Raw genomic sequence first — 56,910 nt, 5'->3', positions numbered from 1 at the left:
ATCGGACTCAAATCAAAATAACCACCTATGAATAAATTCTATAGTTTTTTAGTTAACGGAAATAAGACACAATCCTTAATATTATCACTATCTGTTAATATCATTAACAAGCGTTCAATTCCAAATCCCCAACCTGAAATGGGGGGCATCCCATATTCCATAGCTGTTAGATAATCTTCATCCATTTCCATAGCTTCTATATCCCCATTACTTTTAAGAATAGCTTGAGCCTCCAGCCTTCTCCTTTGTTCGATTGGGTCAACTAACTCTGAATAGGCATTTATAATTTCTGCTCCATTCACCACTAATTGAAACCGGTCAGTAAGTCTGGGGTTATCATCATTTGCTCTAGCAAGTGGAGATAAATCGATAGGGTGCTGGATTAAAAATGTTGGTTTCACAAGTTGAGATCGACACCTTTTCTTGTAAAGGAGATCAATGAAATTACCTCTCCCTAAAGATTCAATATCCGAATGTTCTAAGTCAATACCTTTTCGCTTTGTTTCCTGGTGTAAATCCTCAACATCAGGATAAAGTTCTATATCAATACCTGTATCCCTTAAAATTAAATCCCTGAAGGAAACAATGTCCCATTCTAGCGAGAAGTCAATCGTTTGCCCTTGTAAGGTAATGGTAGTTGAATTGAAAGTTTGATCCAGAATAAATAGAACCATATCACGCATTAGTTTCATTGTATCCTCATAGCTCCAGTATGCCGCATACCCTTCAACCATTGTAAATTCTTGAAGATGTTGAGGACTAAGCCCTTCATTTCTAAAACACTTAGCAAACTCAAATACTTTGGTAAACCCACCCACAATTAACCTTTTTAAATAGGTCTCCGGGGCAATTCGTAAATTTAATTCAGTTTCCAAAGCGTTATGATAGGTCCTAAAAGGACTAGCAATTGCACCCGAGGAAGTATGCTGTAAGATTGGCGTTTCTACTTCCAAGAAATTTTGGTCCTCAAAGAATCTGCGAATTGATCGTACCATTTTAATTCTAGCTAACATTCGATTTTGAGTATCATTTGTCATCATTAAATCTAAGTACCGCTGTCTATATCGAAGTTCAACGCTGCTTAACCCATGCCACTTTTCTGGAAGAGTTCGTAATGCCTTCCCAAGAAATACGTAGTTTTCAATACGTAATGTTTTCTCGTTTGTTTTAGTCGTATACATACGTCCTTCAACACCAATAAAATCACCAATGTCTAACAAAGTATGAAATTGACTAAATGATTCTTCTCCGATCTCTTCCTTTTTCAAAAGAAGCTGTAAAATTCCTTGTATGTTTGATATCGTAATAAAACTCAATTTGCTGAAGCTTCTAATACTCATTATTCTTCCGGCAACCCGAACATCCGAGATTCCATCCTCAATGAGAGAAGCTTCATTAAGTTCATAATTTATAGCGAATTTTTCAGGATATACCGTGATTCCTTGAGATCTTATAGTATCTAATTTCTCTATTCTATAATTAGTTTGTTCGCTATTCATTTCTTTCACTCCATTCTTTTCGTTAGTTTATTGGGTCTCACATAATACGAATTTAAACGACAAAAAAACTCTCACCCCCAAGATTATTCATCTTGAGGACGAGAGTTATTAGCTTCGTGGTACCACCTCAGTTTGTTGATATGTTACCAAATCAACCTTGTCGGGTACGATAATTTTTTGAAAATTGATTATACCCTATCTCTTTAACGGGAGATCCCGTCGCAGTATCACTAAGAAATACGATCTTAGATCCGTGCGAAGCTCCAAGCCTTTTTTCATTAAGATTATTATTACTCCTTTCCACCTGCAGGAGCTCTCTAAAAATAATTAATCAAAATTACTCTTCTCTTCACAGCCTATATTCCAGATTAAATAATTGTAAAAATTGTAGCAAAATTAAATGATTTAGTCAATTGTAATTTATAGACCCTATTTTATTCTTGTAAACAATCATGTCAGTTAGCTTAATGCTTTATACATTCTTTAATATTGCTGAACAAGGGTGCAGTTCCAATTTTAAGGAAAGCGTCATTTAATAAAAAATCTATAATATAAATTCGATAGTCTTAGCAGTTCTATTAGCAGTAGATTCTCCCAAGATTTGTTCAACAAGATATAGTGCCATATTAATTCCTGAAGAAACTCCACCAGAGGATATGATGTTACCATCCTGTACAACTTTTCTGTCGGATAAGACTTGAATATCAGGATACTTTTCTCGAAGCATTTTCAATGCTAAATGGTGGGTAGTTACCTTCTTTCCATCTAATAAACCAGTTTCACCTAATATGTATGCTCCAGTGCAAACTGAACATAAGTATTCAATGTTTTTATGAGTATTAATCCAATCTATTATCTTCTGGTTTTTAGCGATAGCTTGCACTGCTCTTAAAGGACCTCCTGGAATTATTAGAATATCTAATTCAGGACTTAGATCAATGCTAAAATCAGGTTCTACTTTTATCCCGGAATGAGTTACAATTTTCATTCCCTTTTCTGTTATAGTATATACTTCGAATGGTCTCGTTGGTAATAAATGCTTTTTGTAAAGGGTTAATGCTTGTTCGGCTTTACTTTTAACTGTTAATGACAAAATCTCAGCGGGACCAGCAAAATCTAAAATATCTACATAATCAAACAGTAATATTCCAACCTTTAGCTTTTTCATTTACTTAGCTCCTTTATTCGAAACTACTATACTCCCCATTTGTTTGAGTGTAATCGTTACAGACTTTTTTTAACATAAAGATTCAGAACACCTTATAAAATCAAGATAAATCCATTATTACTTCCTAACCAAATAAATCCAGAGGTAGGATACATAATATCATCTACAAATATGCGACCAGAATTCTGAAATCATCCGTTTCCTCCTCTCATCCTTGTTAAACTAAGGGTGAGTTAGTCTAATAAGAATGCTTACTGTTTCTTCAACATCTGCACACGTTTGTTGAACAAGGATTCTACTTAATTTGTTTTTGGAAAACATTAATAGGGTGGTAACTTTTATTAACAAGACTATTTGCGATTTGATTTATAACGCCTGGATTACGAAGCTCATCATCGTTAAACTTCACTAAATCATTCACCTTCACCCAGGCACTATCTATTATTTCATCTTCTTCAAGATAGATTGAACCCCCAGTCACCTGCCCTATAAAATGAAACATAATAACTTGGTCTTGAGAACTACTAATAAAGTTATAAATACCAGTTGTATATGTACATTCCACATCTAGTCCAGTCTCTTCTTTTACTTCCCTTCTAGCTGCACAAGGGATGTCTTCTCCTATTTCAATTCTTCCACTTGGAAAATTCCACTTATTTATTACATTTGGTTTATTTTCTTTAATCATTAAAACTTCTTCATCTCTAATTATTGAAACACTAACAACTAAAACAATCGGTTTTTTTTCATTCATTTTTTTCTCCTCTGTAATTATATACAATATTTGTTTCCAACTAACTTTTCGTTTCCGATTAACCATTTTTCTTCTTCAATGACCTGCCAGTAAGTGTAATTCTTCACAACTTTGTGTTTATTTTAACATAACTATTCATAAATTTTTCGTAAAGTCATGAAACAAATTGTTTATCTGCCAATACATTGGTAAATACTTGTATGCAAATGCGAAAATTCATACGAATTTCACGGAATGGAGATGGATACCACATACAATATTAATGACAATTAACTAAGACTGTGGTATTACACTATTAAAAAAACGACCATCCAATCGCATGCAGATTGATGGTCGTTTTCGCTATTTTATTAATGTTTTGCACTAAGTAAAAAGAGGTAATTTTTTTCAATTAGATAGTATTCGATTACTACTTTTGCTGGCTAAACCAATGTCTGGTCAGCTCTTACTTCTCACAGCTTCTGATCCCTGTTTACGATACATGGAAACCAATGCTGCTCCGATTGAAAGTAAAGCAAAAAATCCGCCGACTGTTGCATTTTGTTCAATAGAGGAACGCTCAATAACCAGACCACCAACCAGTGATCCAAATGCGATACCTAGATGAAGCGCAGAATTATTCAAGCTTTGCTGAATGTCAGATGTTTCAGGTGATAAACTGATGAGATAGGACTGAGTTGCTGGAGCCAACGTCCAGCTTAGCATTCCCCAGATCACCAATATCGTTATAAATACCGGAAGCGCAAATGTTGTAAATGGAATGGAGAATATCACCAGCGTAAACAGAACGATCGTTAACATAATGGTCCGTTCTGGCCCTAGTTTGTCTGATAAAGTTCCACCAACTCCACCACCACTTACCGCTGCAATTCCGAATATCATGTAGATAATACTGACCCAGGTCCCGTCTACCTCCATGGTCATTTTTACAAAAGGAGTCAAATAAGCATAAAGAACTGTATGTCCCGCTATAAACAAAAATGTTATGGACTGCCCAAAAAATATTCTCCGTCCTTTCAAAGTGGCCAGTTGTTTTTTAATCGGGCTGGAAGGCTTCGGATCAATCCGCTCCATCAAAAGAAACACTCCAGCTATGGAAAAGACAGTTAAAACAGAAATCAGCACAAACGGAGCACGCCATCCAAAAGCATTCCCCAACAGTAACCCGACAGGAATCCCCAGAACAATCGAGGCACTAACACCCATGGAAACTATACCAATTGCCCTGCCGCGATATTTTGGATGAACGATTGATGGCGCAATGGTTAGACATAAAATAATCAGTAGTGACCCGCTCAATGCTGAAATAATTCTTCCTATAAAGACAATCGTATATGTCGGACTGAAAAATGTGACAATATTTCCCAATAGAAATACAACCAGTGAAATAAGAGTCAGACGTTTTCGCTCGATACTCGATGTAAGTATTAATAGAATCGGTGCCCCAACAGCAAAGATCAGTGAAAAAATAGTGATCAGGAAGCCAACCTGACCGAGACTGACATTAAGATCTGCTGCCATGAGATCCAATAATCCACCAATGATTAATTCAACCATCCCAACAACAAATGCAACAATCATCAAAAAGTAAACACGTTTATTCATTTCATGACGCCTTTCGTCTCTTAGTTAGTTTAATAGTTAATCGTAAACCTAATTGTTTAAAAAGACAAGCGTGTATCGGTATCTTCCTGCAATAACAGTCAAAAGGGACAAGGGGGGACAGGGTTATTTGTCCCACTTGCCATTCTTTAATCAATTTCACCATTTGACCCGCGGCTCGAAAATACTGTAGTCTATTTTATCACGATATTCAACAAATCGTCATGACTCTCCAGCAAACACACTTCATCTAGCCACCGAATACAATAGGCACAAAACCAGTAAAGGGTGAAAAAAGTGCCACAATCATTACCAGTTTCTATTAAACCGATGCGAGTCAGCTATGGTAGGGATATTCAAGTAATCTATCCCCATGTTTTTGGAATGCGAGACCGGGGAATGGAACGATTTATCAATCAGAATATCATCCATGAAACACAGCAGCTTATCAACATGCAGATAGCTGAAATGCCGACTACCCTTGTTGAGATGGATGGCTCATTCGAAATTAAAAACAACCAGCGAGACGTCCTGAGTTTATCCTTATATAACTATGCATACCATTATCAGGCTGCACATGGAATGACCTATATCAAATCACTAACTTTTGATTTGGAGAAGAATAGCCGCTGCAGTCTCGGTGATCTATTTAAACCTGAAAGTAATTATGTGGATCGGCTATCTGAGCTTATTAATGAACAGATTCAAGAGCGCGATATTGGCACATTTGAAGATACGGTTAAAATTCAGCCAGATCAGGACTTCTACATTGCCGATAAAGCACTAGTCATCTACTTTCAACTCTATGAGATCACACCATATGTTTTCGGATTTCCAATGTTTCCAATATCTGTCTATTCCATCCAGGATATTATCAATGAAGACGGTCCGCTTGGCCGAATGGCAGAGAATAATTAGCTATATACTAAAAAGGAAGGCCATATTCAATCTTTAATCGAAAAACCCACACCCATAACAGTACTTACGTAGGGTGCGGGTTTTTTATAATCATTTATTGATTAAAGAATATAAGATAATAACGAACATTTGTTCTACTTTTACTATTAATCTTTTAACTCTTATGGTAAAATTTATATAGCAACTACATAGTATAGTGGGCGGTTGGCCATCTTCCTACAGAAGGGAGGTGGTAGGATGACGACATTTGAAGCATTAAGTCTAGTAGCGCAATTTAGCATTTCACTAATAGCGACACTGACACTAATTGTAACTATTGTCGTCTACCTAAACAAAAAGAAGTAACCGCCCCCGTGACCAATGGCAGTTACTTCCTTTTAGATTAACACATCAATGGTCAACCGCTCTTTATGCGGTCTGTAGTTGTCGGTAACGAGTAGTTAGCGCTACTCGTTACCTTATTCTTATTATAAGTATAATTTTATCCACTTATACTGTCAATGTATTTATACATTATCATTTGCTGATAATCATACCACGAGTCTATTCAAAGAAAAAACTCCGTTATCAAAAAATTTTCTAACTAGCCTTCTTAGGAAACTTTAGTATCTTTCCCAAGTATAAAATTAACCCCAGGCTACCTCATAGTTTCTTAAGGACTTACCACTTCAATTGATTGTTATACCTTTTTTCTTTTTGGCCAAATAAAATTACTGATGGCAATCAGTAAATCGACACCTAATACAAGGGTCCAAATCCTTAAAAAGCCAGTCAACACCTCAGTTCGTGACGAGTCATTGATAAAATAAATCAGCCCGAATAAAAATCCGGCACCTATTATGTAAGCAAACACATGCTGTCCCCAACTTTTAAAATAATGTTTTGCATAATCGAAACCATATCGCTTAACTGGTTTTGGTCCTTGTTTCATCACATAATATTGAAAGCGGATATCCGCCCACTCAATCATGCTCTTCCCAAACGCAACAGAAACTCCGATATAAATAGCTGCAATTCCATGCACTTCGGTAGCAGTGGCACCACGGTAAAGATCCACACTAGTAGCTACTAATAAAATTAAATCAATGACCGGTGTTAAGGCTAATAATATGAGACCAAGTTTCTTTAAGTTAAATACATAACGTGTGATGAATCCTGCTGCAATCAAAACCCAAAACCCAATTTCACTCGCAACAATCATCCATGCAATTAAACTCACAGTAACCCCCCTTTTAAAGTCCATGTAACACATTCACGGAGGAGAAATATACAATAAGTGTCATATACCAATTAAAAGTATACCAAACCCACTAAAAAAAGGCACCACCAACGATGATGCCCTACATCTACAAGTATTCTAAACTTAACCCAATATAAATGATACTAGTGATGGCGATAAATCCTAAGAAAAATAATATCTTATGAAACCGGGACCAATTTTTCATCCATCCCCATCGTTTTCGGTCCACATCCATCAAAAAGAAATCAATAATAACCGCTAACAGAATAATTGAAATCGATGCAAAAGCGCCCATAGAATAACATCTCCCCAACTTCTAAAGCTACTTTGTTATACGAATTTAACTCCTAATTGTTGCACAACCTGCAGGTCACTCATTTCACACCATTGCTCGGTGATTTTTCCTTTTTCGATTAGAAAAATAATAATTCCAGTTTCTTTAATCTTTTGATCTTTGGGCGGAATCTCAAGTAAGCCCCCTTTATATGTACTATAACCAGTATAACGAGCAACAATTTTATCTCCTTCTTCAATCATATCGTGTACTGACCATGTACGATCAACAAAAGACTCACAGTACCAAGACAACCAGTTTTTAAAATTCTCTGTCCCAGCAAACCCCTCATCATGTCCTTGAGAATGTATGAGGATATCTTCCGCTGAAAGCCTATCAACAGCATTTGGGTCACCTTTTGAAAATACCTCTTCAAACCATATTTTAACTATTGACGCTTTTTCTTCAGTAGGCAAACATAGACCCTCCTTCTGAACCTAAAACCGGTAATTTTTTCCTAGGTTTATTGTTCCTTTTTCTTTATCTCTTTATTTGCTTTGATGACAAGTGGTAAAGCAAGGATTACACTCATAAAAGGAATAACAGTCCTGAAGAAAATTGAAGTGCTGTCACTTGTGAATAAAATTTCTTCTGGTAACACCATATTGTAAGCAACTCCTAATAATAAGGGTGTTATAGCGAGGATATGTATCCCAGCTTTACTTTTTGGCGTTTTTACAAATAGGATTACAGCTACCGATATTACAATCAACAACAAAATAATAGTGGCTATCCAGACCAATGTGGACATTAAACCGCTCCTTTTCATTAAATGTTATCTCTTAGTAAATATTAACATATCTTTCCATCTATTCGGTGCATCGATCACAATTTTCTGGAAAAATTTGATGTATATGTCAAACTTCTTGTTCAACTCTTGCAATTGTTGAGTGAAAGGGGATTTTTAATTTGCTTATGATTTTGTGTTTATTACTAATCAGTTTATCAGTTTTATTTTTTCTGCTAGGATATGGCTTTCTTAAAGATAAAATTGACGGTATTCTTTTGTTGAATTATTCAAGCGATGTAGATCACTAGATATAAAAAAGGAATTTTAATGTATATATAGAAATAGTAATTCAGAAGGAGATGAAAATCATGCGACATGTTCAAAATCTTCTGCTAGATCAGTTTTTAGCAAATGCCAATGACCCTAGCTGGTATCTTCCATTTACAGAAACAGTTAAAAATTTAACAGACGAAGAAGCATTTTGGAAACCTGCTGAAGATAGTCATAGTATCGCTGAAATTGTGCAGCATCTAATTTATTGGAATGAAATATGGCAAATAAGATACCAAAAATCTGATTTTCGTGCTGTTCCGTCTATTGAAGATAACGATAAAAGTTTTATTATTCCAGAAGGCAAAACCTTTAATAATTTAAAAGAACGCTTATTAGAGGTACTTCTACAATGGCAAAATTTACTAAACGAGAAACTACTCGAGAATGATGTGAGTGGATTCCCTGTATCCGCTAAATGGCATGAGTTACTTGGAAATGCCATTACGCATAACGCCTATCATATTGGTCAAATCGTTTATATACGGAAGTTGCAAAAAAGCTGGTATTAGAGTAATGAGAAATCTAATAATCGTTTAAAAGGATCGAAGGGGGAGTTTCTGTACGAAAGTTTCCTATTCTAGATAACTAAGCATAAAGGATTCTTAAAGTAATTAGGGGGGATTCATAAATGAACATTTTTATTAGACCCCTCATACTCTGAAGTTCCAGCTTTAATGGCGATTGCCTTACCACTTATGCAAGTAAGAAAGTATTTCTTTCTCCAAAAAACACCCTATGTTGAAAGGATAAGATAGCTCTTATTGGTCTTTTGCAAGATCTTTTCTGTTTGGAGCAAGTGGTGGTTGTTCCATCCATCTATATTTGGTCATTAAATTGAACCATTCTTTTGTAATCATTAGATTTTTTAGTATTATTTTCTCATATGTTGTCACTAGGTCTGTTCGCATTGCAGATGCAAGACCTGAACCATGATACGATTGTGCAGACTGTAATAAGAATCCAATGTGATGCATCATCAACTTATCTGAAAAAGGAGCATCTTGAGAAGTTGTAACCTCAGTTTCCCAAGACATGGGGACAGGCAAATTATCTCCTTTCAGCATCTTACCTAGTGATTGAATTTGCTGGTCTGATGCGTTTAGCGACTTTTCTAGAAATTTCCTTACCTCTTTTGATTGTGATACTTGGCTAAAGGCAATCGAAAGTGATTTTTCCATTATCTTCTTTTTTATATTAAGCGATAGAGCAATAATTTCTATTGAGGATAAAGGACGCTTGTCTCCAAAATAACCACCTATAAATTGTTGTCCTGAAATAAATTCAGGATTCTCTTCTGGATAAAAGTAAGGGTCTCTCTGAAAATGTCCCTTTTCCAGTAATAATTCAGTCGTTCGATGGTACATACTCATCCCTTCATTTGTACTTGAATCATAGAAGTGCCTTAAATCCTTTCTTACAGAAGAACTAAGCGATGTTGAATGCCCTAATAAACCATGCAGCGTCATAATATGTAAATAGTGCAAACAGAAGATATCCGAAAATAACCTTTTGGTCCCTTTGTTAAGGTCTAATTCAGTAAAGCCAATCGGTACTGGAAATCCTTCATTTTCAATTAACTGTCTTATTTTATTTTTTTGTGTATCAAATATCTTAATCGCATCTTCAAATAGCAGTTTTATCTTCTCATCTTCTATAATGGATACCATATATTTATTTATAATATCAACGGCTGTTCCATTTACATACTCGCCCCACAATGTTCCTATTTCAGCCGATGTAAGTTTTAAATCTTCTTTTTCCATTTAATCACCTCATCTTAATGTTTCCCAAAATATGATCAATGTATTTATTCATTCTTCAAAACCAGTGATGATTATAAAACACAGGAATTTTTACTTAAATATAAGGGTAAGGATGTTAACTCTGTTGGAGAAATTACTTATAGTGTTAATAGCCTTGGAAGCTTTGGGAAGGGTTGGTATCAAATTGAAGGAAAATGGCACTTTCAGGGATAGCGATACCGCTAATCCAACGAATGCTAAAATCTCAGAACATACCGATGTAGAAGTGACAGTGGGATGAAGTGGCAATACTGAATTGGTAACATTCTTAACATCCACCTAGATTAACTTATTAAAGCTAGTATATTTCAAAGCCCCAATAAATTAGATATCTGCAAAAAAAAAAGATTCCCAACTAAGGAAATCTCTCTTTCACTAGTAACGTTTATTTTTGAACGTTAGCTGCTTGTGGTCCGCGGTTACCTTCAACAATTTCGAATGTAACTGTTTGGTTTTCTTCTAATGTTTTGAAACCTTCGTCTTGAATAGCAGAGAAATGAACGAATACATCGTCTTGCCCTTCTACTTCAATAAAACCGAAACCTTTTTCTGCGTTAAACCATTTAACATTACCTTGTAACATAAATTGTTACCTCCTGCGTGGATTCAATCCACAATGTATTACTATTAATGCTCTGCATATTCATTCCAGACGAAAGTGACTTACTAGTTACTTTTCTCTTTCATTGACAACCGAACAAGAATAATTAACTTTAATCATAACAGTGAATGTACTTCTTGTCAAGTACTGCTTCAAATTATTTTAATTAAGTAGTAGTGTTACTATTTATAAGCGCCCTTTAATTTTGCTGGTTTTTTTCAAACCATAGCAGTGCTTCCTTTTCCATTTCCCTTACAAATTCTTTTTTTGCAGGGCTGTAGTCACTTGTACTATCAAAACGTTGAGCCAAATCTTCTTTAAAATTGCTGTATCGATCTACTTCTGCTGGGTGGGTTCGCAGATAATCTCGAAAGATTAAGTGCCGTTTGATTTGAGGGTTATCCACCTGATAAAAATGAATATGATGTGTCCTGTTTTCCCCGCCTTTTCGAAATAACCTTCTTCCTTCAATGTCCCATTCGCCAGCAATATCATATCCAAGTGTATGCATTTTGTCGTTGAACGAATCAATTTTCTTAATGTCTTTTACGATACACATCATATCGATTACGGGTTTAGCCTTTAGGCCAGGAACTGCGGTGCTCCCAAAATGTTCAAATTTAATCACTTCGTCACCAAATATGTTTTTTAAAAATTGAGCTTCCATTTCAAACATTTCAGCCCAGCTTTCCTTATAATCTGTTAATCTAACTTTCATAAAGACACTTCCTTTTTGTCAAAATAATACAATCTAATACGCACCGCTAAACATTAAAAAACGCACTTTCCACATTATACGAGAAGCAGAATCCACTGTTATCACAACGGAATTCTGCTGATTCACTTAATGGTTTAATCATGATCATTGCAAAAAATTCCAACTAATTCATTTCAGCCAGCCTTTATTTTCAGCTATGGTAACGGCATCAATGCGATTTTTTGCTTCGAGTTTTTGGATTACTTCAGAAATATAATTACGGATGGTTCCCGGTGATAAATATAATTTGGAACTGATATCCTTCACAGAATCGCCTGCTTTCAGACAACTGAGGATTTCAGTTTCCCGGTCAGTTAGTGGATCAATCTCTTCCATCATCGAGAAAGTCAGATGCGGACTGAAGAAACGCCTTCCTGACTGAATCTTGCGAAGTGACTCAGCTAATTCTGATACCGGGGCATCTTTTAGCAAATACCCATGGACTCCAGCTTTAACCGCCTGTTGCAAATACCCGCTCCGTGCAAAGGTGGTTACAATTACAACCTTGCATTCACTACCCTCGGATTTCAACTTTTCGGCTACTTGCAAACCACTTAATAAAGGCATTTCTATATCCAGAAGTGCGATGTCTGGTTTATGCTGGTGGATTAGCTTAAGTGCTTCTTCACCATTGTCAGTTTCTCCAGCAATTTCAATGTCTTCTTCCATAGCCAGCAATTTACTAATTGCACCTCGAAGCATACCCTGGTCTTCTGCTATAATAATATGCACATGATCTCCCCCAATCATAAGAACTTCATTTCTTGGGAACAGTTATTGTCACTTTAGTTCCCTGCGATTGATTGGACTCATAGTTGATTTCCCCTTCAATCAACAACAAACGTTCCCTCATTCCCAACACTCCATTACCAAATTCATCGAATCTCGTATACTCTTTATCCAGCCCTTTGCCATCATCTTTGACAACAAGCACTAGCTTCTCCTGTAACTCCTCCAGACTGATAGTGCATGTATCAGCATTACTGTGGTTGACAACATTGGTAATGCACTCCCGAAGGCACATTCCAAGAATATGCTCAATGGTCGGTTCTATGCTTGCTGCAGTATTTTTTTCATAGATAAATTGTATTCCAGCAGATTGGAGTATTGACTTAGCATGGTTAAGCTCATCTTCAATAGTAATGGATTGCATGTCACTAACAAGTTCCCGGACTTGCAGTAGAATTGATCGTGAAATAGTTTGGACATCTTGAACTTCTGCAATTGCCTGTTCCTTATCCTTTGTGATTAAGCGTTCCACAAGCTCACTTTTCACGGTAATCATGGATAATGTCTGCCCTAAAGTGTCATGCAAATCTCGCGCAATACGTTGACGTTCGGCATTTTTTACAAGTCGGGTAATCTCCTTATTAGCTTTTTGCATGACCGGTAAAACACGCTTATCACATAAGGGATTACATACAATGATAGGACAACCGGAATCCAATATGGTTGAAACTGATTTAATGTTTGCATATAAAATACGAAAATTGCCCCCGCATAGAGGAATGTCATGGTAATCATGATCCGTGTGATTAGGCGATAAGAATCGAGCAATCCTGTCACAACTGCCGGATAAAACCCAAAACATAAACTCCATGGTGTATAAAAAGCACCTAAAATAGCTACAGTTCCTAGCTGGACAATTATATAAACGATCCGATACTTTTCATTTGCAACACTTTTATAGTAGGTGATTCCAAGAACTATAAATAATACTAGATAACCTTGCTCAACAGGCATAAAAAACAAATAACTAAGTGGTAAAATCAACAGTCCCAGCAGAGCGGTCTTCCTCGAATGCTTACTTAACAATAGTGATCTCATCTATACCGCTTCCTCATTAATTATTAGAATGGCTATATTGCTATCAGGTACGTACTGTCTTTATCGGTTTTAACCATTTGGGTATCAACCAAATCGAAATTAATGCGACGACTATATGCACGGGGTGTGCAACAATACCAAAATCAGTTGCTGGAGGGTTTACAATATCATTAACGGTCATCACCAAAGTGACTCCTGATACAAGAACGATGTAATAAACTCCTGGTCTTTTGGCAGATTGAAACCATTTTGAGTAAATTATAGCCCCAGCCATATTCGTTACAATTGCCGCGATTCCGATAGAAATCCAAGTTAACTGATCAAACCAAAGTGCTGTGACCCTTCCAATTAAATAAGCCGTGACTATTCCTGCAACACCAGCAAGAATTCCAACGAAGCATCCTACTTTCAAACTTCTTTTCATAATCAAAATCTCCTCTTTTTTAAGATGCTTTAATCGTAAATAAAAGAGAAATTGATTAGTAGTTATGTATATCATTTATTAAAGATGATAAATATCATTTTATATAATAGAGTACTAAAAATTATGATTCCGCCCTAACAACGATTCCTAAAAGCTCCAGGTCTTCCGGGTATACTTGTTTTACCTCCTGCCAATCCCTTGCCTCAGGGTCGTTCATGCCTTCGTTGTACTTTACTTACTATCCTTAATATACCTTTGAATAAAAAGATTTTAAAAGATGAAATTGTGATCGAATCTTTTGTTATGGTATTTTTTTGCTTCAAATAATTATTGATTTGCTTTCTTCTATTTGGAATCATTAGTAAGGGCAGCTTATTTGGCTTAAACCATTCCACCTTTTCTGTTTCAGGACCATCATTGATTGGCGATCCACCTTTTAACTTGCCTAGGAATAGATGTTGCATATCATCGTATTGGGGTTGATAATATTCTCCAATTTTTCGGTTAATCGTAATAATAAAGCCAGTCTCTTCTTCTGTTTCTCTTACAGCGCATTGTTCTAACGATTCATGCTTTTCAAGTGTTCCACCAGGCAAATCCCAGAGCGAATAATCCTTCCGCCTAGCCAGTAGTATATGACCTTTTCTATTGAAAACTATTGTAAAGCAGCCTGCTGTTTTCGCCATAATTTGCTCACTCCTATTTTGATAAAGAATGAAGAAAATTTATTTATTATTCTCTAACAATCTTTTAATTGTTCTAATCTGTCCTCGATGGTTAATTTCGTCCTCCATAACGTGAAACCATAAATAATAATTATTATAGGGAACGCCATTTCCCCATTTGTTCTCTTCAAACAACCAGCTATCATCCTTCGACTTTAGATATAGCAATGTATCTTCTCTAACTTGTGATAATCCGTCTAAATAATAACTAAGTGAATGTTCTATTATTTCTTCTCTTGCTTTGTCTCCAAGTTCTAGAGCTATTCCCCACCTCAAATACTCATCTTCTACTAAGTCTCTTCTTTTAAATGAAATAACCTGATGTACGAACTCAATAGACGCAATATGTGATAAGAGAGATCCGATAGAATTTGAACTGTCATCTGGTAAATAATCCAAATCACATTGATTCAAATCAGATACTTCGCTCAGTGTTACATCCCTTGTATGTTCAAACATAGATAAAAGTTCTCCAATTTTATCAGTAAACTTTTCTTTTTGTTTTATTCTATAGTCAATCATCAATCTACCTCCATTCAAAGCTATGTATAAGGCTACCAAAAAACAAAAGAAATTAAAGACTGAAAATTCATAGTAAAAATGATATAATATAAATGAACATACAGAAAAGGGCAACTTAAAATGTTGCCCTTTAACTCTGCTTAACCTCAATTAAATAAGGTTATTTATCCATTTCACGCCTTTTAAACATCACTACTACAATAAGGCACATTCCGGCTAACCATCCTGCAATGACAACCAGATTAAGCCATACTTCTGCAATACCTGCTCCTGTCTGCACGTCATTTGCCAAATTAACAAGCTGAACATTCGGGAGGTACTCAACAAAAGACAGTATTGGATATTCTTCAATCAGTTCCTTCAAATAGGTTCCAAATGTGAATAAGAGCATGAATGGCACGATAATCATGGATGCTTCCATTACCGATTTGGCTAATAGTCCAAGTAATGTTCCGAGCGCAATATAAAATAAAATAGATACACCAATGGCTATTGAAATGATAAAAGGATCTGCTGGTTCGTATCCTGATATCTTCGCACCAATCACAGCAATCACCACGGTAAAAATAAAGCTCAGCAAACTTTTCCCAGCTAGAATTTCCGTTGGATTTGCCGGAGATAGCATAAGATTGCGTAGTGTGTTCTTCTCCCTTTCTTCAGCAATCAATATACATTGCAAGAATGCTGCAACCATCGATAACGTTAAATTAATTACAACAAAATGTGCTTCAACGGGCAGATTAGCTGCAGGTTCTCTTCCAGTAATAGCAGCCAATACAAGAGGCAATGGTAAAAAAGTGGATACAGACCAGTATTTTAATATATCCTTTACATCCTTTTGAAAAATCGCATTTATTCGTTTGATCGAGAATGTCATACCAGATCCCTCCCTGTTACCTCTACAAAAATATCCCCTAATGTTGGCTCATTTGAATAAACCGACACGATTTCATTGTTGACCATGTACTTACTCATCGCCTCAGCACCTTCAGGACCTTTGTCGATGACAACTTTACTTCCGTTACTTAATTCAACAATTAGTGAAGGATCTGAAAATGTTCTGCATAACTTTTTTGGTTCATCAAGAAGTTGAATTTTTCCCTTATTTAATAAAGCTACACGGTTGCATAATAACTCTGCCTCGTTCATATCATGTGTCGTCAAAAAAATTGTTGTACCTTTGGCGTTCAATTGTCGCAGCCCATCATGTATATGCTTGGAATTAACCGGGTCAAGTGCAGCTGTCGGTTCGTCTAAAAATAATAACTCGGGTTCATGTAAAAAAGTGCGTGCCAGCATGACACGTTGCAGCATCCCTTTTGAAAGCTTTGATACCAATTTCTTCTTTTCGCCTTCCAAATTCACCATAGCAAGAACTTCACTGATTCGCCTTAGCGGAACATCATACAGCTTACAGTACAGTTTTAAATTTTCATATATGGATAAACGTTGATATAGACCACTATTATCCGTCAGAACGCCAAATTTTTTTCGATAGCTTACCCCGTTTAACGCTGAAGTGGGTACCTTAAATACTTGCGCTTCTCCATCTGTGGGCGATAATTGTCCTGTAAGAATTTTTATTGTCGTTGTTTTGCCCGCTCCGCTCGGTCCAAGAAATCCAAATATCTCTCCCTTTTTCACAACCAAATTCACGTCCTCCAATGCCCTTTCGTTCGCAAAAACCTTCTCCACTGATTTCATTTCAATAATATTCTCCATTGTAGCGCCTCCCATCTAGTCAATGACTGTTTTGTGATACAACTTAAGAATAAAAGAAATACAATCTTGGAGCAGTATTTTTTCTGTGGAAAGAGCTATTTTATGATAAATGGAGCGTATTTAAGGTGAATGGAACTTATTTCATCCCAAGCATGCCTTTTAATTCCGCCATTTTCGACTTTGATAACGGAATGACAGACTCATTCTGGTCATCCAACATTAGGCTGAAGCTGTTACGGGTCCAGGTCACGACTTCACGGACTTGCTGTAAATTAACAATGTAAGAGCGGTGGCAGCGAAAAAAACCGTACGGCTTCAATCGAACTTCAAGGTCAGCTAAGGTAAAGACACATAGAAAAGGTTCACCCATGCTGTAAACATAGGATTGACCGGTATGGCTTTCAATAAAGTCAATTTCTTGTGGATCAAATAATACCATTTTATCGTTCACTTTTGTCGGAATTTTGTTAAATTGGATTGGCTCTATCTGTTCTGCATTTAACGCTTCTTCTTCTTTTCGAGGAGAAGCTATTTTTTGCGGGTATTCTTCCGCCTGGATGGAATGTAAACCCATTTCATCTAATCGATTTATGTCATCGGTTAAGGTGACCGCGCTTTCCATATTTCCTGTCAAAACCAATACGCTTTTTCTATGTTGCTGTAATTCTCTAAACAGTTTTATAAAAATGCGTTTGGTTTCAACGTCAACGTTTTGATCAGGTTCTTCCAACACAAATAATGCTGGTTCCTGAAAAAGTAACCGGGCCATTTGAATTCTTTTTTTCTTGGAATAAGATAAGTTTCGCACCTTTTCATGTTGCACCGTTGTCAACTGAACCATATTTAACATGTCTGCAATCAGCTGATCAGAATCATATAGCTTCTTGTAAAATTTAAAATGATCTATTACGGTCAAACGTTCATAAAGCGCATCATCCAAAAAGAAATACCCTATCTTTGAATGATAGGCTGTGTTGTGTCCAGGGAGCTTTTCTTGGTTAACACTTATTTCTCCGTTCAAAATCTCCATCTTCCCGACCATCATATTTAACAGAACACTTCGTACATTTGTATTTGAATGAATTGAAACGGATTGACCTTCTGAAATCTCTAAGCTGAATTTAGGAAAGATAATCGTATCCTCACTTTGTTTCTCGAGGTTATGAATTTTGAATAACACCATAAAATCACCTTTTTATAATAGTGTAACCCTTAGAATAATGATAAGTGAACACCGCAGTTGTATAGCAATCGATCTTCATATACTAGCTGCAGTAGTATCACAATTTCGTTTCCTGGGGGATAGAGGTATACATTTGTCTCCTGGTTCGTAAATATAACACTAAATTCCAGATTCTCGTTACCGAAATCCCAATTTTCTGAAATAGCAACCTGTATAAAGACCGCTTATAATGTCGATCTTCATTTCATAAAAGTCTAAATTACCTATCATAGCCCACTTTTATTGTGCATTCTTTGAGTGAACATGGCAATAATCCCAATTGGAATACCTAAAAAAAAGAACAAAGCGATAACCGGGATTATACCTTCGATTGTCACAGAATTATTTAAAAGGATGACTACAATGATAAATAAAGATACAAAAGTGAAAAACAAGCCTAATCGTTTTCTTCTTTCGTGCAATGCAGATACGCCCGTCACTAACATAGTCGCAGCTATTAAACCTAAATATAGTTGTACAGACGGAAGCAATAGTATGTATTCATTATGAGTTATCAAAGCATAACTTGAAAAAAGTATAGTTATTACTCCAATAGCAATTCGAAATAGTATATTTTTTAACAAAAGTAACCCCGCTTCTAGTTAATGATACCTAAAAAAATGCTAATAAATCCTGTGTTACAGCAATAAACCCTACTAATGCTACGACTAAGTAAGCCGAACCAAGCATCTTGTCTTCACTTACAATTTCTACACCATTAAGTAAAAACATCAATGCTGCAAAGGGGGCAATTAAGTAAGAAGGTATCTCACTAATAAAAAAATGATAGAAAACCGAACCAATAGTAAAAAGTGCAATAATAGAATTTACTTTCCTTAATAATTCAATCTATCTCCCCTCCCTTCAATTTCCCTTTACTTAAAAGAATGGGATAAAATAAAAAATATTGTTGAATTCTCTTAGTCTATTTTAACACAGAGCTTCAAAATACTTGAAAGCTGGGGACAACTATTCACTTAGTAAGTGCTGAGATATTACGACGCTAAATACAAATAATGTCAGCAATGTGAATCCTCGTTCCGCTTAAACGAAGAAAAAATGTTCAAAGGGTAATGAAAAGAATCCTCATTCCGTTAACCGCACAAAATCATAGAATATAAGGTTCAAAAGGGCAAATAACGGAATTACGTTCCTATAGTCAGCAGTATACATATTTTATTGATTACAATAGGAAACCAAACTTGTTATATATACTTTCTCAACCCAAAACCTTCTCCATACGAATGTCTGACCACATTATATTTTGCCAAAAGGTAAAATCTTGGATCCATCCAATTTCCTGGTAGCCCAATTTCTTATACAGCTTGTGTGCCTGCAAGTTAAATTCAAACACACCCAGTTCAATTCGCTTAAGGCCTTGCTGCATAATTTGTTCCTCTAAAAATTGGATTGCCATATAACCAATCCCTTTTCCCCGCGCTTCGGGCTCACCAATCGTAATGCCTATCCAGGCGGTTCCAGGCACTTTCTTGTATAGATGAGGTGGATCGACCATGTAATTCATTTCCCCGATCAACTTGTCATCTAGATAAATTAAGTAGATGTGATGATGTTCTAGTCTTTGGTTAAGGTCATCTATTGTTATTACGTGTTGTTCTAGATCCGCTTTATTAAGGGTGGGTCTGGTTAATGGAACTAAGTTAGGGTCGTTTTCCCACTGGTTAAACATTTTCACTATGGTTGGTGTAGGTTCCGTTAATTTTATAAAGTAAGTATTCATGGGAATCTCCTTTTAACTATTAATGTAGAGTTTTCACCTGCATATGTAACTAGAAATTTCTAACTCCACAGCAGTCTCATTATATCATTTATCGCTGTTATTTTTGTCCTCTACTTTTAATTATAAATAAAAAAACAACACCATGACTGAGTAAGTGATGCTGTCTCTTTTAGTTATTCACTTTTGCCGTACACAGAAGCATTAATTCATCCAAGGAATAAGAGCTGTACCAAGCGAAGAGAAGGATCCTCCCAATTCTTATTCCCGCAGTAATTGATTTGCTGAGAATATTGCTGCTTTATCCTGAAGAATATCGCCGGGTCTATTTGCTTCTCCAATAATGTAGTCCTCAAATGAAGTGCCTATAAAATCAAAGATATATTGAAATTGCTGAATTAGCGGAAGCCCTTTAAAGTAGGGATTATCTCCTCCTACTGCAATGACATAGGCTTTTTTAGAAGCCATACTCGTTTTAAAGTGAGGATAGCTTGCATCCCTCATTGTTTGAGACCAGCGATCAATAAAATTCTTCAGTGTTCCTGACATGCCGAACCAATAAATTGGGGTAGCAAACACAAGAATATCATGCGGTATAATTCGATCAATGATTGAATTATAATCATCATCTACTTCCTGAAATCCACCTTGGGTATGGCGCAGATCCTCAATAGGATGAATATCATAATTACTCAGATAAATTTTTTCTACAGATAATCCCTGGACAGCTTGATCAGTCAGCATTTCCGTATTGCCATTTTCCCGTGTACCTCCATAAATAATTGCAATAGACATATAGCACATGCTCCTTTTCATTTACTATTTTTATCTTGCTGTTCGATTACTTTTAGCTTATGATAAAACCACAAACCAATAAAGATGATTATTTTAATTGATTCAATCGAAAATAACGATTGATAGAGGTGAAAAAATGGAAACTAAACAATTAATTACATTTAAAACAGCTGCAGAAACGTTAAATTTCACAAAAACAGCAAAGATATTAAATTTTGCACAATCAAGTGTAACAGCCCAGATTAAGGCACTCGAAAAAGAACTTGATACACCTTTATTTGAACGACTTGGCAAACGATTATATCTCACAGAATCCGGTCGGCAATTCAAAGCATATGCTGATAAAATGCTTGTACTAACCGAGGAAGCTCGACTGGTCACAAGCGGCTTAGAAGAGCCATCAGGAACACTTGTTATTGGAGCACAAGAGAGCCAATGCACGTATCGTTTACCACCAATACTTAAAGAATTCAAAGATCAGTTCCCAAACGTTAAACTCATTTTTAAACCAGCCCACTCGGATGAAATGGCTAAAGAAAAACTGCTTGATGGAAATCTGGATGTAGCTTTTATTATGGATACACTCAAGCCAGGAGACGCTTTAACAATTGAATCTCTCACACAAGATAGGATGAAACTGGTAGCTGCTCCTGACCACTCCTTACTAAATAAATCACAGGTCTTCCCAAAAGATTTAGAACAGGAAACCCTTTTGCTTACCGAAACAGGGTGCTCCTATCGTACGTACTTGGAAAATACCTGGCGAGAGGCCGAAATATACCCTACTAACAAATTTGAATTTGTTAGTATTGAGGCAATCAAACAATGTGTAATAGCTGGACTCGGAATAGCTATTTTACCTGAAATGGCTGTTGAAAAGGATCTTAAAGAAGGATTAATGAAAGAGATTAAATGGAAACAGCCTGCCTCACCTTTTTTCACTCAAATTGCCTGGCATAAAGATAAGTTAATGACAATACCATTGCAATCTTTTATCGAACTAACCCGAAGGACCCTTAAGGATACTCAAAAAGAGTAAGCTACAAAGTTTTGGTAGCTTACTCTTTTTTTCACCTATCTAATTCCGCTGCTAATTGCATAAATTCTTCTGCATCTTTTATACATAACTGCATTCCTTTTTCAAAGAATGCTTCTTGCGTTATATCTTCTCCTAAATGCTTCTTTGCTAAGTCTTCGATAGACATGCTTCCTGAGTCTCTAAGCATTGCCAAATATCGCGTTTCAAATTCTTTTCCTTCTTCCTTGCCTTTTGCATATACACTCAATGCAAATAGATAACCAAATGTATAAGGAAAATTGTAAAAGGGTTTATCTGTGATATAAAAATGTGGTGTAGAAGCCCAAGTATATGCAGGTATATCTTCTAACGCTCCATCATAGGCTTCATCTATCGCCTGGTCCATAAGTTGATTTAAACGGGAGGATGAAACCATACCCATTTTCCTTTCCTCATAGAACCTTGTTTCAAATAAGAATCTGGAATGTATATTCATAAAATTCATTACACTACGCTTTAATTTCTCATCTAGTAAAAACAATCTCTCCTTAGGTGAATCCGTTTCATCCATTGCTGCATCCAATACAATCATTTCTGCAAATGTGGAAGCCGTTTCAGCTATACTCATTGGATATTGTCTATTAATGTGATCCACTGCATTCATAGCGTGATTATGAAAGGCGTGACCTAATTCATGAGCCAGAGTTAACACATCCGTTATATGACCACCATACGTCATAAATACTCTCGATTCTTCAGAAAGTGGAAATCCAGCACAAAAGGCGATTGCTGATTTATTCGATCGATTTTCTGATTCAATCCACTTTTTATCGAAAGCTTGACGGGTGAAATTCTCTAATTCAGACCCAAACTGGCTGAAATGTTTCAATATAAAATCTACACCCTCTTGATAATCTATTGTTTCCATAGATTGGTTGACAGGAGCCCAAAAATCGTGCGACGGCAGTTTTTCTTTCCCCAACATTTTAGCCTTGTCGTTTAAATAGTTGGCAAAGGGTTGCTTATGCCGATTCACCACTCTCCACATTGCACTTAATGTTTCTTTTTCCATTCTGTTATCTTTTAAAGGTTCATATAAAACATTTTGAATACCTTTTCTCTCGTATATTTGCAACCGGAATCCTGCGATCCGATTTAATATTGTTGCGAAGGTATCAGATTTTTGTGACCAGGATTTCTCAAGAAGAGCAACTGATTGTCTTCGTACTTTACCGTTCTCATGGGAACGTAAATTTCTTGCTTGTCCGACAGAAAGTTCTTTAACCTTTCCTTCAATAGGATTATCAATTCTCATTTTGGCAACTGATGAATGATACAAGTCCCCCCACCCATGATAACCATCTACCATTAAAGAGGAGATGGTATTTTCCTCTTTTTCTGGCAGCAGTGTAATTGCTTCTTTCCGCCATTCTCCAAGCATAAATTGATAGGTTTCTAATTCTTTACTTTCTATTATACTTTTCCAATTTGAATCGTTTGTTAGAGCAAGCGCCAATTGAAATCTTCGCATCAAGGAATTAAAATGGGCTTGATAAGATGAGACTCTCTCTTTCCAGGTTGCTGCATTTTTATCCCTTACATCCTCTGCAAGTAAGCAAGTTATTAAAGATGAAATTTGCGATAGATGTATCTTAATATTCTCTATAACTTGAATGAGATCTACAACCATTTTTGCATCATCACTATCTTCTAGAGCCTTTAAAATGTTTACCTTCTCTTCAAAATTGTTTACTTCATTTTCTATGTATTCTATTTGGTACTGTAATTGAATGGAATTACTTCCTGAGTTAAGAAGAGAATCTAAATTCCAATTCACCGGATATAAAACACCACCCATACCAACGCCTCCTATTGTTTACACAAACAATGAATTAAATTGATGTTCAAGCTCCTTTACTAGATGTCCATAATTAATCGACGGGTCTTTCACAATTAATCGATTACTAAAACACCTGGAAAAATTCTTAATATTAATCTTTTCATGCAACTTATTTTCTGAAACAGATATTTCTTTCATCCAGGTTCTAAGTGTCGATAACGGAACCTTTTCATATTCAATCATCGCCAACACGGGGGTTGCAATTCTCTCATCTTCTTCAGCAGCAAAAACACATGGTGCGTTTACTACTAATTCCGTCACCCCTTCCCACAACAGCATACACGAATCAATATCAGCATGACGATTTTTAACAAGTTCATCGATTGCATCAGAAACATGTGCCGGGGCATGTGCCCAGCCCTTACCTTCAACAAAATCCCGATAATCCTTCTCAAGCCTGCAATAACTAACAACTAGTTCTACAACACTATTATACTCAGACTTAGCAAGAAATTTATCTTGATTATCGCGATATAACAACAAAGTGATCAATAGAGAAGAGAACGACCTAAGAAAGACGCTATCAGTTCCAACCTCGCCTAGCTTATAAAACAACATTTCACCTGAAGTCGCATAGGCTAACAATTCCTTTACTTCATTGTTTGTAAGGTATTTATTATGTATCAGTAATTTAATGAGTGCCTGATAACCTAGTTCATCCCGTAATTCTGCATCAGTAGATCCTAATACACTAACCACTTCTAAAACTGTTTGATATTCATCTGTATCATCAGACACTTTATGTGTTTCATTTATGAGTTTATGTAGTTTCTCTTTCATTTGTTTTTCATTTTCCATCTTTTTTCTATGCTCCTTTTGGTCCTCGACCTCATTCATAGTGGGCCCTGCCATTCATAACACGTCTGTTATAATTCCTTTTTCAACTCCAAATTGAATAAGACCTGCATAAGGATCTCCAGTAATACCTAAGATTTCACAAAATGCTGGTTCTGTTTTGTATCCTTGTTGTTTAAATTTAATTACTTTCTCTCTTAATTTACTATCTTGTTGTAACAGTTCAAATTCAATAACCATATGAAGATACGCGTGTTGTTTGTGTACAGGCTGATTTTGACCGAATAACTCGAATTCAAAGTTGTTGAAGAAGAAATTCGCTTTAATAACCTCTTTATTTCTTATAGTTGTTTTCTTGATCTTAAAGCTTTCTTTACAGGAATATAGACTTTGAAGACGTTCTATAAAATAATTCAATTCTTGTACTTCCATGATAATGTCTAGGTCTGAATCCTCGACATCAATTCCTATCGGCAACGTTCCACATAATACAGGATTATACATACTCAATTCATTAAAAATACCCAGTTCATTAATTGCTTTGTACGCTGTTTGCTGGCTTTCGTTACCAGATTCCATCCTTTTGAATAAATTATAGCCAATCAACACAATACCTTCCCAACTTATAAAGATTTCTTGCCTTCCAAAACAATATTAAGTAACCTAGCATTTGATTAACTGTAAAAAAATTAATATCCCCCACTAAAGGTTGATATATCTCAATTTAGGTCAATATCCTAATGAGGACGATACAACCTTGATCCAAGTCGATATCCTGCCTCTGAATTTGATTTACCACAATTCAAGTTGATACCCCACTCCTACTTCTGACCAGCTTTTCCTTTTTCGTTTAAATCCAAATATGATTTAATTTCTTTCTTACTCTTAAGCCTGATTATTTTCTTTTCAGGACCTGTTTTCCTGAATGCTTCAAATCTACTCTCCATCTTTTTCTTACGGGAAGAATAAGTAGTAACGATGAATTTCAGAAACTTATAGTCTAACTTTTCCTTGCACCCTTCTCCCATGTCTGGCCGGGTTTTCCCTATATGTAAGATCCATCGCTTAATAACGCGATACAGACAAACGATCAAGGGAAGCTCGAGATAAATAATTGTATCGGCCTTTTGGGCTCTAATATCATATGTACTATTGTAATTGCCCTCAATAATCCAGTTATCCTGGGCTACAATTTCCTCCTGACTAGCTCTAAATTCTTCTTTTGGTGCTTCTATCCAGTTTGGTTTCCAATGAAGGACATCAAGGTGATAGACATTTATATTTAGTTGTTCTCCAAGTTTTGCCGCAAAGGTAGACTTCCCAACACCAGCCGATACTCCCATCACCATGATGCGATTCATATTGAATCAGCCTCCTAAACAATCTCGTTATCTAGCACATATATCACGAAAGTTTTTTTGACATGTTATAACTTGTAGCTTCATAACCCATTTTCTCGTAAAGCGCGACTGCTCTTTCATTATGTGCAAACACGTGTAAGCTTATTTGATTGATGTTTTCTGACTTCGCATACTCTTCCAAAGCTATCATAGTTGCCTTTCCATACCCTTTGCCACGTTGATCATCATCCAACTTAATGTCATAAATAAACCCGTGTTTTTCATGCTGTTTTGTTCGTATGTTCAGCCACAATGTCCCAACCGTTTCAATGCCATACATAATAGAAAAAAGTACATGGTCATTCGTTTCAAGACCATCCGGTAACAACTGCTCGAACTGTTTCTTGGCTTTATCCAAAGCCTCTTCTTCACTCCAGTTTCCTGCTTTCACATGTTCATTAGCATATTCTTGTATTGCGTTATTATAATACTGGTTAAAAGCCTCTTCATTCATAAGAGCTAATTTTACAGACATATGTGTACTCTCCTTTATTTTCAATTTACCTTAAAATTCAACTAAGAAAGGCTGCATATGTTGGTTTAAACAATACTCGATTCTTTGCTGAAAATTTTTCCAAGTAACCATTTCCATAGCTTGTTTAATTGGAAAATATCCAACCTCTAAACTCTCAGAACTTGTTGTTGGTTCTCCTCCAATTGGGTTACCCAAGAACAAGTTATTGCATATCGAACCATTCACATTTTGAAATATACCACAAAACTTGGTTATCTCAATATCAATGCCCGATTCTTCTTTTGTTTCTCTAATTGCAGCATCCTTTAGTGATTCTCCCTCTTCAACTTGTCCACCAGGCATTTCCCATCCTCTTCTTGGTCCTTTGATTAATAAAATTTCTTGCTGTTCATTTAAAACAATGGCTGCCGCAGAGACTATATGCTTTGGTGTTGTCATATACTCCCTCCCCCCCTAATCAATATTATTTAGTATAACATTAGTTTTTTTTAAGCGAAGGATGTAAATAAATAAACGAAGCAATTGTCGCTATAATACCGCCAATCAGTATCGTAATTTCTGTTCCAAATTGTTCAGCAATAATCCCCGCTGCCAAAGCTGCAACAGGCATTAATATCCAAGTCATAAAGCGACTAGTTGCTTGCACACGGCCTAACAAATGATCAGGACTCAAGGTTTGACGGATGGTTACAATGCACGGACTCATAATGGCAGCAGATATTGTGCCTACTGCATTCATCAGTGCTAACCACATGAACGTATCCGAAAAGCTGAACACTATAATCGAAATACCACCGATCGTTCCTGATAAAAATAAAATCCTTCTATAGGAAAAATAACGCTTCAGTAAATTTGTAACTAAAGCACCGCCTACTGCAGCAACCCCTCCAATTGATAACAGATAACCTATGTGTACTGTATCTAATTCAATTGTAGACTTTAAATGTATCACCAGCATGGTTAAAAAAAGAGTCGTTCCAAAAACAGAAAAAAGCATGGCAATGTTGGTGTACAGGATAGGCTTTTGTTTCAAAACAAAGACAAACCCTTCCCTTATATCTGCAAGGATTTTCGAACGACTTGTATTCTCATTTCGACTGGGACTATCAATCTTTAAACTTAATACAATTAAGAAACCAATTAAGAAACTTATGCTGTTTATTAATAGACCAACTCCAGGATTAAAAATACTGATGATTATTCCACCTAACCCTGGTGCAATAAAAACTGCTGTTTGAAATATGCCTGTATTGATTGAATTAACTAATTGTAAGTCTTTCTTTTGCACCAGTTTAGGGACTGATGCAAACTGGGATGTATTATAAACTTGCGTTAAAACACCTACTATAAATGCTCCCGCGTATACTTCCCAAATAACAAGCGAGTTCATCATATGTAATAGCCCCAACAAACCTATCGTTACAAATCTGCCTAGATCACAAATCATCAAGATTCTTTTACGATTAAACCGGTCTGCCAGCACTCCAGTAAATGGCTGTATTATGATTGGCAATCTTTCTAAAGCTGCAACGATTCCCATACTTAAAGGAGATCCTGTTAGAGCTAAAACAATTAACGGAAGAGCAATTAGATATATTTGATCCCCAAAAAAAGAAATCAAATTTCCCCCGATAAACCTGAAAACCTGATAATTACGCTTAAATTCCGGTGTTTTCTCTTCTGGATAGACTTGTCCGACTGAAGATTCCATCCCATTCCTCCTTGAATTAGGTTAATTATCTTGCAAAAATAGCTGCAGTTCTTTAGGTAAAGCAGATAAAGCTTTTTCATTAATCTCATATTTATGTGAATTTGATGCTACTAATCTTGCTGATTTCATTATTTTCAAATGGTGGTGAACGGTTGTCTTACCCATCCCCAATTCATCCGTTAACTCTTGTAAGGATAAGCTTTTTTCCTTAACTATTTTCAAAATCTTTAGGCGGTTTTCATCTCCAAGTGCTTTATACCTTTGCACCAGCATTTTATTCGGAACGTATTTATTGTCACTAGAAATGCTTTCATTGGCGACGGCATAGTAGAATACTTTAACACCTTCTAAGTCTGCCTCCACGTTCCAGGGACGGTAAATGTATTGAGGAATGAGAAGAACTTGAAATACACTTGGTTCCGGATAATAACGTGTACCATCTGTAGCCCATTCTACAAACTCTTCTGGTCCCAATTTTTCAATCATCCTTTCTTTTGCTTTCATATCTTTAATCAGTATAGACTCCAATTCTTCTTCATCAGGTTCAATCACTGCCTTATACCAACCTGACATCACTTCAATTAAATGGCTTTTTAATGCTTCCGTATCAACTTCACTAATGAACTTCAAATAGGAAGGCAGAAAAGAATTCTCTTTTGTAATTTGCTGAAGTTTCTTAAGAGCACCATCTGACCCTTGGATTAACTGATTGATTAGTTCTTTTTGTTCTTTTCCAAGATACGGGATTGCTATCGTTTTTAATTCTTCCGATGATAGTTTATCTACAAAGGAATTAAAATCAGCTAAATTCTTAAAATCTTCTTGATGCAAAAGTTGAAGGAGTGTCTTCCACGTATTATGTGTTTGTACATACTCCAGGTGCTCAGTCATTTCCTTAGTCATGGATTCCTTAATCGTCTCCCTGTTTTGCTTCGGCAGATCAAGGGTCTCAACAAGGGAATGATTCGTAATAGCAGCTATACCTAGTGCGCATTCCCATAAAAGTGAATATTTAATTTGAACTTTATATGTTTCTCTTTCTTTCGTTCTCATCGAAAATATATCCATTTTATCTCCTCCTAGCTATATTCTATATTATTAGTATTATTTATTCAATATAATTAGAATATAATTCAAATAAAAAAAGACACCCAAATTGGAGTGTCAGTGCCTAATATTCTAATGAGGTTATTTATTGGATGAGTTCAATTAATGAAGTGTATTTCTGAAAGAGGATAGTTATGATGCAGGCACTATTTTATTTGGTACGGCGACTTGTGATTTCTGTTTCCACTTCATAAACGTTAATCATCTGAATCCCTCCTTTTAACTTACGATCTCAGTTTAATTGTTTACTTCGTACGGCGACCAGCAACTTCTAATTCCACTTCATATATATTAATCATCTAAATCCCTCCTTATCACTTTGTAGATTTACAATCTTAGTTTTATCTTTACTTCGTACGTCGATTTGCGATTTCAAATTCCATTTCGTATATATTAGTCATCTGAACATCTCCTTGTTTCTTTGATACTCTTAGTATAAGTAAAAGATAAGCCTTCCAAAACGGCTATGAGCATGAACTTCACTCAACCTTTAGACTGATATTTTTATAAGACCTACTGAATGCCTAAGATGCATTTCTGCACTGCAAAAAAAAGAGAACCTCTTCCGTGATAGTCAATATCACAAAGGAAGAGGTTCTCATTTTGTTATTATGATAAGCTGAATTTACATTTTCTCAACAGGAATCCATATTTCACTTTTAAAAGTTGCTGAATTAAAATCATTGTTTTCATTCCACAAGATTTCAGGTCCTTTTACTTGTTGATAGTTTGAGGATGGAAACCATTCAGAATAGATTCGGCCCCAAGTATTCTGCAATGTTTCGGGAAAAGGCCCAACGGATTCAAAGACAGCCCAAGTTAAGGCTGGCACCTCAAGTTCTGTCCAGTCTCCTTGGCAATCATCAGTTGTTGCTACACCTATATAATGGTCAAGTCCTCCCTTTTCCTCCATACGACCTTCTGAGAAATTAGTGGATGCCTGGATCAAGCCTGTAGGTTCAACATTTGAAAAACGCTTAAGCTGATTTATCTTGTCCGCATTCAACGTTTTCCACATAGCAGTGATTTTCGGATTTTCTCCTTGAAAAACAATAGGAACTCTTTTCATGATTCCAACGATTCGAAAGTTGTCTTTTTCCTCAATCCGATAATTCATTTCATTTCCTCCTTCAATTGATAATTGAAAGGTCATTCGTGGATAAGCTTTAAGTAATTGACCATTTTTTCTAGCTTCTGAAGGTGTAATACCATGCATACTTTGAAAAGCTCTGGCAAATGAATCTGGTGATTTGTATCCATATTTAATAGCAACATCAATAATTTTTATGCTGCTATTATTCAGTTCAAATGCTGCCAGCGTAAGACGTCTTCGGCGGATATATTCTGATAATGTAATACCTGCAAGGAAAGAAAACATCCTTTTAAAATGATATTCAGAACAAAACGATTGCTTGGCAACTTCTTTAAAATCAATATCGTACGTAAGGTTTTTTTCAATATAGTCTGTAGATCTGTTCATGTTCTTAAGCAAATCCATTAAATAACCCTCCCTTCATCAAAAGAATAACAAGACTTGAATAAATCTAACCGACAATCCGTGCACAAAAATGCAGGGTCTGTTTCTATTAAATATCAGACACGGTTTAAATGAGTATCCTTGAATTCTGTCGGATACTTTAATCCATATCCAACCATCCTATCCATTCCAATATGTGCTGACCATATTAAACCAACTGCCAGAGCGGTATGATTAGATACTATGATACCAAAAGTAGTAATAGCTATCGGTGTAGTATATGTATGAAAAAAATTATAAAGATTAGAACCAACCTTATTATTTAATAGATACCCAAGCATTGAAATATCCGGTACTAATAATAGGATTAAAAACAATATCCAGCTAAATTGGCTATACCCATAAAAGAAAAGACTTAGTGCTAAAACGGCAGCACCTTCTACGTGCAAAAGTAACCTCATCAATAAACCACCTCCTATTCCTACAGCTTTGTTTGATTAAGCCAGTTGACCGTTTTACGTTTTCCACAAATAAAAAGATTCATATTAGGAAGTCACCTCGCAAGGTCCGTTTTTATTTAACAGTTGATTCCAGTTCTTCATTTCTAACTTCTATTATATATTTCTCATACACATGTTCTTTCCCACCATTTTTCTGATACCAGTCCTGAACTCGGTTGACGTGAGACTTGTCGCTTCTAACTTTTGATTCAATTTCTAAGTATTCCTCATAACTGTCATATTCCCAAATAGCAAAAATTTCTGCGGTATTATCAGCATTTCCCTTCATCCAACGCCCTATCAGACGAGCGCCATATTTTAACTGATTGGGTAAGTTAGTGTTATTAAAATGAGCATTAAAAATATCCACGAATTCCTTTTTCACAATATAAAACTTCCTTCTATAAAACAAAAAGAATACTCCCTTCTCTTTCTTTTATTAGTAAATTTGGCATTCGCCAAGCCTATAATCACCATTAAATTCACGATAAAAAATGGCTTTGGAGAAAAGTCCGAGCCATTTTTATCTCTAATCTCTTGTAAAGTTAAAGCTACCCAATAATTTAATACTCCAATTGTCGCAAATACAAGAGAATTTCTTCTTCGTTCAATTTTTTTATGCTGTATTTACGAATCTTGCTGTCAATTTTCTTTTGTTGTTTACTTCCCATACTGAATCTATTGAGTAATTGAAAAATAATCTCTCCCCAAATACCTGCTGTACCACGGAATCCCAGATGAAATCCCAATTGTTCATTTTCCGTAAGCGGCAGTTGTGTGTTTTCTTAAAATTCTTTTTTATAGTCTTCCTGAATTATAATATGAGATTCTTTATTCGTTAACGCAACAAGCAATTCTTCAGCGTTATTTGCCTTAAAGTAACTAGCATTCTCATTAAATTCCAACACATTAACCCCCTAAAAATCCTAATAATTAATTCAATTTGACATTAACTAAGGAGTCAAATTCCTTAGTTAAGGAAAGCATCCGTTAGCAGAAAAGGATTTATAAAAAAATAGCCAATTCTTTTACTCCCATAAAAGACATTAGCGCCGACAAAACTATATATAAATAGCCGAACTTACTCCTCTTTTTGATATGGTCAATCCCAAAGAGCAAAAACAGCACAGCCAAATATAGGGAACTAGTATATAGCGGTATTTCTTCAATATAGAAATGGAAGATAAACACATTACAATACCTAAAACAGCAATAATACCTTTCGTTATATTCAAGTCCATCCCTCCTCCAAATTATCAATTCCTTCTTCAACTCTTGCACCAGTTACTTTAAGTATATTATTTCACAATCAAGGATGAACTTTTTATGTGTTATAAAGGTTTCACAGCGTCTACTATCAGAGAAACAAAACCCAGCTCACCATTCATATTCCGATGGTCAAAACGTTTGGAACGGTAGATAAATCCCTTCTTTTCATCCCATTCATTATAATGAAACTTTCCTTCCTCATCACAATATTCCAAAAGAGTAACGTCAAAACCGGCTTCTTCAAACATAGAGCTAAATGTTTTATAATTATGTACAATTTTATGACTTGCTGCTGGATGGTCTGTAGGTCCAGGTCCTCCTACTTGTACTCCTTCTTGATAATCTTCATCAGGGAAGAAAACATCAGGAACAGCACAACGTATGTAACCACCAGGCTTTAAAAATTCATAACAAATTCTTGCAGCCTTTTCTCCTTCTTCATAAGTTAGGTGTTCCCAAACATGTTCTGCTAAAACAGCTTCAAGTGAGTCAGTCGAAAACTGATTCTCCCAGTCAACTCTTCTTAACAAATTTAGTTCATCTTCTTGCGTTTGAAGCCATTCTGGATTGTTATTATGTTCACCTGCACCAATTACGACTTTTAGCTTTTCTCTTAATACCATATTACCCCAACCTCTCGTTAAGAAAGTTTCTTATTATTAAATACTTTCTTTTTAAAGAACCCTGTTGCTATAGTTGAACAAGAAGTGCTTGTAGCTGAATAAAAAAACATTTATCTGTTATATTTCCTATCTTTTATAAATAAACCAATTGTTGTAAGGATAAAGCTTAGAAAACTTGGCATTCGCCAAGCCTTAAAATAGATAAGCCTTAGTTGCACTTATGCAGTAAGAAAGGATTTATACTTTCTTAACTGCCAAAAACCAAAATATAAAATTCTCTTCCATAAAATCTAATTCCAGGCTCATTTAGGATGTAAAGTGAAACTATCATCAATACAATACCGAATAACATTACTTTTATAAAATGCACAATGTTTCCCCTATTTTCCTTTATCAATCCTGCTGCTATTGTTGTACTAAAGCACCCGATAGTTTAAGAATTATTAATCCTTTTTTATATACGTCTTTGATATTTACTGTGTCCATCTGTTAAACCAACAAGTTCAAATTTATTTTTCTTATAAAAGTTATTTAATTTTATATTATCCGCAACACAATCTAATTTAAGATATTCTTTATCACTTTCATTGTTCTGTATCCAATCAAGAATACTTCTACCAATTCCGTTCTTCATATATGTAGGAATAATTGCAAGTCTATGTAAGTAAAGCGATTTTGAGGAAATATCATCTCCCCAAATATGCCTGTCCCATTCACTTTGTTCAGATAAAAGTGTAAATGTAGCCACAATATCGTTATCTTTCAAAACAATATACGTTTCTTGATTAGATATGGCTTGTTCAATCTCTTCATCATCACCACCATCTAATAGAAACCCCCATTGATTTATTTCATTATCTTTCATCCATAGAGCTATCTGTTTTAACATTTTAATAATTTCACTACTATCCTCATTTGTAGCAATTTTTATATTGAAACCTTCAACGTAATCCAAGTTCAATTTTACCTCCCCATAGATTATCTTTTCTTCTTTTTTTCACTATCCTACCAGTTAATTTAAGTACATCTTTTAAAAAACAATTTACTTTAACATAAAATTCCAATGATTCTTCAGATACAAAAATAGGATCCGTAATCGACGATCCCTTGTTAAACTCTTGCACCCGTTACTTGAAGATAGTGTCATTTTTTATCTCTTATTTCTTCTAAAATTTGTATTACATGATTATTTTGTTTTTCAATTGATTTTAGCCTTCTCTCAATAATACTCGATGAAAAGAAAACAATAAGCAAGATTGCGATTCCGACAATATCCAAGTATAATCCCCCAATGATTTATATTATTAAATAGCCATAAAATCCGATAGGGGCTATACCCCTTGTTCCAGATAAGCACCCTTTAGTCATACATGTAGCGCAAAATATCTTTACTTTATCTACCTTAATGGATAAACTAACTCAATTTCTTTCTCATTTGTAAGCGATTGATGATACCAGTAATTGTGATATGCCCCATGGATACAGAGAATTCTTTTATCAGGGTACTTTTTAACTGCCTTTTTAACCCTTGCAACCATAATGTTATGTCTTGCATTCCGAACTATATTTTGCACATCAGGATTAATGGTTTGTAACCATTTATACATCTTATTTGTTACGTCATCATAGTCAAATGAGTTAAATGGTATTTCCCCTTTATTCCAAGTTGAAAGTTTCTTTTCATTCCATTCATTTAGCTCTTCTTCTAATTGTTTCTTGGCTCTAAAGTCAAACTTATCAAATGGCTCTTCTTCAAATACATCCTCTTCAAACCAATTGACAGGAACAAACTTGATGTTGTTTTCCTCACATAATGGAAAGATTACGTTAGGATATTCATTTTGTGTTTCACCTAAAATTCCATGAGGTGTACCCTTAGTTTGATAAAGTTCCCAGCTCTTCGGATGAACTTCACCACATATTACATCAGGGTTAAATTCCAATATTAATTCTTTTACTAAGGTTAATGGGAAATTATACTCCTTTTGCATTTCTTCATCATGGGTCATTCCTAAAATACCTACAATACTCATAAGTAACACTTCTCCTTCTTTCTCAACTCTTCTGCTGCAATAGTTGAACAAGAAATGCCTTTTCCTTATTGAAGTAAACTACAACTAAGTGAAATAATTTATTATCTGTGTCCTTCTTTTCTTGCTTGAATATATCCGTAATAAGAACAGGTTCCATTTTCAGATAAATCCTTTACCTCAAAGCCACATTTATCGTAGAAACTAAAATTATTTGAGGAGGTATGTGCAAACCAATCACCGTGTGGAAGTTTTTGAATACATAATTCAACTAACTTTTTACCAATTCCTTTTTCACGATATTTTGATAATACTACTAAGTCCATAATATTAGCAGCCATTATTTGGTCTGAAATAACCCTAACCATTGCAACCATTCTCTCATTATCCCAAACCGTAAATGCCCAGGTTGAATTTTTAAAAATAAGGGTGAATTTTTCTTTCTGCCAATTTGGTATTTTTCTTGCCCAGCCTGCATCTTTAAATAATTCCTCAACATATTCAGCAGGCACACCCTCTGTACCCTCTCTAATTACAAGTCCATTAAAATACTGATACATGTTTATCCCCCCAAACGTATTAAAAAAATAGTTCTTTATTGCACCTTTCTTATTGAACAATCCTGCTACTATAGTTGAACAAGAAATGCCTTTGAAGTAAAGCACCCGTTAGTAAAATTCTATACAGGCGCAACAAATTCTACTTTTATTCTATCTGGGTCTTCAAAATAAACAGCATAATAATCATTTCCTCCAGCAAATGGGTGTTTATCTAAGTAGAGAATGTTGACTTCTCTTTCTTTCAATTTGTTCGTCATCTCGTCTACGTGTTGACGTGATGATGCGTGAAATGCTAGATGATTAAGCCCTACTCTACATCTATGATATGGAGGGTCCAGAAACCTATCTTCTGCTTGAACAAAAACGATGTAAGTGTCACCCAGTTTCCAACTGTGACCACTTTCCCATTCTTGAAAAGAAGCATAACCTAACTCTTCTAGGAACCAACCCCAAAATTCGACCGATTGTTCTAAATCTGAAACATATATCTCTATGTGATGCATTAATCCTTGTGGCATATAAATCTCCCTTACAATTACTAAGTTCTTCTTCAACTCTTCTGCTACGTTACTTTAAGTACATTAATTCACGTACTTATTCTAGCATAAGATTCTAATAATTCTTTAAATCAGAATAGGATTGCCATAATCGACGATCCCTTGTTAAACTATTGCACCCGTTAATACAATAAGAACAAGTATCTATTATCTGAACAAAAAAACATTTATCTGTTATATTTCCTATCTTTTATAAATAAACCAATTATTGTAAGGATAAAGCCAAAAACCAAAATATAAAATTCTCTTCCATAAAATCTAATTCCAGGCTCATTTAGGATGTAAAGTGAAACTATCATCAATACAATACCGAATAACATTACTTTTATAGAACGCACAATGTTTCCCCCTATTCTCCTTTATCAATCCTGCTGCTATTACTTTACTAAAGCACCCGTTAGCTTACTTCACATCTCAGGTGGACGTTGTTTTCTTTTTACCTCTTCAATTTCTTTTTTAAGTTCAGAATTACTTTTTCCTTTATTTTTTTGAGTAGTGTGTTTTGATTTACTACTATTTTTTTCTCTTATAATTCCTCTAATAGTTAAGATAACAATGACAAGGATGATAATTGAACCAATAATATTTAACCACATTTTAAACATCCTCCAATTCAACTAAATGCCACGTTACTTCAATAAACAATAGAAGCTGCCAAGTCGACAACTCCTTGTTCAGCTAAAGCACTGTTAGTGAAGAAGAACTACTTTCTCTTTCTAATCAAGAAATAGATAATAAATCCGCAAAAAGTGAATATAACAGTTCCAATTAACACCTTTGCCATTGAAACACTTACTTGTGCAGTATCAAAACTTGTCTGTTCTATCTCATTGACTGTCCACCAACTATCTATTGAAGATTTATATATTGCTAAGTAAAGCCATAATAAAAAAATAAAGAAAGTAAATATAATAATACCAATTTTTTTATTCATGAATTCCACCCTTTTTTACGATAGATGTTTGAATAAAAGATATTATCTTTGTTGTACTAACCTGCTGCGTTATTTCAATAAGCAATAGGAGCTGCCAAATCTACAACTCCTTGTTCAGCTAAAGCACCCGCTAGTTCAAGATGATTTCTCTGCCCAAAAATTCACATATAAGTTTGTAACTGTCACATCAATCATTCCTTTTTCTTCAAAATCAGGATTTATATTGTCTGGTAAATCTAAATAAAAGCCAAACTCATCTACATCACTTGAATCTTCAGAAGGACTAAATTGATAAGTACCACCTCTATACGTTGCTTTTGCTTTCGCCTGAAATTTACTTATTAAATCATCATTATTATGTTGGAGTTCCACACCCGATACTAGTGTTGCACCACCTAAACTATAACTTCCACTTGACCTAAAGAATACTTCATATTCATTTGAATTATGAGCGATTACTTTAGACACATAAATTTGGTTTTCCCCATCCTGAAAAAGCACTTTTTCTTTGTTACTCTCCAAATCATTTAAATCAATCTCGATTGTATTTTCTCCTTTAACAGGGTGTGCATTATTGTGATAATCTTCAATGTTATTGGTAAAATAATTTATCCCTTGTGTTCGAAGATTGTATTTTTCAACTGCTTGAGGTACAAGCACAACACCAAGAACTATTATTGCTGCTGCAATATATACCGTATTTAGATTTAAGAATCGTTTCATTGAACTCCCCCAATTCACATTATTTGTATTTTAGCCATAAGCCTAATTCCATTTTTTACAAAACTGTTTTGTTAGTTTAATAAGAAATACCTTTTCCTTATTGAAATAAAGCACCAGATAGTTTGTTTTAGTGTTTTTATTCATTAGAAAAGGTGGCACCACAAATTTGGCGGATCCTCATTCCGTTATTTCCTTAAAAATGACGATTTTTATCGTGTTATGTAATCCTCATTCCGCTAAATGCCCTTTTCGACCATATTTTTCATTGTTATTGGGTAAATAACGGAACCAGGAACCGCTTCACCCTTACAAAACGACTTTTTTACCCATTTAGCGGAACCACGATCCACTTCACTGGTTTGCGTGATTCACATTCCGATCCTTCGAATTCCTCATCCCTGATACACGTCTTAAATACTTAATATATAGCGTTAATCCCTCTTGCTTAAATTTTGATGTTGTTCTTTTTTATATTAAGACTAATGTATTAAGGAAGCTCTCAAATCTTTAACGCCATATTCCAAATAAGCCTTTAAACAAGAAACCATATATACCCAGCCTTGTTTTTGACCGATCATTTTGTTTACTATTTCAGGGTCATCTTCTCTCAAACCTGATTCTGTTACTTCAATTATTGTACTTTTATCATCCAACTCTTTTAGTGTAATTGTAACAACCGTTTCTTCACCATGTTCCGCCCCCCATGAAAATACCACTTTCTTATTTACCTCAACTTCTAATATATTTATAACCCCTTCTGCTTCGTATTCATCATATCTCAATGTTACCGACTTACCTTGTTCCCATCTTTCAGAACTTGATGAAAACCAATAGTTTCCGATTTTTACAGGGTCTACTATAACTTCAAATACCTCATTAACTGACTTTCGTATTTTCATTTTTGTAGTTACCTGTGTATCCAATTAAAATCAACATCCTTTCTATTTTAAACACATTCTTTATTTGAAAGAAGTTATTTCTTTTCTTCTACATTAACGATTATATTCCCAAACAATTCCTCACCAAAATATACTTCTAGCCTCCATTTACCTGATCTCGGTAGTGTCATTGTTGAAGGAATATGATGGTCTGCTCCTAAGTGTGGGACAAGCGAATTATTAGTTGAAACCTCAAAAATAGTTATACTTTCATTTGTTTTTTTGCTTATTCCAACTACCTTAAAGGGCTGTTTAAGAGTATCTGGTTCACCCCAAAAATGCCACATATATTTTTGCTCTTCACCTGCTATGAAAGGTCCGTACTCTGCAAACCCTAATTTTCCATTGTCCCCAATTCTAAATACAAAATTGCCTTTTTTCCCATGGTCTGTAATTACAACCTCTCTAACCAGAGTTGGACTTTCATCCCAACTTACTTCAGATGACTTGGCTTCTTCTTTTGAACAACTTATCAATAATATCCCACACATAAATATAAGAAGATATTTTTTAATAATAATTCCCCCTTACTTTGGCAGAAGATATCTTAATTAGTCAGAAGATAATAAACAAACTTTACCTTTTGCTCATTCATTATAAATTCTTCATCACTCGTTGCTATGTACTTAAAACCGTTTTTCTCTAAGACTTTTTGTGAGGCTCTGTTATTAGTAGTTGTTTTTGCCGAAACCTGTTTTATTCCTTGGTTATTATTTATAACATCTAACAAAAGTTTCAATGCTGTGTTAGCAATTCCTTTACCAGTATATGCTTTTCCCACTCTATAACCTATATGCCCTAAACCGTTTTCAATATCTACTAAGTTCATTCTTCCAAGAATTGAACCATCTTTATTCTTAATTAAGTAAAAATAAGATAATTCTTGTGCCTGTTCATCCAGTAAGGCGTTAGTCTTTTTTTTAAAGGTCTCAAAGTCATAATAATCATCACCGCGACTTGGTACCATTCCCTCAAAAAAATCTCTGTTTTCAAGCTCAAATTCATATAATTTTCCAGCATCTGTACTGTGTAATCTCTCAATTGTTATATCCATATTAATTACCGCCAATTTATGTTGTTGTAGCTAATGCGACTATCCGCTATTCAGCTCAATAGGGTCCTTTTGTGTAAACTCTTTATGTTAACTTTTGTACCAGAACAAGATTTCTAATTTATTTCATTTTTTGGTCTCAAAAATAACGATTTATCAAAGACTAAAGATAGATCTATTTGTGGAAGCTCACGTTGTATTAGTTCGTACATTTCCTCAATTATTACTTCTAATTCTCTTATAGAAGTCTTTGGGTCATCTAGAAAAATAGACTCTAAGCGATTTGATAAATTTTTAGGAGTGATTTCCATTGAACTAAGTGTATGTTTTTGCCACTTAAAAGCTGGATGGTGTACGAACTGACGGTTTAAACCGAATAATATGCTCATTAAATTGGTTTGAACGGCTACCATTACTTTATAAAGCATTAACCAATCTTCACGCTCAAGTAATGCCTCACGATTATTCCATCTGTTTCCTAAAAAAATATTCTCCTTTACCATAGCCACACTTAATTCATAAGGGTATTTACTTACTTTCTCTTTCATACTATTAATAACTAGATCATTGCTGAGTGAAACCCCGTTATAAACCGTAGCTGCAATACATTGCTTATCTAAATTCGTATCACAAGATATGATCACGTCATTTATTATTTTGTAAATTGTATCTGTTAGAAAATTGCTTATTTCTAATTTTACACCCTGAGTTATGTAAGTTTCTGACCATTCCTCATCTTCATATGGGTGAAAGTGAATAATATTACCATTTAATTCAACGATTGGAGCCTTCCTTTCCTCGTCAGTAGGAGCTCCATCCCAAAACACAAATAGTTCAATATCTGAATATTCATCATGCCAATTTCGTGATACGGAACCTCCTAATAAAACGGCTTCAACTTTTGGATTTTGTTCATAGATATTTGCTATATCTGATGCCAATACTTTTAAATTCACATAACCTCTCCCTTTCAGAAACATTTTTTACTTGTTCAAGGAAAGCATCCGTTAGCTTAATAGTAATTACTTTTTTCTTTTTATAAATAGATACAATAAAACAATTACTTACTTCCCAAGAACCGCCTACTGAAGCACCTAAGTATACGAGAACTATATTCCAAATCAAAGTTCCTATTGTTGTAAAAAAAAGAAACAAGCCAACATTCATATTTGACATACCTGCAGGAACAGATATCAAACTACGTATTAAAGGAACGAAACGACAAAAGAAGACCGTCCAAGGACCATATTTATCAAACCAAGCATCAGCCTTGTGAATATCATTTTTTGTTATACGAAGAATATGTCCCTATCTATCAACAATCTTCTCTAACGGATACTCCTAAAGGTCTTTTCATTTCATAACCCCAATTTTCACTGATTGAATTTAAAACGTTCTTCAATAAACCTGCTGCGTTTAAGTACATTAATTCACGTACTTATTCTAACATAAAATTCCAATAATTCTTCAAATAAGAATAGGATCGCCGTAATCGACGATCCCTTGTTAAACTCTCGCATCCGTTACTTTAATAGCGAACGCCTACACCTTTTTGCTTTTTACGAGATGAATAAACCAATATAACGCTATCCAAGGTAATATAAATCTAGTTGTCCACTCAAATAAGCTAACAATAATTCCAAACCCATTATAATTGAGTGTAGTTAAAACAATAAATATTACAAATAAGCTAATTGTACCGTAGAATAAATACCTCATAATTAAACACCCTTATTTTAATATTTCTAATTACTCCCTAAACACAAAGGTAATGACTTATTACTCTTAATTAATCAACGCACCCGTTAATTGAAGATAAATTACAATTGCCTTGAAGCATTATCAAGTATCTCTTGGTAAAGTTCGTTCCAATCATGATAATATTCCGTTACTTCACTTGGATTTATAAGAATTCTTTCGCCTGACTCAAACTTTGCTTTAAAATCATGTAATTGGTCAATCTCCATACGATAAAAAACTTGATAGCCTACTTTTGGGTATAGACTATCTTCTTTCCATTTTGGGTTTTCCTTGTGGTCAACGATAATATGCCCTAAAAGAGAGCAATTTCCTGTAACATATCCTTCTTCATATGCTTCACGCTTTAAACATTCTTCAGGAGTTTCTTCAGATTCAATATGACCTCCTGGGAAATCCCAACCTCTATGGTTTAAATTGACTAATAACAAATCACCACCTTTAAAACAAAATCCATGAACACTTGTAATTAGTTCTCTTGGTGGGATTTGTTTATCAGGCTTCCAAGTTAATTTTACTTTTGCTTCTCCCCAATTCACAAATTTTGTAGTCATACATTTTCTCCCCTTATTAACCTGATCTTCTTCAACTCTTCTGCGACGTTAGTGGAACAACGAGAACGAATCCATTCTTCAACTCTTGCACCCTTTTGTTTCATTGGTATCAATAATATTCTTGGGACCGCTTATCAAGGTAACCGGCGAGGTGCAGTTCTTATCCCGGTTGATTGCTTTTATTTATTTTTCAAAAAAACTCTTTACTCTTTGGGGGTCATTTAAATTCTTTTCTATAAGATTCTTTAGTTCTTTTTTCTTTGAAATTTGAAGATGTTTATCACTCATATACCATTTTGTTAATTCCTCTTTGTGTATACTATACCGCCGTTCTTGGAATTTAAAAATTATTTTATCGACACCTTCGATTAAGTTGAAAATGTAAGTAGCATTGGTCAAAACAATCTTACGAGCAGTTTCCTCTGTTTTATTAGTATATTCAGCTATTATAAGATTCTCATCAGTGTATCTAGCAAATCCGTTTGAATCTTCTTGGTAGGGCAACATATTCAGAATAGCTGAAGCATAATCTCTATCGCCTAAACTAGAACCTTTGTATAAAAACATTGTTTTATCTTCTTGTGATTCGTTTCCAGGACTACAACTAGTCACAAAAATCAATAGAGCAATTAAGAGAACTATCTTTCTCTTCAATAAAATCCCCCCACATTATATCTAGCCATTCCATTTCTTCTTCAACTTTTCTACTGCGTTAGTTTTAGCGTCATTCTTCACAAAATCTGCATTTATTTTAACATAAATATTCATAATATTTTGCAAGGTTGAGGAAACAATGATTTTATACCAATTTATTGATAAATTTATGTATGCTGATTTACATAAGAACTTGCAGGTCAAAATGTGAACTTACACTTACCAATAAAAAACGACCATCAAATTAGCGTACAAATTGATGGTCGTGAAACGGAATCCCCTTTAACCTAGCCACACTCAAGGTTACTACTCTTCCTTACTAGGTTTAAAGAACTTTACAAGGGACATAGCTTCCTTGGCAGTAATTTCTTGTGTTACTACTTCATAGATATATTCATTAGAAGTTCCAACAAAATGAGCACTTTGTGGCCGGTCAAGTTCATACACTGTCCAGTCAATATCGTTCGTTGTAAACTTTTCGATTCTTTTTCCTTTATTAGTATCAAATGCTCCTGAGGAACGCGTAACAGAATCTTTATGGTAGGTGCGTACATACAATAATCTGGTCCCTGAACCTTCCACATTTTCACCCTTCTTATAACTATAGGTCAGATAAGCTTGGTTAAAAGACTTATATCTTTCATAACTTGCAGCGTATAATTCATATTCAGAACCCGTAAATTCATAGAGAAAACTAATATCTTCCCGAAGAGTTTGGAGCACTTGATCTACATCTTCCTTATAATAGTCAGCATGCTCGATTACCTCAATTTCTTTTTCTCTTGAATCTTCATAATGAGGAGCTGGGATTTCCTTCTTAGTCAAACCAGTTAGGCTTGGAATAAATTCTTTAGAATCAACTGAAACGTTTATTTCTAATTTTTTCGGATGTAAATAAGATGTAATATTTCCATTTGAATCATACTCCTCATATTTAACTAAAATACCAGTATCTTTATCAACCCAAAACCGGAATGTTTCAACGTTCTTCATCCTTGCAACTTTGTCTTTAACTTCACCAGATAAAACAATGGTATTATGCCCAAGTATTTCTGCATTTTGTTTTTCAATATCCCATTGTTCATAATCTCCTAAGTATTGTACTGCCTTATGAAATGGAAAAAGTGATATTCCTGCTGTCCCGGTTGGTGGTGCTTCCCAATCATAAAGACTTAAAAGTTTGTCATAAACTTTACTAGAGTCAATTGATAGTGCCTCTTCTACGGACACTTTTTTTTGAAGTTCTTTAGGATCGTATTCACTTTCTCGGTAACTTTTTCTCATAAGGTCAATATTCCATACTTGATTATCATTGTGAACTGCCTTTTCATTTTGTACAAGCTCACCATCCAGTGAGTGATTCTTAAATGAAACATAGCCACCCACTTTATTTTCCATACTTAACTTATACTTAACATTTACAGTCGATCCTGTTCCATCGTTGTAAATATTCTGCTCTTCAAACTTGCCCGCTACAGTCTTAAAGTGCATAGGTGTATTTAACATTTTGGATAATACTTCTCTCTTGTTCATATCATCAAAATACTCTTCTTTATTCGGAGGGGTATACATGCTCCCTTCCTTGGTATCCAAATTCTTATTCGAATTAGTAGGAGATTGTATTGTGTTTTCGGGAATAGATTGATCGTCACTAAAACCGCCTAGTTTATTGAAGCTAAACAATCCTAAACCCAAAAGAAGTACACAACTTATAGATACACTCAAGATATATTTTAGTCTGAATTGTAAGTTAGATTTCTTCCTTTTTGAAGCCCTAACGGATTTCCTTACTGCTTCCTTATTTTTCTCACCAAATTCTATATCTTTTAGAATTGTTCTATTCATCTTTTCATTTAAATTATTGAACATGTCTTCCATTAGCTTTACTCCCTTCTAGCCTTTGCTTTAATAAAAGGCGGGCCCTATGCAGTCTAGATTTAATCGTAGACAGCTTCATATTTAGCAAATTGGAGATTTCATTATATGTAAATTCTTCATAATAATATAATATGATTACTTCCCTGTATTTAATTGGTAAGGAAACTATTTGCTCTGAAATTATTCTACTATTTTCGAAATCTAATAGCCTCGACTCTGGTGTTTCTGTAGTTTTAGTTCTAGTAGATAAGAAATCAGAAAATATCAGATTTCGAAAAGACCAGTTTCTCAGCTTATCTTTACAAAGATTGACTGTAATACTGTAAATCCAGGTCTTATAAGAAGATTCATGTCTGAACTCATCCAACTTTTGATAACACTTAATGAAAGCTTCTTGGGCAATATCTTCAGCTAATTGTTTCTCCTTGATATAAGTAAATGCTAGTCGAGTTATACTTTGGCCATATTCATTCATTAAAAACTCCAGTAATTCATCTTTGCTTTGTTCATACTGATTCCCCATAGGTACTTCCCTTCCTCAGATAATATCCTTTAATATTTAGACGACACTATGGAAGTTTGGTTGTAAAATTATTGCAAACGAATATTCTAAATGAAAAAGTGCATTACTTTATAAGGTAAATGCACTTTCACGAAATATTTATTCAATTATTCTCCATGCTGACTGGTTTAACTTCAGACTTAACAACAGGTATTATATAAGCTTTGACATGTAGTATTCGTCAACAAAATTACCATCGATAAGCAATGCGTGTTTTTTAGTCCCTTCTGTTGTAAAGCCCATTTTTCGGTACAGAGATAAACCTGATTCGTTCTTTGTCACTACCGTAAGTTCCAGGCGATGAATATTGTTATTGATTGCCCATCGATCCAACTCTTCAAATAGCTTTGAACCTACTCCCTGTCCCCTGTACTCCTTTAGTATTCCAATAACAATATAAGCGGAATGTTTATTTCTTGTCGCCTTGCCGCCAAAAGCCATTAAAAAGCCAACTAATTCATTGCCTGTTTCCGCAACAAGTATAGTAGAGTTCCCTTCTTCTTCAATACTCTCTATCATCTTTCGCTGTTGTGCTGGCTGACTATTTCTCTCGCCAGCCTCCCACAGCATATATTCTGAATTCCCCTCAACTTGCTGGGTAAGATGTGAAAACTTTTCTGCATCTGAAGGTTTAATTTCTCTGACTATCACTGCGATTCTCTCCCGTAATGTTTTATATGCTTCGACTGTTATTAGTCTTTAATACTAACACTCATCTTCCCATCACGATAATGAGCATATTTATCTTCTTCTGATAAATCTACAAAAAGACCATTTTCCGTAACTTGAATAAGTTCTTTCACCTTTTTTTCATCACCATTAACTTCAATTGTTAAAACACTTTCCACCAGTGGAGGGCCACCATCGTCGGTTCGAACATCCTGAATCTCAAAATCATTTAGTTGATATCCTTTTTCTTCTAAATAACTTATTTTTTCCAAGAATCTCTTCTTTGCCTCTGATTCACTTAGCGTTGACTCCTTATCGTAATGCTCATCGAAAATCAGTAACTGGTTGAAAGCTTTATCGTATTCTTCATTTACTAAAGCAGTGTAATAGTTTTCTACACTATCTTTAGCATCGTTGGAAGCACAGCCAACCACAATAATACTTAAACTCAGCAATGTAATTAATAATATGTTTTTCATTTTTTTCCTCCTAGAATTAAAAGGTATATATCTATCTAGTCCTGAGAGTAAATGGCCGAATAAAATTATTTTAACATAAACCACATTCAAGTAGTTTAATTTATAAAACTTGGCTTATTGTTAAAAGGATTCTTATGCCATATTGTGGAGGCACGGATCGCTTTTAACTAGCGGACACAGGAGACGCTATTTCTATAAAAATTCACCTTTTCAAACTTATCCGGACACAGAAGCCCTTATTTTACTTATATCATGGTTAATAGAGGGTATTTGTGCTAAATAAGATCCCTGGTGTCCGCGAACACCACCATTTTCGTGGATTCATGCTAAATAAGGTCTCTGGTGTCCGCAAAGCCTCAAATCTGCTATACGCACTTTGCCGCCATGTTGGTTTCTTAACTGTCAAACGAGAATATAATCTTTGGATGAAGGTCCTTTACATTAATCTCTTTTGTAAGAAATATTGATCAAAACCTTTAGGGTGATCTTCAATGACACCAAAAATTTCGTACCCGTTTTTTTGATAAAACTTAGGAGCCTGAAAGCTAAATGTATCCAGGTATATCAATCTGCAACCTTTCTCTTGCGCATACTTCTCTAATTTATTCAGCAAAATACTTCCATAGCCCTCTTTTCTGTAACTTTCATCAACCCACAGGAAATCAATTAGTATATGATTCCAAAACATATTTCCGGTTATGCCACCCTTAATATTTCCAATATCATCTTTCAGCGTAAAACCAACGTTCTCATTAGGTGTTTTGAGATGGTCTGGCAGCTGCTCCATGTTGTAGTCTATTACCTTCTTTTTTATTAATTCGCTAGTTTCTTTTGTCCATTGATTACTTATTTCCATAGTAATCCCCCCCATAATTCCGAGCATATTTGTTATTTTTTACAATGCTACTACAAAATGACATTTTATAGTAGTCTCAAAAACCAAATGGGACAAATTAAATTTTAATAACATATCAGAGTAATGCCACTTTTTCACCTCAAGAAACGATAGTAGTTATGAATAATGGAATTATTCATAACCAACCCAAGTACTTGGTTGAATTTCCATGAAGATACTCTGTGAAAATACCACCTTCTCTATGAAAATCACGAATATATAGTTAAAACTTTGGGCATAATGCCGACTATAATGAAAAATTATGGAGGTGTTATATATGAAGAAACTAGTATTATTTTTACTTGTTTCAGCTATGGTACTGACTGCTTGTGGCGATGAAGATGAAAACTCAAAGGAAAACACTAACCAACCCAATGAAGATGTTGAAAGCCAAGAAGCTATGAGTACGATGAATGACATGGTTAAAAGAATGGAAGAGCTTGACTACACTTCAATTGACTTTGACGTCATCTATGATGATAAAGAATTTGAAGGTGAAATTGAGCAAGATGATAATTTAGTGGAGTCCGAGTTTTATGATCCGTTTAACAGTGTGAATGAACGTGGGCCTGCTGCTTTTGATGCCATGTTTCCAATTGTAAAAGACCTGAAACTGGGTCAGGACATGACAGATGAAGAGGCTGTTGCAATATCTATTGAAGCGTTTAGCATACCTGACAATTTCTTAAAAGCCGAATTACAAGTAACTTTTAAAGATGGAACAGAAAAAGCATATGAAGTAAAAATGAATGAAATGTAAATATGGAATGAAAACACTTAAAGCATGGAAACGTTTGTTTTCATGCTTTTTAATTTTCAGCCAATCTTACCTATATTTCCCACCCATTATTTTCTTCCCAAAAGACTATTTCCCAAGTTTACGGGCAAATTATAAAATAATTAGACCATAACTATCGTGAAAGAAAGGTGTTTTGCATGCGCAATAAGAATGTATGGTTAGTAACACTGGGAATCTTACTGTTAATAGGTGTTGGTATTTTTTCTTTCCAATTTGAAAATCCAGACAATAATACGGCAAATCCTGAACAAAATTTACAGAAAGACAAACAAAATAAACCAAACGTCAAAAGGCAAAAAAATCCTACTGGTAAAGAACATTTCTCAGTTCAACATACCGAATATCCGGGAAAAGTTACGCCCGATTTTTCTCCTGACGAACTAATAAAGCCCCCTTCAGGAAATTGGTTAACAAACGGTGGCAATATATACAATGGTCGGTACTCCCCATTAAATAAAATTGATACTTCCAATGTCAGCGACTTAAAAGCAGAATGGATTACTAGCATGGGGACTGGCCTCAAGTTCAAATACTCCGGCGAATCTACTCCACTTGTGTATGATGGTGTCATGTTTAACGTAACGGGAGAAAATCATGTTGCGGCAATCGATGCAACAACAGGAGAATTCATCTGGGAGTACAAGCCTAAACTGCCAGAAGGCTTGGACACGCTTTGCTGCGGATGGGTTAACCGTGGCGTAGCACTAGGAGATGGAAAAGTATTTGTTGGTTTACTGGATGCAAGATTAGTTGCCCTGGACCAGAAAACCGGTGAAGTATTATGGGAGACGATAGTTGATGAATGGGAAAAGGGATATACCATCACAAGTGCTCCCCTCTTTTATGATGGAAAGGTTTATACAGGGATTGCAGGTGGTGAATACGGAATAAGGGGTTACGTAGCGGCATATGATGCAGACATAGGCAGACAAGTCTGGAGGACCTACACCCTTCCAGAACCAGGTGCAAAGGGATCAGAAACATGGCCGGAAGATAGTGAAAACTGGCTAACAGGCGGAGCACCAGTCTGGCAAACACCAGCAGTTGATCCGGAATTAGGACTCATTTATTTTGCAACTGGAAATACGGCACCTGATCTAGATGGAAGTAATCGTAAAGGTGATAACCTCTATACAGACTCTGTAATGGCTTTAAATGCGGATACGGGCGAATATGAATGGCATTTCCAGGAAGTACATCATGATATTTGGGATTATGATCCAGCTAATCCGGTTGTCTTATATGATGTCAAAATGAACGGCGAAACGAAAAAGGGGATAGCTCAAGCTGGGAAGACTGGATGGGTATATCTATTGGATAGAACAAACGGAGAGCCGCTCGTTGGCATCGAGGAAAAATCTGTACCACAAAATAAAAAACAGAAAACTTCGCCTACCCAGCCATTCCCAATTGGGGATTCCTTTGTACCACAAAAAATTACGAAGGAAGATATAAAACGAGACTTACCAAAGGAATTTGATGGAAAGTTCGGGAATATATTCACACCATTTTGGGATGAACCAGTAACCGTGAAACCATCACCTCAAGGAGGGGCAAATTGGCCACCTTCTGCATACAATCCAAACACAGAACTGTTTTATGTGCTGGGTAATGACAATTATTTTTCATATGCACATTATGCAGAAGATGAGGAGAATAAGTTTGAAGTGGGTAAAGAATGGCTAGGAAGTATCTGGCAGCCTGTAGAAAAGTCACCTAGTAGAGGCACGGTAACTGCGATCGATATTAAAACCAATAAAATTGTTTGGCAGAATGACTGGGATACGATTGCATATAGTGGAATCTTAACAACTGCCGGGAACCTGATCTTCACTGGACATAATGATGGAAGGATTATCGCATATGATGCAACAAATGGCGAAAAAGTGTGGGAATTCAAAACGGACGCAGGTGCAAATGCCCCACCAATCACTTATAAAGTCGATGGAAAGCAATATATTTCCATATTCTCAGCCGGAAATTCACTTGCCGGAACACAGCATGGAGATAAGATTTATACCTTCTCTTTAGATGGAAAATATGGATCGCTGGAAGATATTCCTGAGGATGACATTACGGTATCACCAGCAAAAGAAGAAATGGACTTCAATCAAGGCAAACAGGAAGACAAAAATGAAGTTTCCGTGGACGAAGGACTAAAAGTATATGAAAACAATTGCTTATCCTGCCATGGTGCAGAAGGTGCAGGCGGCCATAATGGACCGAATTTACAAGATCTCAACATGGATACAGAACAAATCATTCAACAGATTAAAAACGGTGGCGGCAACATGCCTGGATTTGAAGGTGCGTTAACAGAAGAAGAAATTAAAGCTGTAACAGAATACATCAAGAGCCTTTCGGAAGAGGAAGGTTAAAAAGAACCAAAAAGGTAGTCGTCCATTTGCCAGGACGACTACCTTTTTATGTTAATCTGTGGATGCTTTTTCAGTTATTGGAATTTGAATTAACCGGTCATCCTTTTTATTTGGCTCACCACGATCATCATGATTATTGGTAATCGTAAACAGTGCGTCATCCTCAATCATAATATCTCTTAACCTTCCTGCATCACTGAAAAATTCATCAACTTCACCGCTTGCTATATCATAAGTGAAAATTTTGGAACCGGCTAATGAGGCTACAAATAGTTGTCCATCATTAAAAGCCATTCCAGATGGCGCCCAAGTGTCATCACCAGAATGATGGATAGGTTCAGTCATATCAGACGCTTCTTCATAACCCTCAATTATAGGCCATCCATAGTTTTGCCCTGCTTCGATCAGGTTGATTTCATCATGACCGGATTCACCATGCTCCGAACTATAAAGATTTCCTTCGTTGTCCCAAGCTAAGCCCTGTGGATTTCGATGACCAAACGAGTAAATATAGGAATTGTCAAACGGATTGTCCTCTGGAACATCACCATTTAACTCCATTCGTAAAATCTTACCCGCCAAGCTACCAAGTTCTTGAGCTTTTTCTGCCTGACCAGTATCACCTGTTGTAGCATATAGCATATTATCTGGTCCGATTTGAATTCTGCCACCGGTATTTATTTCTCCACCTGGTATACCCTCAAGGAGAACATCCTCTTCCGTCCAAATGTTATTTTCAAGTGACATCGTGATAATTCTATTAAGGGTTTCACCATCTTCCTGATAAGTATGGTAAGCAAATGCCATTTTTGATGTATCAAAATCTGGTGCTAAAGTAAAACCAAGAAATCCGCCTTGTCCCTCATGAAGAATATCTTTTGATACCTCAACATCCTGAACTTCTACTAAACCGAGACTTCCATCGATTTGAACAACAGCTCCATCACGTTGACTTAAGAAAAAGTTATTGCCATTCTTGTTGATTGTCCACGGGATAAACAAGTTATTCGCATGGATACTTCCATTATCCGATGTTACGACTTCAACAGTTCCCTCTGATACTTCAACTGCCTCTTGTTGGAATGGATCTTGATTCTCTTCATTCTCTTGATCCTGTGATTCATTATTTTCCTGAACTGTATTTAATGCAAATACAAGTCCTCCCAGAAAGATTATTCCTAGTAAACTAAGATATATTGTTTTTTTCAAAAAACCACCTCAACTTCATTTGAATTTCGTCACTAGCTTCGCCCATTTTCAGACTATTTATACATAATAGAATTTTTTTAGAAAACTCGGGCTATCCAAATAATTTCTTCCTAAGTCTTTAATTTTGAGCGGACACAGGAGACGCTATTTCGATAAAAAAGTCGTCATTTCGAAGTTATACGGACACAAAAGCCCTTATTTCATATTTTTCATGGTAAAAAGAGGAGGTTATTAACAAATAAGGTCTCTGGTGTCCGAAAACATCACTATTTACAAGTATTTTTGCCAAATAAGGTCTCTGGTGTCAGCTACACCTCTATGATGATAACCTGCGCACTTGGCAGACTTGTCGGTTTCTTAACCACAAAAAAATAACCGTTCCATATAATTAATGGAACGATTACACTTTATCAAGCTGCTTTTTATCAAGTTTGCCAATCGATCTATATGGCATATGATCTACGAATGTTAACTCTTTTGGCACCTGATATCTCGCAACCTTAGAACTTAGCCATTCAAGAAGTTCCTCTTTTGTTACTGTAGCATTTTCCGCTGGCTGTACAAATGCTGTTAATCGTTGGCCAAATTGTTCGTCTTCTATTCCAGTAACAGCCACATCCTCAACTTCGAAATGCTTGATTAGTATCTGTTCAACCTCTATTGGGTAAACATTTTCCCCTCCTGAAATGACCATATCGTCATTTCTGCCACACAAATAATAGTACCCATTTTCATCTCTGAATCCTAAATCACCTGTTTCAATCCAGGGGCTGTTTTTGTTACTCATCGACCAGTCATTCCTTACACAAAATTGTCCAATTTTACCAGTCTCAACTTCATTCATACGTTCATCCAGAACCTTTAATCGCATGCCATTTATTCTTTTGCCAATGGTTGATGCTGAATAGTTTAAATCCTGTGGTGTTGCGATGAAATTCAAACCGGATTCCGAGGTTCCGTATAGATTGTACAAGACATCCCCCAGTTGATTAGATGTCTCATCTACAAGCTTTTTACTGAGCTTTGCACCTCCTGATGCAATACAGTTGAGACTGCTCAAATCTTCTGCATTCGTTTTTAACATTCGCTGCAGCATTAACGGAACAACAGTGACTACTTCAACTTGATGTTCACGAATCAGATTGCAGGCTTTTTTTGCATTAAATCCACTGCTAATAACTGCTTTCTTCCCTAATGGAATGAATAAAAGCAAAACTGCCAATCCGTAACCATGGTAGATTGGGGTCCCTATATAGGCAGTATTATAGTCTAAAATCTTTAACCTGCTGATAAAAGCTGCAAATGGATTTAAATAATTAAATAATGATGGCTTATGCGCTGCATCTTTGGAAACTCCAGTGGTGCCACTTGTTTGCAGCACAATTTTACTCGCGGAAGTTCTGGGTAATTCTGGTTGTTTATGATCATTTGAATGAAGGAGATTGTTAATGGCTGGTAAGTGATCATGATAGCTTAAAACTTTTTCATTAGAGTAAATGGATTGTTCAACGAGTGAACTTAATTCAACATCATAAATCAGTACATCAAAATCATGGCGGTCAATTAGTTCATTAAATTGGTTCATACTTATTTCAGCATTTAGTAAGTGTACATCTGCTCCTAACCTGGAAACAGCAAAAAGAGACTTCACCATCGATGCATGGTTTTTACACAATAAAGCTGCCTTCTGTCCACTTTCAAGATGTACATTTTCCTTCAAACCCAAAGCAAGCCTTGTGGATTGTTCCAGAAGTTGTTTGTAACTTATCGCCTGATTGTCATCAACTAAGGCAATTTTGTCAGCATACTTTTTTTCAGCAAAATATAAAAGCGTCATCAGATTTATTCCACAATTGAATGTGGCAACAATCAACCTGTACAACCCCAGTGGTGATAGTAATTTAATTTTATGTAACACATAAACAAGCTTGAATATCCTCAAGTTACTTCCCTCAACTTCTTTTACCTGATAAATCCGGCAGACTTCTGAGAAAAACCGACGCTAACCGCCAAAATATTAACCACCAGGGCTGATAATTTTTCCTTTTTGTATACATTAGCTTGCTGATAATCCTGGCGATTTGTTCGGGTGACATAGCTGGAACATTACGATAAGACGCTGTTGGGCGAATCATTGGGGTTCTGACTAACGGGAGATATAAGGTTGATGTTGATACCCCTGTTTTTTTCAACTCTGGAGCAGTCGATCGAAGCCACACATCAAAAGCTGACTTGGATGCTTGATAAGCAGCAAAGTATGGTACTGGTGCTAGCAATGCGTTTACTGTAGATACATTAATGACTTGTCCATGATTTTTTTCAAGAAGAGGAATGAGCGACAACAGCAGCTTCACCGGCGCAAAATAATTGATCGCCATTGTCCGGGTGAAATCATGATAACGATCCAGCGAATCCTGAATCGAGCGTCTGATAGATAGCCCAGCATTACTCACAAGTATATCCAACCCATCCGGCAGTTGGTGTACAAATGTTAGTAACCCATCCATCTCTTTCTCATTTCGAAGGTCTGCACGATAAATACTTACGCTAGCAGATTTATTTTCGATTTCACGTTTCATAGCCAAAAGTTTTTCCTCTCTTCTGGCCACTAAAATCAAATGACACTGTTGATCTGCTAGGAAATAGGCTAAAGCTTCGCCAATACCGGAGCTCGCACCAGTAATCAGTATTGTCCTTTCATGAAGTTCGTTTCTGAGTTTCTCTTTGTTTAAATATGTAGGTAAAAATAAACCTGCTTCCAGCAAACTAGATCTTTGCATAATTACACCTGTCTCACTAGTAGTTATTTTATTAAATATCTCGAATTTACTTTATCAGAATTTAAACGAAATCCAGAAAATCACCTATCATTCTGCCTAAGCCTCTCAGCAGCCAATAAATTATTCTGAACGGCAATATAAACAATTCAGGTATCCAAAATAGCACATCAACAACAATATCCCAAAACGAATAATCATCTTTACTCTTCTTGTGCTTTCGCGTTTTTCCTTTCTTTCTATCCCACCATTCTTTCATATAATTCTCCTTCGTGAATGTATTTTTTACCAGTAATCATTCCGCGAGATACGAATTTTATAACGTTTACACTCTAACTACGGTCAGGAGCAAAAAAAGTTTCTTAGAATAGACAATTTTAAGATGCTACTGAATTAATCATATACAATTTGCATAAACTAACTTCAAATTAGTTCAAGGAGTGTTTATATGAAGAATAAATTAGGTTTTATAATCACCTTTCTTATAGCAAGTACCATTCTATCATCGATTTTTAGTATAATAATGCTTGTCCTTACGATAAAGCACGATTTCAAAGTAACTGGTAGCAGTTTATTAAAAAAAATTAGCAATTAATTGACTGCATTTTCATTGTGGCTGGTTAAATAAGAAAAGGGATCCTTCATACGAATTCATTCGAAAATCCTCTCCATTATTCACCTGAAATTATTGAATAAATTTGGGTATCCCGAAACGCTCCCTTTATAAATTCATTTTTTCTCAAGGTTCCTTCATATCTCATACCCAGTTTCTTCATCACTTTTTGGGAACCAATATTATCAATATCACATCTACCTTCAATACGATTAGCGGATAATTCATTAAAACCATATTGGATAATTTTTTCTAATGCTTCTGTAACAATACCTTTTCCCCAGTAATCCTCCGATAGAAAGTAACCGATTTCCAGACTTTTATGTTTATTACTCCAATCTATAATAGCTACTACACCAATTACCTTTCCTGATTCTTTCCAGGTAATTGCCCATTCTCCTGACGCACCATCGGCATAACCATTTATAACCTCTTCTAAAAATTGAGAGGTAGTTTCTTTCACCTTATTGGTATCCCATGTCATTGGACCGGCCACATTGGGGTTCGAACAAAATTCAAAAACATCATCCACATCATCGTGAGACAACTTTCGCAATATTAACCGTTCTGTTTCAAATTCAGGCATTTTCATTAAACACTTTTCAAAACTCATATTTCGCATCCCCTAAAATAGATAGCGCACCAGGAAAGATGTTCTGAACTCCTCTTTTTGCCAAGAGCATTAAATTGAACCCCATATCTATGTATGTTCAGAAAAATTATAAAACCATATTCACAATCTTATATACCCATTCAGGTTTCTCATCAACTTCTAACCTTTCACAAAGAGAACTATGAACATTTCTAAACTCATGCACTATACTTTTCATAACATTTATTATTTCTACTGAACTTCTTCCACATTCCCAACTTGCAAGGAGAGATTGCTGCCAACTATCTAATTCGCTTCTTCCCCCTTCATATTTGGCCCAATCACCTAAGGCATTGGGCTGGTGTCCAGCATCCATATACCATGCACCCGCTATAGATAACCGTAATTTGTCAATACAATTTATAGCATAATAATACTCTTCTCTCATAGCTCTTCTATATGCTTCATGTAAATGTGCAAAAAACTTTGATCTCCATAACTCAAATTCATCAAAGGATGGTTCATAGGATAGTTCCATTGATTTGTTAAGGATTTCAGCGAGTCTTTCTTTATTGTCTTTTCTAATTTTAATATTTTTAAGCCAAACTGAAGGTTGGATATCTTCCAGCTTATAATAAAATGTATCCACTTTAATAAAACTATCATAGTGAATAACAGTATAAATTGAATAAGGATTAACGTCTTCAATATAGAGAACATTCCCCCATTCACTAGGACGGTTATTTTTGTTTGCAATGTATTCTTCTATTTTTTCAGATCGTACAACTACTCTTAGATCAATATCGGAAAATTGATCCATAGTTTCATTTGCGATTGAACCACCATAAAAAAAAGCTAATACATTATCATCATTTAGCAGATCCTTCTCAATCAATGCCATTATTTTTTCGCGGTATTCAGGTAATCCCACATCTCTTACCACGTGTCTACTTACAAATCCAGACATTTAAATTACTTACCTCCTCAACTGAATATGACATCTCCAAGCTCTTCCTAATACCAAGAGAGATTCCTGCTGATCAAACTCCCAGTTTTCTTAGCCAATACTTGTGGGCGGATCCTCGTTCCGTTATTTCATATAAATTCCTCATTTTGAGCTTGTTGACGGATCCTCATTCCGCTATTTGCCTTAATGAGCCCTATATTCCATTAATTTTGTGCTAATAGTCGAGTAGGCGGGGCCTCTCCTTTGGGATTGTGCCCCTTACCCCTCACAGATCCGTACGTGCCCAATTAAGGCATACGGCTCTTCATGACACCCTTAACGTCCATGTCAAAGACGTTTACTAGC

The 56,910-nt window shown here is 35.5% G+C and carries 68 protein-coding genes, 1 pseudogene and 1 other annotated feature; of the genes and pseudogenes, 7 read left to right on the top strand and 62 right to left on the bottom strand.

Annotated elements, in window-relative coordinates; genetic code table 11:
• Positions 1 to 38 precede the first annotated feature (38 nt).
• The 4 genes from lysS to ACE1TG_RS02615 form a co-directional block, all read right to left on the bottom strand.
• Entirely contained in the window at positions 39 to 1,499 is a 1,461-nt protein-coding gene (gene lysS, locus ACE1TG_RS02630) for a lysine--tRNA ligase (protein ID WP_375050807.1), read from the bottom strand.
• 91 nt (positions 1,500 to 1,590) lie between these two features.
• Positions 1,591 to 1,861 (bottom strand) — a binding site (T-box leader).
• Between the two features lie 182 nt (positions 1,862 to 2,043).
• Positions 2,044 to 2,667 (bottom strand): DJ-1/PfpI family protein, encoded by a 624-nt coding sequence (locus ACE1TG_RS02625; protein ID WP_375050806.1) that lies wholly within the window; start codon positions 2,665 to 2,667, stop codon positions 2,044 to 2,046.
• 295 nt (positions 2,668 to 2,962) lie between these two features.
• Positions 2,963 to 3,421, bottom strand: a complete 459-nt coding sequence (locus ACE1TG_RS02620; RefSeq protein WP_375050805.1) for an NUDIX hydrolase — start codon at positions 3,419 to 3,421, stop codon at positions 2,963 to 2,965.
• 438 nt (positions 3,422 to 3,859) lie between these two features.
• Complete coding sequence (locus tag ACE1TG_RS02615) at positions 3,860 to 5,026, bottom strand: MFS transporter (RefSeq protein ID WP_375050804.1); 1,167 nt, start codon at positions 5,024 to 5,026, stop codon at positions 3,860 to 3,862.
• Between the two features lie 294 nt (positions 5,027 to 5,320).
• Here ACE1TG_RS02615 and ACE1TG_RS02610 point away from each other — a divergent pair, with 294 nt between their 5' ends.
• Both ACE1TG_RS02610 and ACE1TG_RS02605 read left to right on the top strand, forming a co-directional pair.
• Positions 5,321 to 5,941 (top strand): DUF3298 and DUF4163 domain-containing protein, encoded by a 621-nt coding sequence (locus tag ACE1TG_RS02610; RefSeq protein WP_375050803.1) that lies wholly within the window; start codon positions 5,321 to 5,323, stop codon positions 5,939 to 5,941.
• Between the two features lie 237 nt (positions 5,942 to 6,178).
• Positions 6,179 to 6,286 carry a putative holin-like toxin gene (locus ACE1TG_RS02605; RefSeq protein WP_245251796.1) on the top strand — a complete coding sequence of 36 codons (108 nt, stop codon included), beginning with the start codon at positions 6,179 to 6,181 and terminating at the stop codon, positions 6,284 to 6,286.
• A 334-nt stretch (positions 6,287 to 6,620) separates the two neighbouring features.
• Here the strand turns inward: ACE1TG_RS02605 and ACE1TG_RS02600 are convergent, their stop codons facing one another.
• From ACE1TG_RS02600 to ACE1TG_RS02585, 4 genes are all read right to left on the bottom strand, one after another.
• Positions 6,621 to 7,160: a hypothetical protein gene (locus ACE1TG_RS02600; protein WP_375050802.1), complete on the bottom strand. Its 540-nt coding sequence runs from the start codon at positions 7,158 to 7,160 to the stop codon at positions 6,621 to 6,623.
• Between the two features lie 127 nt (positions 7,161 to 7,287).
• Positions 7,288 to 7,476, bottom strand: a complete 189-nt coding sequence (locus tag ACE1TG_RS02595) for a hypothetical protein (RefSeq protein WP_375050801.1) — start codon at positions 7,474 to 7,476, stop codon at positions 7,288 to 7,290.
• Between the two features lie 35 nt (positions 7,477 to 7,511).
• Positions 7,512 to 7,931, bottom strand: coding sequence for an ester cyclase (locus tag ACE1TG_RS02590; RefSeq protein ID WP_375050800.1), 420 nt, complete (start codon positions 7,929 to 7,931; stop codon positions 7,512 to 7,514).
• 47 nt (positions 7,932 to 7,978) lie between these two features.
• The gene (locus ACE1TG_RS02585) at positions 7,979 to 8,266 is read right to left on the bottom strand and encodes a hypothetical protein (protein ID WP_375050799.1); all 288 of its coding nucleotides are present in this window, start codon (positions 8,264 to 8,266) and stop codon (positions 7,979 to 7,981) included.
• 347 nt (positions 8,267 to 8,613) lie between these two features.
• Between ACE1TG_RS02585 and ACE1TG_RS02580 the strand changes: the two genes are divergently transcribed.
• Positions 8,614 to 9,087, top strand: coding sequence for a DinB family protein (locus ACE1TG_RS02580; protein ID WP_375050798.1), 474 nt, complete (start codon positions 8,614 to 8,616; stop codon positions 9,085 to 9,087).
• 249 nt (positions 9,088 to 9,336) lie between these two features.
• Here ACE1TG_RS02580 and ACE1TG_RS02575 read toward each other — a convergent pair whose 3' ends face one another.
• Entirely contained in the window at positions 9,337 to 10,341 is a 1,005-nt protein-coding gene (locus tag ACE1TG_RS02575; RefSeq protein ID WP_375050797.1) for a DUF3231 family protein, read from the bottom strand.
• Positions 10,342 to 10,465: 124 nt separating this feature from the next.
• On the opposite strand from ACE1TG_RS02575, the gene ACE1TG_RS02570 reads away from it, so the two are divergent.
• Positions 10,466 to 10,621, top strand: coding sequence for a hypothetical protein (locus ACE1TG_RS02570; RefSeq protein ID WP_375050796.1), 156 nt, complete (start codon positions 10,466 to 10,468; stop codon positions 10,619 to 10,621).
• A gap of 144 nt (positions 10,622 to 10,765) precedes the next feature.
• Here ACE1TG_RS02570 and ACE1TG_RS02565 read toward each other — a convergent pair whose 3' ends face one another.
• From ACE1TG_RS02565 to ACE1TG_RS02500, 14 genes are all read right to left on the bottom strand, one after another.
• Positions 10,766 to 10,963, bottom strand: coding sequence for a cold-shock protein (locus ACE1TG_RS02565; RefSeq protein WP_092493415.1), 198 nt, complete (start codon positions 10,961 to 10,963; stop codon positions 10,766 to 10,768).
• A 217-nt stretch (positions 10,964 to 11,180) separates the two neighbouring features.
• On the bottom strand, positions 11,181 to 11,699 hold the full coding sequence (locus ACE1TG_RS02560) for a GrpB family protein (protein WP_375050795.1): 519 nt from the start codon (positions 11,697 to 11,699) through the stop codon (positions 11,181 to 11,183).
• Between the two features lie 168 nt (positions 11,700 to 11,867).
• Positions 11,868 to 12,488: a response regulator transcription factor gene (locus tag ACE1TG_RS02555; RefSeq protein ID WP_375050794.1), complete on the bottom strand. Its 621-nt coding sequence runs from the start codon at positions 12,486 to 12,488 to the stop codon at positions 11,868 to 11,870.
• Positions 12,489 to 12,495: 7 nt separating this feature from the next.
• Positions 12,496 to 13,122 (bottom strand): sensor histidine kinase, encoded by a 627-nt coding sequence (locus ACE1TG_RS02550; protein ID WP_375050793.1) that lies wholly within the window; start codon positions 13,120 to 13,122, stop codon positions 12,496 to 12,498.
• Positions 13,086 to 13,481, bottom strand: a complete 396-nt coding sequence (locus tag ACE1TG_RS02545) for a hypothetical protein (protein WP_375050792.1) — start codon at positions 13,479 to 13,481, stop codon at positions 13,086 to 13,088. The genes ACE1TG_RS02550 and ACE1TG_RS02545 overlap by 37 nt, the downstream gene beginning before the upstream one ends.
• Positions 13,482 to 13,608: 127 nt before the next feature.
• Positions 13,609 to 13,989, bottom strand: a complete 381-nt coding sequence (locus tag ACE1TG_RS02540) for a hypothetical protein (RefSeq protein ID WP_375050791.1) — start codon at positions 13,987 to 13,989, stop codon at positions 13,609 to 13,611.
• A 203-nt stretch (positions 13,990 to 14,192) separates the two neighbouring features.
• On the bottom strand, positions 14,193 to 14,675 hold the full coding sequence (locus ACE1TG_RS02535) for an NUDIX hydrolase (protein WP_375050790.1): 483 nt from the start codon (positions 14,673 to 14,675) through the stop codon (positions 14,193 to 14,195).
• 39 nt (positions 14,676 to 14,714) lie between these two features.
• Positions 14,715 to 15,236 (bottom strand): DinB family protein, encoded by a 522-nt coding sequence (locus tag ACE1TG_RS02530; protein ID WP_375050789.1) that lies wholly within the window; start codon positions 15,234 to 15,236, stop codon positions 14,715 to 14,717.
• A gap of 160 nt (positions 15,237 to 15,396) precedes the next feature.
• Entirely contained in the window at positions 15,397 to 16,113 is a 717-nt protein-coding gene (locus ACE1TG_RS02525) for an ABC transporter permease (RefSeq protein ID WP_375050788.1), read from the bottom strand.
• Positions 16,110 to 16,958 (bottom strand): ABC transporter ATP-binding protein, encoded by an 849-nt coding sequence (locus ACE1TG_RS02520; RefSeq protein WP_375050787.1) that lies wholly within the window; start codon positions 16,956 to 16,958, stop codon positions 16,110 to 16,112. The genes ACE1TG_RS02525 and ACE1TG_RS02520 overlap by 4 nt, the downstream gene beginning before the upstream one ends.
• Positions 16,959 to 17,094: 136 nt before the next feature.
• On the bottom strand, positions 17,095 to 18,141 hold the full coding sequence (locus tag ACE1TG_RS02515) for a LytTR family transcriptional regulator DNA-binding domain-containing protein (protein ID WP_375050786.1): 1,047 nt from the start codon (positions 18,139 to 18,141) through the stop codon (positions 17,095 to 17,097).
• Positions 18,142 to 18,407: 266 nt separating this feature from the next.
• Positions 18,408 to 18,764, bottom strand: coding sequence for a hypothetical protein (locus ACE1TG_RS02510; RefSeq protein ID WP_375050785.1), 357 nt, complete (start codon positions 18,762 to 18,764; stop codon positions 18,408 to 18,410).
• A 635-nt stretch (positions 18,765 to 19,399) separates the two neighbouring features.
• Positions 19,400 to 19,921, bottom strand: a complete 522-nt coding sequence (locus ACE1TG_RS02505) for a GNAT family N-acetyltransferase (RefSeq protein WP_375050784.1) — start codon at positions 19,919 to 19,921, stop codon at positions 19,400 to 19,402.
• A gap of 258 nt (positions 19,922 to 20,179) precedes the next feature.
• Complete coding sequence (locus tag ACE1TG_RS02500; protein WP_375050783.1) at positions 20,180 to 20,713, bottom strand: flavodoxin family protein; 534 nt, start codon at positions 20,711 to 20,713, stop codon at positions 20,180 to 20,182.
• Between the two features lie 136 nt (positions 20,714 to 20,849).
• Between ACE1TG_RS02500 and ACE1TG_RS02495 the strand changes: the two genes are divergently transcribed.
• Complete coding sequence (locus ACE1TG_RS02495; RefSeq protein ID WP_375050782.1) at positions 20,850 to 21,752, top strand: LysR family transcriptional regulator; 903 nt, start codon at positions 20,850 to 20,852, stop codon at positions 21,750 to 21,752.
• Between the two features lie 31 nt (positions 21,753 to 21,783).
• Here ACE1TG_RS02495 and ACE1TG_RS02490 read toward each other — a convergent pair whose 3' ends face one another.
• The 33 genes and pseudogenes from ACE1TG_RS02490 to ACE1TG_RS02330 form a co-directional block, all read right to left on the bottom strand.
• The gene (locus ACE1TG_RS02490; RefSeq protein ID WP_375050781.1) at positions 21,784 to 23,589 is read right to left on the bottom strand and encodes a M3 family oligoendopeptidase; all 1,806 of its coding nucleotides are present in this window, start codon (positions 23,587 to 23,589) and stop codon (positions 21,784 to 21,786) included.
• 18 nt (positions 23,590 to 23,607) lie between these two features.
• Positions 23,608 to 24,468: a DUF2785 domain-containing protein gene (locus ACE1TG_RS02485; RefSeq protein ID WP_375050780.1), complete on the bottom strand. Its 861-nt coding sequence runs from the start codon at positions 24,466 to 24,468 to the stop codon at positions 23,608 to 23,610.
• Between the two features lie 15 nt (positions 24,469 to 24,483).
• The gene (locus tag ACE1TG_RS02480; protein WP_375050779.1) at positions 24,484 to 25,005 is read right to left on the bottom strand and encodes a DUF4269 domain-containing protein; all 522 of its coding nucleotides are present in this window, start codon (positions 25,003 to 25,005) and stop codon (positions 24,484 to 24,486) included.
• A 242-nt stretch (positions 25,006 to 25,247) separates the two neighbouring features.
• Positions 25,248 to 25,787 (bottom strand): P-loop NTPase family protein, encoded by a 540-nt coding sequence (locus ACE1TG_RS02475; RefSeq protein ID WP_375050778.1) that lies wholly within the window; start codon positions 25,785 to 25,787, stop codon positions 25,248 to 25,250.
• A 43-nt stretch (positions 25,788 to 25,830) separates the two neighbouring features.
• Positions 25,831 to 26,301 (bottom strand): GNAT family N-acetyltransferase, encoded by a 471-nt coding sequence (locus tag ACE1TG_RS02470; protein ID WP_375050777.1) that lies wholly within the window; start codon positions 26,299 to 26,301, stop codon positions 25,831 to 25,833.
• A gap of 30 nt (positions 26,302 to 26,331) precedes the next feature.
• Positions 26,332 to 26,739 (bottom strand): NUDIX hydrolase, encoded by a 408-nt coding sequence (locus ACE1TG_RS02465; protein ID WP_375050776.1) that lies wholly within the window; start codon positions 26,737 to 26,739, stop codon positions 26,332 to 26,334.
• A 40-nt stretch (positions 26,740 to 26,779) separates the two neighbouring features.
• Positions 26,780 to 28,012: an MFS transporter gene (locus ACE1TG_RS02460; RefSeq protein ID WP_375050775.1), complete on the bottom strand. Its 1,233-nt coding sequence runs from the start codon at positions 28,010 to 28,012 to the stop codon at positions 26,780 to 26,782.
• Between the two features lie 21 nt (positions 28,013 to 28,033).
• Complete coding sequence (locus tag ACE1TG_RS02455) at positions 28,034 to 29,080, bottom strand: ArsR/SmtB family transcription factor (protein WP_375050774.1); 1,047 nt, start codon at positions 29,078 to 29,080, stop codon at positions 28,034 to 28,036.
• Positions 29,081 to 29,744: 664 nt separating this feature from the next.
• Positions 29,745 to 30,617 carry an AraC family transcriptional regulator gene (locus ACE1TG_RS02450; protein ID WP_375050773.1) on the bottom strand — a complete coding sequence of 291 codons (873 nt, stop codon included), beginning with the start codon at positions 30,615 to 30,617 and terminating at the stop codon, positions 29,745 to 29,747.
• 95 nt (positions 30,618 to 30,712) lie between these two features.
• Positions 30,713 to 31,060 (bottom strand): DUF4260 domain-containing protein, encoded by a 348-nt coding sequence (locus ACE1TG_RS02445; RefSeq protein WP_375050772.1) that lies wholly within the window; start codon positions 31,058 to 31,060, stop codon positions 30,713 to 30,715.
• A 109-nt stretch (positions 31,061 to 31,169) separates the two neighbouring features.
• Complete coding sequence (locus ACE1TG_RS02440) at positions 31,170 to 31,508, bottom strand: NIPSNAP family protein (protein ID WP_375050771.1); 339 nt, start codon at positions 31,506 to 31,508, stop codon at positions 31,170 to 31,172.
• A 151-nt stretch (positions 31,509 to 31,659) separates the two neighbouring features.
• Positions 31,660 to 31,845: a hypothetical protein gene (locus ACE1TG_RS02435; protein WP_375050770.1), complete on the bottom strand. Its 186-nt coding sequence runs from the start codon at positions 31,843 to 31,845 to the stop codon at positions 31,660 to 31,662.
• A gap of 582 nt (positions 31,846 to 32,427) precedes the next feature.
• A complete protein-coding gene (locus tag ACE1TG_RS02430; RefSeq protein WP_375050769.1) occupies positions 32,428 to 32,988 on the bottom strand; it encodes a class I SAM-dependent methyltransferase in 561 nt (186 codons plus the stop codon).
• Positions 32,989 to 33,442: 454 nt separating this feature from the next.
• Complete coding sequence (locus ACE1TG_RS02425) at positions 33,443 to 33,943, bottom strand: GNAT family N-acetyltransferase (RefSeq protein ID WP_375050768.1); 501 nt, start codon at positions 33,941 to 33,943, stop codon at positions 33,443 to 33,445.
• A gap of 188 nt (positions 33,944 to 34,131) precedes the next feature.
• Positions 34,132 to 34,266, bottom strand: coding sequence for a hypothetical protein (locus ACE1TG_RS02420; RefSeq protein WP_375050767.1), 135 nt, complete (start codon positions 34,264 to 34,266; stop codon positions 34,132 to 34,134).
• Positions 34,267 to 34,385: 119 nt separating this feature from the next.
• The gene (locus tag ACE1TG_RS02415) at positions 34,386 to 35,021 is read right to left on the bottom strand and encodes a hypothetical protein (RefSeq protein ID WP_375050766.1); all 636 of its coding nucleotides are present in this window, start codon (positions 35,019 to 35,021) and stop codon (positions 34,386 to 34,388) included.
• 101 nt (positions 35,022 to 35,122) lie between these two features.
• A complete protein-coding gene (locus ACE1TG_RS02410) occupies positions 35,123 to 35,578 on the bottom strand; it encodes a GNAT family N-acetyltransferase (RefSeq protein WP_375050765.1) in 456 nt (151 codons plus the stop codon).
• Between the two features lie 119 nt (positions 35,579 to 35,697).
• Positions 35,698 to 36,096, bottom strand: a complete 399-nt coding sequence (locus tag ACE1TG_RS02405; RefSeq protein ID WP_375050764.1) for a VOC family protein — start codon at positions 36,094 to 36,096, stop codon at positions 35,698 to 35,700.
• Between the two features lie 446 nt (positions 36,097 to 36,542).
• Entirely contained in the window at positions 36,543 to 36,731 is a 189-nt protein-coding gene (locus ACE1TG_RS02400) for a hypothetical protein (protein ID WP_375050763.1), read from the bottom strand.
• Positions 36,732 to 36,838: 107 nt separating this feature from the next.
• Positions 36,839 to 37,069 (bottom strand): hypothetical protein, encoded by a 231-nt coding sequence (locus ACE1TG_RS02395; RefSeq protein WP_375050762.1) that lies wholly within the window; start codon positions 37,067 to 37,069, stop codon positions 36,839 to 36,841.
• Between the two features lie 135 nt (positions 37,070 to 37,204).
• Positions 37,205 to 37,792, bottom strand: a complete 588-nt coding sequence (locus tag ACE1TG_RS02390) for a hypothetical protein (RefSeq protein ID WP_375050761.1) — start codon at positions 37,790 to 37,792, stop codon at positions 37,205 to 37,207.
• 479 nt (positions 37,793 to 38,271) lie between these two features.
• Positions 38,272 to 38,715, bottom strand: coding sequence for an SRPBCC family protein (locus ACE1TG_RS02385; protein WP_375050760.1), 444 nt, complete (start codon positions 38,713 to 38,715; stop codon positions 38,272 to 38,274).
• Between the two features lie 50 nt (positions 38,716 to 38,765).
• Positions 38,766 to 39,221 carry a hypothetical protein gene (locus ACE1TG_RS02380; protein WP_375050759.1) on the bottom strand — a complete coding sequence of 152 codons (456 nt, stop codon included), beginning with the start codon at positions 39,219 to 39,221 and terminating at the stop codon, positions 38,766 to 38,768.
• A 56-nt stretch (positions 39,222 to 39,277) separates the two neighbouring features.
• On the bottom strand, positions 39,278 to 39,784 hold the full coding sequence (locus tag ACE1TG_RS02375; protein ID WP_375050758.1) for a GNAT family N-acetyltransferase: 507 nt from the start codon (positions 39,782 to 39,784) through the stop codon (positions 39,278 to 39,280).
• Between the two features lie 113 nt (positions 39,785 to 39,897).
• Positions 39,898 to 40,737, bottom strand: a complete 840-nt coding sequence (locus ACE1TG_RS02370) for a DUF4037 domain-containing protein (protein WP_375050757.1) — start codon at positions 40,735 to 40,737, stop codon at positions 39,898 to 39,900.
• A pseudogene (locus ACE1TG_RS02365) lies at positions 40,694 to 41,113 on the bottom strand (DedA family protein); the annotation flags it as partial. The pseudogene ACE1TG_RS02365 and the gene ACE1TG_RS02370, both read right to left, overlap by 44 nt.
• A 488-nt stretch (positions 41,114 to 41,601) precedes the next feature.
• Complete coding sequence (locus ACE1TG_RS02360) at positions 41,602 to 42,093, bottom strand: NUDIX hydrolase (protein ID WP_375050756.1); 492 nt, start codon at positions 42,091 to 42,093, stop codon at positions 41,602 to 41,604.
• A gap of 183 nt (positions 42,094 to 42,276) precedes the next feature.
• On the bottom strand, positions 42,277 to 42,747 hold the full coding sequence (locus ACE1TG_RS02355; RefSeq protein ID WP_375050755.1) for a DUF4825 domain-containing protein: 471 nt from the start codon (positions 42,745 to 42,747) through the stop codon (positions 42,277 to 42,279).
• Between the two features lie 306 nt (positions 42,748 to 43,053).
• Entirely contained in the window at positions 43,054 to 44,625 is a 1,572-nt protein-coding gene (locus ACE1TG_RS02350) for a hypothetical protein (protein WP_375050754.1), read from the bottom strand.
• A complete protein-coding gene (locus ACE1TG_RS02345) occupies positions 44,606 to 45,148 on the bottom strand; it encodes a sigma-70 family RNA polymerase sigma factor (RefSeq protein ID WP_375050753.1) in 543 nt (180 codons plus the stop codon). The genes ACE1TG_RS02350 and ACE1TG_RS02345 overlap by 20 nt, the downstream gene beginning before the upstream one ends.
• A 192-nt stretch (positions 45,149 to 45,340) precedes the next feature.
• On the bottom strand, positions 45,341 to 45,838 hold the full coding sequence (locus ACE1TG_RS02340; protein ID WP_375050752.1) for a GNAT family N-acetyltransferase: 498 nt from the start codon (positions 45,836 to 45,838) through the stop codon (positions 45,341 to 45,343).
• Positions 45,839 to 45,879: 41 nt separating this feature from the next.
• Positions 45,880 to 46,335: a hypothetical protein gene (locus tag ACE1TG_RS02335; protein ID WP_375050751.1), complete on the bottom strand. Its 456-nt coding sequence runs from the start codon at positions 46,333 to 46,335 to the stop codon at positions 45,880 to 45,882.
• A 436-nt stretch (positions 46,336 to 46,771) separates the two neighbouring features.
• Positions 46,772 to 47,191 carry a GNAT family N-acetyltransferase gene (locus ACE1TG_RS02330; protein ID WP_375050750.1) on the bottom strand — a complete coding sequence of 140 codons (420 nt, stop codon included), beginning with the start codon at positions 47,189 to 47,191 and terminating at the stop codon, positions 46,772 to 46,774.
• Positions 47,192 to 47,507: 316 nt separating this feature from the next.
• Between ACE1TG_RS02330 and ACE1TG_RS02325 the strand changes: the two genes are divergently transcribed.
• Both ACE1TG_RS02325 and ACE1TG_RS02320 read left to right on the top strand, forming a co-directional pair.
• Positions 47,508 to 47,990 (top strand): YusW family protein, encoded by a 483-nt coding sequence (locus ACE1TG_RS02325; RefSeq protein WP_375050749.1) that lies wholly within the window; start codon positions 47,508 to 47,510, stop codon positions 47,988 to 47,990.
• 176 nt (positions 47,991 to 48,166) lie between these two features.
• On the top strand, positions 48,167 to 50,407 hold the full coding sequence (locus ACE1TG_RS02320; protein ID WP_375050748.1) for an outer membrane protein assembly factor BamB family protein: 2,241 nt from the start codon (positions 48,167 to 48,169) through the stop codon (positions 50,405 to 50,407).
• A gap of 51 nt (positions 50,408 to 50,458) precedes the next feature.
• Here ACE1TG_RS02320 and ACE1TG_RS02315 read toward each other — a convergent pair whose 3' ends face one another.
• From ACE1TG_RS02315 to ACE1TG_RS02290, 6 genes are all read right to left on the bottom strand, one after another.
• Positions 50,459 to 51,616: a PQQ-dependent sugar dehydrogenase gene (locus ACE1TG_RS02315; protein ID WP_375050747.1), complete on the bottom strand. Its 1,158-nt coding sequence runs from the start codon at positions 51,614 to 51,616 to the stop codon at positions 50,459 to 50,461.
• 400 nt (positions 51,617 to 52,016) lie between these two features.
• Positions 52,017 to 53,534, bottom strand: coding sequence for an AMP-binding protein (locus ACE1TG_RS02310; RefSeq protein ID WP_375050746.1), 1,518 nt, complete (start codon positions 53,532 to 53,534; stop codon positions 52,017 to 52,019).
• Positions 53,535 to 53,568: 34 nt separating this feature from the next.
• Positions 53,569 to 54,396: an SDR family NAD(P)-dependent oxidoreductase gene (locus tag ACE1TG_RS02305; protein ID WP_375050745.1), complete on the bottom strand. Its 828-nt coding sequence runs from the start codon at positions 54,394 to 54,396 to the stop codon at positions 53,569 to 53,571.
• Between the two features lie 61 nt (positions 54,397 to 54,457).
• Positions 54,458 to 54,652, bottom strand: coding sequence for a hypothetical protein (locus ACE1TG_RS02300; protein ID WP_375050744.1), 195 nt, complete (start codon positions 54,650 to 54,652; stop codon positions 54,458 to 54,460).
• Between the two features lie 412 nt (positions 54,653 to 55,064).
• Positions 55,065 to 55,619, bottom strand: coding sequence for a GNAT family N-acetyltransferase (locus tag ACE1TG_RS02295; protein WP_375050743.1), 555 nt, complete (start codon positions 55,617 to 55,619; stop codon positions 55,065 to 55,067).
• A gap of 106 nt (positions 55,620 to 55,725) precedes the next feature.
• Positions 55,726 to 56,565 carry an aminoglycoside 6-adenylyltransferase gene (locus ACE1TG_RS02290; protein WP_375050742.1) on the bottom strand — a complete coding sequence of 280 codons (840 nt, stop codon included), beginning with the start codon at positions 56,563 to 56,565 and terminating at the stop codon, positions 55,726 to 55,728.
• Between the last annotated feature and the right edge of the window lie 345 nt (positions 56,566 to 56,910).

The sequence above is a fragment of the Virgibacillus sp. JSM 102003 genome (assembly GCF_041949995.1).
Taxonomy (GTDB): Bacteria; Bacillota; Bacilli; order Bacillales; family Amphibacillaceae; genus Lentibacillus.
This window is presented reverse-complemented; position numbering and strand designations above follow the sequence as displayed.

What these genes read in the sequence shown, in the direction of transcription:
- lysS (WP_375050807.1), bottom strand. Translation starts at nt 1,499, where the DNA reads ATGAATAGCGAACAAACTAATTATAGAATAGAGAAATTAGATACTATA.
- ACE1TG_RS02625 (WP_375050806.1), bottom strand. Translation starts at nt 2,667, where the DNA reads ATGAAAAAGCTAAAGGTTGGAATATTACTGTTTGATTATGTAGATATT.
- ACE1TG_RS02620 (WP_375050805.1), bottom strand. Translation starts at nt 3,421, where the DNA reads ATGAATGAAAAAAAACCGATTGTTTTAGTTGTTAGTGTTTCAATAATT.
- ACE1TG_RS02615 (WP_375050804.1), bottom strand. Translation starts at nt 5,026, where the DNA reads ATGAATAAACGTGTTTACTTTTTGATGATTGTTGCATTTGTTGTTGGG.
- ACE1TG_RS02605 (WP_245251796.1), top strand. Translation starts at nt 6,179, where the DNA reads ATGACGACATTTGAAGCATTAAGTCTAGTAGCGCAATTTAGCATTTCA.
- ACE1TG_RS02595 (WP_375050801.1), bottom strand. Translation starts at nt 7,476, where the DNA reads ATGGGCGCTTTTGCATCGATTTCAATTATTCTGTTAGCGGTTATTATT.
- ACE1TG_RS02585 (WP_375050799.1), bottom strand. Translation starts at nt 8,266, where the DNA reads ATGTCCACATTGGTCTGGATAGCCACTATTATTTTGTTGTTGATTGTA.
- ACE1TG_RS02580 (WP_375050798.1), top strand. Translation starts at nt 8,614, where the DNA reads ATGCGACATGTTCAAAATCTTCTGCTAGATCAGTTTTTAGCAAATGCC.
- ACE1TG_RS02575 (WP_375050797.1), bottom strand. Translation starts at nt 10,341, where the DNA reads ATGGAAAAAGAAGATTTAAAACTTACATCGGCTGAAATAGGAACATTG.
- ACE1TG_RS02565 (WP_092493415.1), bottom strand. Translation starts at nt 10,963, where the DNA reads ATGTTACAAGGTAATGTTAAATGGTTTAACGCAGAAAAAGGTTTCGGT.
- ACE1TG_RS02560 (WP_375050795.1), bottom strand. Translation starts at nt 11,699, where the DNA reads ATGAAAGTTAGATTAACAGATTATAAGGAAAGCTGGGCTGAAATGTTT.
- ACE1TG_RS02555 (WP_375050794.1), bottom strand. Translation starts at nt 12,488, where the DNA reads ATGATTGGGGGAGATCATGTGCATATTATTATAGCAGAAGACCAGGGT.
- ACE1TG_RS02550 (WP_375050793.1), bottom strand. Translation starts at nt 13,122, where the DNA reads ATGCAAAAAGCTAATAAGGAGATTACCCGACTTGTAAAAAATGCCGAA.
- ACE1TG_RS02545 (WP_375050792.1), bottom strand. Translation starts at nt 13,481, where the DNA reads ATGCCTGTTGAGCAAGGTTATCTAGTATTATTTATAGTTCTTGGAATC.
- ACE1TG_RS02540 (WP_375050791.1), bottom strand. Translation starts at nt 13,989, where the DNA reads ATGAAAAGAAGTTTGAAAGTAGGATGCTTCGTTGGAATTCTTGCTGGT.
- ACE1TG_RS02535 (WP_375050790.1), bottom strand. Translation starts at nt 14,675, where the DNA reads ATGGCGAAAACAGCAGGCTGCTTTACAATAGTTTTCAATAGAAAAGGT.
- ACE1TG_RS02530 (WP_375050789.1), bottom strand. Translation starts at nt 15,236, where the DNA reads ATGATTGACTATAGAATAAAACAAAAAGAAAAGTTTACTGATAAAATT.
- ACE1TG_RS02525 (WP_375050788.1), bottom strand. Translation starts at nt 16,113, where the DNA reads ATGACATTCTCGATCAAACGAATAAATGCGATTTTTCAAAAGGATGTA.
- ACE1TG_RS02520 (WP_375050787.1), bottom strand. Translation starts at nt 16,958, where the DNA reads ATGGAGAATATTATTGAAATGAAATCAGTGGAGAAGGTTTTTGCGAAC.
- ACE1TG_RS02515 (WP_375050786.1), bottom strand. Translation starts at nt 18,141, where the DNA reads ATGGTGTTATTCAAAATTCATAACCTCGAGAAACAAAGTGAGGATACG.
- ACE1TG_RS02505 (WP_375050784.1), bottom strand. Translation starts at nt 19,921, where the DNA reads ATGAATACTTACTTTATAAAATTAACGGAACCTACACCAACCATAGTG.
- ACE1TG_RS02500 (WP_375050783.1), bottom strand. Translation starts at nt 20,713, where the DNA reads ATGTCTATTGCAATTATTTATGGAGGTACACGGGAAAATGGCAATACG.
- ACE1TG_RS02495 (WP_375050782.1), top strand. Translation starts at nt 20,850, where the DNA reads ATGGAAACTAAACAATTAATTACATTTAAAACAGCTGCAGAAACGTTA.
- ACE1TG_RS02490 (WP_375050781.1), bottom strand. Translation starts at nt 23,589, where the DNA reads ATGGGTGGTGTTTTATATCCGGTGAATTGGAATTTAGATTCTCTTCTT.
- ACE1TG_RS02485 (WP_375050780.1), bottom strand. Translation starts at nt 24,468, where the DNA reads ATGAATGAGGTCGAGGACCAAAAGGAGCATAGAAAAAAGATGGAAAAT.
- ACE1TG_RS02480 (WP_375050779.1), bottom strand. Translation starts at nt 25,005, where the DNA reads ATGGAATCTGGTAACGAAAGCCAGCAAACAGCGTACAAAGCAATTAAT.
- ACE1TG_RS02475 (WP_375050778.1), bottom strand. Translation starts at nt 25,787, where the DNA reads ATGAATCGCATCATGGTGATGGGAGTATCGGCTGGTGTTGGGAAGTCT.
- ACE1TG_RS02470 (WP_375050777.1), bottom strand. Translation starts at nt 26,301, where the DNA reads ATGTCTGTAAAATTAGCTCTTATGAATGAAGAGGCTTTTAACCAGTAT.
- ACE1TG_RS02465 (WP_375050776.1), bottom strand. Translation starts at nt 26,739, where the DNA reads ATGACAACACCAAAGCATATAGTCTCTGCGGCAGCCATTGTTTTAAAT.
- ACE1TG_RS02460 (WP_375050775.1), bottom strand. Translation starts at nt 28,012, where the DNA reads ATGGAATCTTCAGTCGGACAAGTCTATCCAGAAGAGAAAACACCGGAA.
- ACE1TG_RS02455 (WP_375050774.1), bottom strand. Translation starts at nt 29,080, where the DNA reads ATGGATATATTTTCGATGAGAACGAAAGAAAGAGAAACATATAAAGTT.
- ACE1TG_RS02450 (WP_375050773.1), bottom strand. Translation starts at nt 30,617, where the DNA reads ATGGATTTGCTTAAGAACATGAACAGATCTACAGACTATATTGAAAAA.
- ACE1TG_RS02430 (WP_375050769.1), bottom strand. Translation starts at nt 32,988, where the DNA reads ATGGTATTAAGAGAAAAGCTAAAAGTCGTAATTGGTGCAGGTGAACAT.
- ACE1TG_RS02415 (WP_375050766.1), bottom strand. Translation starts at nt 35,021, where the DNA reads ATGAGTATTGTAGGTATTTTAGGAATGACCCATGATGAAGAAATGCAA.
- ACE1TG_RS02410 (WP_375050765.1), bottom strand. Translation starts at nt 35,578, where the DNA reads ATGTATCAGTATTTTAATGGACTTGTAATTAGAGAGGGTACAGAGGGT.
- ACE1TG_RS02405 (WP_375050764.1), bottom strand. Translation starts at nt 36,096, where the DNA reads ATGCCACAAGGATTAATGCATCACATAGAGATATATGTTTCAGATTTA.
- ACE1TG_RS02400 (WP_375050763.1), bottom strand. Translation starts at nt 36,731, where the DNA reads ATGTGGTTAAATATTATTGGTTCAATTATCATCCTTGTCATTGTTATC.
- ACE1TG_RS02395 (WP_375050762.1), bottom strand. Translation starts at nt 37,069, where the DNA reads ATGAATAAAAAAATTGGTATTATTATATTTACTTTCTTTATTTTTTTA.
- ACE1TG_RS02390 (WP_375050761.1), bottom strand. Translation starts at nt 37,792, where the DNA reads ATGAAACGATTCTTAAATCTAAATACGGTATATATTGCAGCAGCAATA.
- ACE1TG_RS02380 (WP_375050759.1), bottom strand. Translation starts at nt 39,221, where the DNA reads ATGTGTGGGATATTATTGATAAGTTGTTCAAAAGAAGAAGCCAAGTCA.
- ACE1TG_RS02375 (WP_375050758.1), bottom strand. Translation starts at nt 39,784, where the DNA reads ATGGATATAACAATTGAGAGATTACACAGTACAGATGCTGGAAAATTA.
- ACE1TG_RS02360 (WP_375050756.1), bottom strand. Translation starts at nt 42,093, where the DNA reads ATGACTACAAAATTTGTGAATTGGGGAGAAGCAAAAGTAAAATTAACT.
- ACE1TG_RS02350 (WP_375050754.1), bottom strand. Translation starts at nt 44,625, where the DNA reads ATGGAAGACATGTTCAATAATTTAAATGAAAAGATGAATAGAACAATT.
- ACE1TG_RS02345 (WP_375050753.1), bottom strand. Translation starts at nt 45,148, where the DNA reads ATGGGGAATCAGTATGAACAAAGCAAAGATGAATTACTGGAGTTTTTA.
- ACE1TG_RS02335 (WP_375050751.1), bottom strand. Translation starts at nt 46,335, where the DNA reads ATGAAAAACATATTATTAATTACATTGCTGAGTTTAAGTATTATTGTG.
- ACE1TG_RS02330 (WP_375050750.1), bottom strand. Translation starts at nt 47,191, where the DNA reads ATGGAAATAAGTAATCAATGGACAAAAGAAACTAGCGAATTAATAAAA.
- ACE1TG_RS02325 (WP_375050749.1), top strand. Translation starts at nt 47,508, where the DNA reads ATGAAGAAACTAGTATTATTTTTACTTGTTTCAGCTATGGTACTGACT.
- ACE1TG_RS02320 (WP_375050748.1), top strand. Translation starts at nt 48,167, where the DNA reads ATGCGCAATAAGAATGTATGGTTAGTAACACTGGGAATCTTACTGTTA.
- ACE1TG_RS02305 (WP_375050745.1), bottom strand. Translation starts at nt 54,396, where the DNA reads ATGCAAAGATCTAGTTTGCTGGAAGCAGGTTTATTTTTACCTACATAT.
- ACE1TG_RS02300 (WP_375050744.1), bottom strand. Translation starts at nt 54,652, where the DNA reads ATGAAAGAATGGTGGGATAGAAAGAAAGGAAAAACGCGAAAGCACAAG.
- ACE1TG_RS02295 (WP_375050743.1), bottom strand. Translation starts at nt 55,619, where the DNA reads ATGAGTTTTGAAAAGTGTTTAATGAAAATGCCTGAATTTGAAACAGAA.
- ACE1TG_RS02290 (WP_375050742.1), bottom strand. Translation starts at nt 56,565, where the DNA reads ATGTCTGGATTTGTAAGTAGACACGTGGTAAGAGATGTGGGATTACCT.